Annotated in this window: 46 protein-coding genes, 1 tRNA gene and 1 pseudogene (2 of these 48 running past the window's edge); 22 read left to right on the forward strand and 26 right to left on the reverse strand. The window is 72.0% G+C overall.

The genetic code is table 11. The features are described from left to right. Positions 1-1,899, reverse strand: partial view of a dynamin family protein gene (locus IF04_RS0102000; protein WP_051830576.1) — the 5' portion only. It extends 45 nt beyond the left edge of the window; only the first 1,899 of its 1,944 coding nucleotides appear in the window; its start codon is at positions 1,897-1,899; the stop codon falls past the left edge of the window. Between the two features lie 311 nt (positions 1,900-2,210). Between IF04_RS0102000 and IF04_RS0102005 the strand changes: the two genes are divergently transcribed. The 5 genes from IF04_RS0102005 to IF04_RS0102025 all read left to right on the forward strand — a co-directional run bounded on the left by IF04_RS0102005 (position 2,211) and on the right by IF04_RS0102025 (position 6,066). Next, a tRNA-Arg gene (locus IF04_RS0102005) sits at positions 2,211-2,283 on the forward strand. Positions 2,284-2,424: 141 nt separating this feature from the next. After that, complete coding sequence (locus IF04_RS0102010; protein ID WP_030249844.1) at positions 2,425-3,138, forward strand: hypothetical protein; 714 nt, start codon at positions 2,425-2,427, stop codon at positions 3,136-3,138. 33 nt (positions 3,139-3,171) lie between these two features. Then, positions 3,172-3,666, forward strand: coding sequence for a DUF3592 domain-containing protein (locus tag IF04_RS0102015; protein WP_157847591.1), 495 nt, complete (start codon positions 3,172-3,174; stop codon positions 3,664-3,666). A gap of 351 nt (positions 3,667-4,017) precedes the next feature. Further along, a complete protein-coding gene (locus IF04_RS0102020; RefSeq protein WP_030249849.1) occupies positions 4,018-5,079 on the forward strand; it encodes a glucose 1-dehydrogenase in 1,062 nt (353 codons plus the stop codon). Between the two features lie 54 nt (positions 5,080-5,133). Further along, positions 5,134-6,066, forward strand: a complete 933-nt coding sequence (locus IF04_RS0102025; RefSeq protein WP_211259755.1) for a ribonuclease BN — start codon at positions 5,134-5,136, stop codon at positions 6,064-6,066. Positions 6,067-6,136: 70 nt separating this feature from the next. Here the strand turns inward: IF04_RS0102025 and IF04_RS0102030 are convergent, their stop codons facing one another. Then, complete coding sequence (locus tag IF04_RS0102030) at positions 6,137-6,652, reverse strand: hypothetical protein (protein WP_030249855.1); 516 nt, start codon at positions 6,650-6,652, stop codon at positions 6,137-6,139. A 176-nt stretch (positions 6,653-6,828) separates the two neighbouring features. Continuing rightward, entirely contained in the window at positions 6,829-7,875 is a 1,047-nt protein-coding gene (locus tag IF04_RS0102035) for a LacI family DNA-binding transcriptional regulator (RefSeq protein ID WP_342668103.1), read from the reverse strand. 246 nt (positions 7,876-8,121) lie between these two features. Here IF04_RS0102035 and IF04_RS0102040 point away from each other — a divergent pair, with 246 nt between their 5' ends. From IF04_RS0102040 to IF04_RS0102065, 6 genes are all read left to right on the forward strand, one after another. Beyond that, entirely contained in the window at positions 8,122-9,450 is a 1,329-nt protein-coding gene (locus IF04_RS0102040) for an extracellular solute-binding protein (RefSeq protein ID WP_157847592.1), read from the forward strand. Next, complete coding sequence (locus IF04_RS0102045; protein WP_078599715.1) at positions 9,447-10,430, forward strand: carbohydrate ABC transporter permease; 984 nt, start codon at positions 9,447-9,449, stop codon at positions 10,428-10,430. The genes IF04_RS0102040 and IF04_RS0102045 overlap by 4 nt, the downstream gene beginning before the upstream one ends. Beyond that, complete coding sequence (locus tag IF04_RS0102050) at positions 10,427-11,275, forward strand: carbohydrate ABC transporter permease (RefSeq protein ID WP_030249865.1); 849 nt, start codon at positions 10,427-10,429, stop codon at positions 11,273-11,275. The genes IF04_RS0102045 and IF04_RS0102050 overlap by 4 nt, the downstream gene beginning before the upstream one ends. Then, entirely contained in the window at positions 11,272-13,005 is a 1,734-nt protein-coding gene (locus tag IF04_RS0102055) for a glycoside hydrolase family 13 protein (protein ID WP_078599717.1), read from the forward strand. The genes IF04_RS0102050 and IF04_RS0102055 overlap by 4 nt, the downstream gene beginning before the upstream one ends. Positions 13,006-13,316: 311 nt before the next feature. Beyond that, positions 13,317-14,222 carry an SAM-dependent methyltransferase gene (locus IF04_RS0102060; protein WP_030249871.1) on the forward strand — a complete coding sequence of 302 codons (906 nt, stop codon included), beginning with the start codon at positions 13,317-13,319 and terminating at the stop codon, positions 14,220-14,222. 1 nt (position 14,223) lies between these two features. After that, complete coding sequence (locus tag IF04_RS0102065) at positions 14,224-15,342, forward strand: terpene synthase family protein (RefSeq protein ID WP_051830580.1); 1,119 nt, start codon at positions 14,224-14,226, stop codon at positions 15,340-15,342. Positions 15,343-15,487: 145 nt separating this feature from the next. Here IF04_RS0102065 and IF04_RS0102070 read toward each other — a convergent pair whose 3' ends face one another. The 11 genes from IF04_RS0102070 to IF04_RS40080 all read right to left on the reverse strand — a co-directional run bounded on the left by IF04_RS0102070 (position 15,488) and on the right by IF04_RS40080 (position 29,209). Continuing rightward, positions 15,488-16,894, reverse strand: coding sequence for a cytochrome P450 (locus IF04_RS0102070; protein ID WP_030249877.1), 1,407 nt, complete (start codon positions 16,892-16,894; stop codon positions 15,488-15,490). Then, positions 16,891-17,571, reverse strand: coding sequence for a GTP-binding protein (locus IF04_RS0102075; protein WP_245654241.1), 681 nt, complete (start codon positions 17,569-17,571; stop codon positions 16,891-16,893). The genes IF04_RS0102070 and IF04_RS0102075 overlap by 4 nt, the downstream gene beginning before the upstream one ends. Then, entirely contained in the window at positions 17,552-17,914 is a 363-nt protein-coding gene (locus IF04_RS0102080; RefSeq protein ID WP_030249882.1) for a DUF742 domain-containing protein, read from the reverse strand. The genes IF04_RS0102075 and IF04_RS0102080 overlap by 20 nt, the downstream gene beginning before the upstream one ends. Further along, entirely contained in the window at positions 17,911-18,318 is a 408-nt protein-coding gene (locus IF04_RS0102085) for a roadblock/LC7 domain-containing protein (RefSeq protein WP_030249885.1), read from the reverse strand. The genes IF04_RS0102080 and IF04_RS0102085 overlap by 4 nt, the downstream gene beginning before the upstream one ends. Further along, the gene (locus tag IF04_RS0102090) at positions 18,315-19,871 is read right to left on the reverse strand and encodes a sensor histidine kinase (RefSeq protein WP_030249888.1); all 1,557 of its coding nucleotides are present in this window, start codon (positions 19,869-19,871) and stop codon (positions 18,315-18,317) included. Before IF04_RS0102090 ends, IF04_RS0102085 begins: the two co-directional genes overlap by 4 nt. Before the next feature lie 312 nt (positions 19,872-20,183). After that, positions 20,184-21,302: a rod shape-determining protein gene (gene mreB / locus IF04_RS0102095; protein WP_030249890.1), complete on the reverse strand. Its 1,119-nt coding sequence runs from the start codon at positions 21,300-21,302 to the stop codon at positions 20,184-20,186. Between the two features lie 177 nt (positions 21,303-21,479). Then, positions 21,480-23,549: an FUSC family protein gene (locus tag IF04_RS0102100; protein ID WP_030249893.1), complete on the reverse strand. Its 2,070-nt coding sequence runs from the start codon at positions 23,547-23,549 to the stop codon at positions 21,480-21,482. A gap of 109 nt (positions 23,550-23,658) precedes the next feature. After that, the gene (locus IF04_RS0102105) at positions 23,659-24,132 is read right to left on the reverse strand and encodes a hypothetical protein (RefSeq protein WP_030249896.1); all 474 of its coding nucleotides are present in this window, start codon (positions 24,130-24,132) and stop codon (positions 23,659-23,661) included. 156 nt (positions 24,133-24,288) lie between these two features. After that, positions 24,289-25,152, reverse strand: a complete 864-nt coding sequence (locus tag IF04_RS0102110) for an ABC transporter permease (protein WP_030249898.1) — start codon at positions 25,150-25,152, stop codon at positions 24,289-24,291. Next, positions 25,149-27,854: a CocE/NonD family hydrolase gene (locus IF04_RS0102115; protein ID WP_030249900.1), complete on the reverse strand. Its 2,706-nt coding sequence runs from the start codon at positions 27,852-27,854 to the stop codon at positions 25,149-25,151. Before IF04_RS0102115 ends, IF04_RS0102110 begins: the two co-directional genes overlap by 4 nt. A gap of 59 nt (positions 27,855-27,913) precedes the next feature. After that, positions 27,914-29,209 (reverse strand): DUF2076 domain-containing protein, encoded by a 1,296-nt coding sequence (locus tag IF04_RS40080; protein ID WP_030249903.1) that lies wholly within the window; start codon positions 29,207-29,209, stop codon positions 27,914-27,916. 166 nt (positions 29,210-29,375) lie between these two features. Between IF04_RS40080 and IF04_RS0102125 the strand changes: the two genes are divergently transcribed. Continuing rightward, complete coding sequence (locus tag IF04_RS0102125) at positions 29,376-30,608, forward strand: styrene monooxygenase/indole monooxygenase family protein (protein WP_030249906.1); 1,233 nt, start codon at positions 29,376-29,378, stop codon at positions 30,606-30,608. Between the two features lie 85 nt (positions 30,609-30,693). Here the strand turns inward: IF04_RS0102125 and IF04_RS0102130 are convergent, their stop codons facing one another. The 5 genes from IF04_RS0102130 to iolC all read right to left on the reverse strand — a co-directional run bounded on the left by IF04_RS0102130 (position 30,694) and on the right by iolC (position 37,082). Next, positions 30,694-32,187 carry a CoA-acylating methylmalonate-semialdehyde dehydrogenase gene (locus IF04_RS0102130; RefSeq protein WP_030249909.1) on the reverse strand — a complete coding sequence of 498 codons (1,494 nt, stop codon included), beginning with the start codon at positions 32,185-32,187 and terminating at the stop codon, positions 30,694-30,696. A gap of 38 nt (positions 32,188-32,225) precedes the next feature. After that, complete coding sequence (iolD, locus tag IF04_RS0102135; protein WP_030249916.1) at positions 32,226-34,145, reverse strand: 3D-(3,5/4)-trihydroxycyclohexane-1,2-dione acylhydrolase (decyclizing); 1,920 nt, start codon at positions 34,143-34,145, stop codon at positions 32,226-32,228. Beyond that, positions 34,142-35,065 (reverse strand): 5-deoxy-glucuronate isomerase, encoded by a 924-nt coding sequence (gene iolB, locus IF04_RS0102140; protein ID WP_030249919.1) that lies wholly within the window; start codon positions 35,063-35,065, stop codon positions 34,142-34,144. Before iolB ends, iolD begins: the two co-directional genes overlap by 4 nt. 67 nt (positions 35,066-35,132) lie before the next feature. Continuing rightward, positions 35,133-36,014: a Cgl0159 family (beta/alpha)8-fold protein gene (locus IF04_RS0102145; RefSeq protein ID WP_030249925.1), complete on the reverse strand. Its 882-nt coding sequence runs from the start codon at positions 36,012-36,014 to the stop codon at positions 35,133-35,135. Positions 36,015-36,074: 60 nt separating this feature from the next. Further along, positions 36,075-37,082, reverse strand: coding sequence for a 5-dehydro-2-deoxygluconokinase (gene iolC, locus IF04_RS0102150; RefSeq protein WP_030249927.1), 1,008 nt, complete (start codon positions 37,080-37,082; stop codon positions 36,075-36,077). A 276-nt stretch (positions 37,083-37,358) separates the two neighbouring features. Here iolC and IF04_RS0102155 point away from each other — a divergent pair, with 276 nt between their 5' ends. The 5 genes from IF04_RS0102155 (at position 37,359) to IF04_RS0102175 (ending at position 42,171) form a co-directional block, all read left to right on the forward strand. Beyond that, entirely contained in the window at positions 37,359-38,279 is a 921-nt protein-coding gene (locus IF04_RS0102155) for a sugar phosphate isomerase/epimerase family protein (protein ID WP_030249928.1), read from the forward strand. A 37-nt stretch (positions 38,280-38,316) separates the two neighbouring features. Next, on the forward strand, positions 38,317-39,336 hold the full coding sequence (locus IF04_RS0102160; RefSeq protein ID WP_030249933.1) for a Gfo/Idh/MocA family protein: 1,020 nt from the start codon (positions 38,317-38,319) through the stop codon (positions 39,334-39,336). Positions 39,337-39,385: 49 nt separating this feature from the next. Continuing rightward, positions 39,386-40,246, forward strand: coding sequence for a sugar phosphate isomerase/epimerase family protein (locus tag IF04_RS0102165; protein WP_030249935.1), 861 nt, complete (start codon positions 39,386-39,388; stop codon positions 40,244-40,246). Positions 40,247-40,250: 4 nt separating this feature from the next. Continuing rightward, entirely contained in the window at positions 40,251-41,675 is a 1,425-nt protein-coding gene (locus IF04_RS0102170; protein WP_030249938.1) for a sugar porter family MFS transporter, read from the forward strand. A 289-nt stretch (positions 41,676-41,964) separates the two neighbouring features. Continuing rightward, complete coding sequence (locus IF04_RS0102175; RefSeq protein ID WP_030249939.1) at positions 41,965-42,171, forward strand: helix-turn-helix transcriptional regulator; 207 nt, start codon at positions 41,965-41,967, stop codon at positions 42,169-42,171. Between the two features lie 70 nt (positions 42,172-42,241). On the opposite strand, the gene IF04_RS0102180 is transcribed toward IF04_RS0102175, so the two are convergent. Next, entirely contained in the window at positions 42,242-43,312 is a 1,071-nt protein-coding gene (locus IF04_RS0102180; RefSeq protein ID WP_030249942.1) for a LacI family DNA-binding transcriptional regulator, read from the reverse strand. A gap of 150 nt (positions 43,313-43,462) precedes the next feature. Here IF04_RS0102180 and IF04_RS0102185 point away from each other — a divergent pair, with 150 nt between their 5' ends. Both IF04_RS0102185 and IF04_RS0102190 read left to right on the forward strand, forming a co-directional pair. Further along, positions 43,463-44,464 (forward strand): Gfo/Idh/MocA family protein, encoded by a 1,002-nt coding sequence (locus tag IF04_RS0102185; protein WP_030249945.1) that lies wholly within the window; start codon positions 43,463-43,465, stop codon positions 44,462-44,464. 14 nt (positions 44,465-44,478) lie between these two features. After that, positions 44,479-45,297, forward strand: a complete 819-nt coding sequence (locus IF04_RS0102190; RefSeq protein ID WP_051830644.1) for a sulfite exporter TauE/SafE family protein — start codon at positions 44,479-44,481, stop codon at positions 45,295-45,297. A 135-nt stretch (positions 45,298-45,432) separates the two neighbouring features. Here IF04_RS0102190 and IF04_RS37050 read toward each other — a convergent pair. Then, positions 45,433-45,852 (reverse strand): annotated as a pseudogene (locus tag IF04_RS37050) (DedA family protein); the annotation flags it as partial. Positions 45,853-46,044: 192 nt separating this feature from the next. Here IF04_RS37050 and IF04_RS0102195 point away from each other — a divergent pair. Together IF04_RS0102195 and IF04_RS0102200 are read left to right on the forward strand one after the other, a co-directional pair. Beyond that, a complete protein-coding gene (locus IF04_RS0102195) occupies positions 46,045-46,278 on the forward strand; it encodes a heavy-metal-associated domain-containing protein (protein ID WP_030249952.1) in 234 nt (77 codons plus the stop codon). Positions 46,279-46,283: 5 nt separating this feature from the next. After that, positions 46,284-48,560 carry a heavy metal translocating P-type ATPase gene (locus IF04_RS0102200; protein ID WP_030249957.1) on the forward strand — a complete coding sequence of 759 codons (2,277 nt, stop codon included), beginning with the start codon at positions 46,284-46,286 and terminating at the stop codon, positions 48,558-48,560. A gap of 628 nt (positions 48,561-49,188) precedes the next feature. Here the strand turns inward: IF04_RS0102200 and IF04_RS0102205 are convergent. The 5 genes from IF04_RS0102205 to IF04_RS0102225 all read right to left on the reverse strand — a co-directional run bounded on the left by IF04_RS0102205 (position 49,189) and on the right by IF04_RS0102225 (position 56,398). Then, on the reverse strand, positions 49,189-50,478 hold the full coding sequence (locus IF04_RS0102205; RefSeq protein WP_030249960.1) for a citrate synthase: 1,290 nt from the start codon (positions 50,476-50,478) through the stop codon (positions 49,189-49,191). A gap of 176 nt (positions 50,479-50,654) precedes the next feature. Further along, positions 50,655-52,898: an SF1B family DNA helicase RecD2 gene (gene recD2 / locus IF04_RS0102210; RefSeq protein WP_051830646.1), complete on the reverse strand. Its 2,244-nt coding sequence runs from the start codon at positions 52,896-52,898 to the stop codon at positions 50,655-50,657. Between the two features lie 349 nt (positions 52,899-53,247). Continuing rightward, the gene (locus tag IF04_RS0102215) at positions 53,248-54,105 is read right to left on the reverse strand and encodes a sugar phosphate isomerase/epimerase family protein (RefSeq protein WP_030249966.1); all 858 of its coding nucleotides are present in this window, start codon (positions 54,103-54,105) and stop codon (positions 53,248-53,250) included. Further along, entirely contained in the window at positions 54,102-55,205 is a 1,104-nt protein-coding gene (locus IF04_RS0102220) for a dihydrodipicolinate synthase family protein (protein WP_245654242.1), read from the reverse strand. The genes IF04_RS0102215 and IF04_RS0102220 overlap by 4 nt, the downstream gene beginning before the upstream one ends. A 41-nt stretch (positions 55,206-55,246) precedes the next feature. Then, positions 55,247-56,398, reverse strand: coding sequence for a Gfo/Idh/MocA family protein (locus tag IF04_RS0102225; RefSeq protein WP_030249970.1), 1,152 nt, complete (start codon positions 56,396-56,398; stop codon positions 55,247-55,249). A gap of 233 nt (positions 56,399-56,631) precedes the next feature. Here IF04_RS0102225 and IF04_RS0102230 point away from each other — a divergent pair, with 233 nt between their 5' ends. Next, positions 56,632-57,531, forward strand: partial view of a LacI family DNA-binding transcriptional regulator gene (locus IF04_RS0102230; RefSeq protein WP_030249973.1) — the 5' portion only. 219 nt of this gene lie beyond the right edge of the window; only the first 900 of its 1,119 coding nucleotides appear in the window; its start codon is at positions 56,632-56,634; its stop codon lies off the right edge, out of view.

The raw sequence follows: 57,531 nt of genomic DNA on the forward strand, positions 1-57,531 counted from the left end.
CGGTACCGGCTCCCTGCGCAGCGCCGACAGGGCGGCGATCAGCCCCGCCTGCTGCTCTGGGGGCACGGTCAGCTCGTCCAGTGGGGCGAGCCTGCGTTCCCGCTCGCCCGCCAGCGCCCGGTCCAGGTACGTGTCCAGCAGCGCGCCGCCCCGGTCGCGCAGCCGCAGCGCTCCGTGCGCGCCGAGCAGCTCGGCGAGGTTCTCGCCCGCCGTACGGGCCCGGCGGCCGCCCAGCAACATGGTGGCGAGCAGCGCCGCCGCTTCCTCCGGTACGGCGGCCCCTGCCCGTTCCGGCCCGCGTGCTTCCCCCGGTACGCCGCGCACGTCGCGCGTCAGTGCCCGTACGCCGCCGAACACGCCGCGTACGTCCCCGGACGCCTCCCGCGTCGCCCGCACCTCGCGTACCTCGTCCTCCGCGAGCTCCTCCAGGCAGCGCCGCCAGCGCCGCACAAGAATGCCGAGCCGTCCGGCGGCGGTACCGGCCTCTCCATGTCCGGCGTTTCCGGCCTCCCCATACGCAGCGCTTACGGCCGCCCCGGGGGCAGCGATACCGGCCTCCCGGGAGGCAGCGGTACCTGTACCTGTACCTGTACCGGCACTGGTACCGGCGTCCCCCAGTGGGCCGAGCCCTCCCGCCGCCGGCTCCCGCCGCCACGCCTCCGCAATCCGCTCGTCCGCCTCCTCCACCGCGCAGCACAAGAGGGAGGTGAGCCCGCGGGTGAGCGCGTCCAGCAGTTCGTCGGGGCGGCCCCCGAGTGCGTGGTCGCGCCAGTGGGCGCGCGCGTCCCCCGAGAGGACCTCGCCGGCGGCGACAGCGCTCCGTACCCGTACGGCCGCCTTCTCGTACGCGTCGTCGACCCGGTCGGCCAGCCGGACCGCGGCGGCGTGCTGGGCGGCGGACGCCCCGGCCAGCGCCGGCAGCCGGCTGCGCAACGAGGTGACCGCCCCGGCCACGGAACGGGCCACGGCCGCCTCCCGCGCCACGGGCTCCTCGGCGTGGCGCTCCAGCCAGGCGCGGAGCGCGGCTACCGCGGTGGCGGGCAGCAGGCCGCTGCCGCCACCCGCCGATTCCGGCAGCTCGGGGATGGTGAAGCGCGGCACGTCCCCGAGGCCGGCGCGGTTGAGCAGCGCCGCGTACCGGCCCGCGATGTCGGGCGCGATCTGGTGCGGCACCCGGTCGAGCACGGTGACGAGCGTGACGTCGTACTCCTTGGCGGTGCGCAGCAGGTGCCAGGGCACGGCGTCCGCGTACCGCGAGGCCGTCGTGACCAGCACCCACACGTCCGCCGCGCAGATCAGTTCCGCGGCGAGCTCCCGGTTGCGCGCCACGAGGGAGTCGATGTCCGGAGCGTCCAGGAGGGCGAGCCCCCTGGTGACGCCGCAGTCCGTCTCGATACGCAGCGGCGCCGGCCCGTCGCCCGCATCGCCACTGTCCCCTTCGTCCTCATAGAGCTCCGCCCCCTCTTCACTCTCACCCCCGTAGAGGGCGCTCCCATACGCCCCCGCGTGGCCTGTGCCGCTCCCCTGCTCGGGCATCCACACGCGCACGAGGTCGGGGAGAACGCGGGGCCCGGTGAACCAGTGCCGGTCGTCCGGATGGCACACCAGTACGGGCGTACGGGTCGTGGGCCGCAGCACGCCCGCCTCCGTCACATGCCGCCCCACCAGGGAATTGACCAGCGTGGACTTGCCGGCGCCGGTGGACCCGCCGACGACGGCGAGCAGCGGTGCCTGAGGAGCGCGCAAACGGGGCATCACATAGTCGTCGAGGTGAGCGAGCAACTCGGCGCGGTCGCGGCGGGCGCGCGCGACCCCTGGGAGCGGAAGCGGGAAGCGTGCGGCGGCGACGCGGTCACGCAGCACGGAGAGCGCGTCGATGATCCGGGGTCCTACGTCCAAGGTCGCCACATGTGAAGAATGCCCAATTTCGATGGCTTTTTGAAGCGTATAGCCCCATGTGCGCGCCGTACGAACCAGCACAAAATGGGATGTGTGGCGCGTGTGGCGCCCGCGACAGGAGGGGCTCAGGCATAACGAGTGCACAACACCCGTCCCACGAGGCGCCAAAACCGATGCAGAATTCGTACCTGCCTGCGATTATCGGGACCGCTTCACTGAACCTCCACAACGTGCCACGGAGGTGAAGCAACCGGGACGAGGCACGCGGCCCCCTATCCTGGTCCGCGGTCCGTGATCCACGCCCACACCCGGCCCCCGTAGCTCAGTGGATAGAGCAGGTGCCTTCTAAGCACTTGGCCGCAGGTTCGAGTCCTGCCGGGGGCGCTCATCGAGGCCCTCCCCACGGGAGGGTCTTTTTGCTGGTCAGCGTACCTACGACCACCCGCACGGAGGCGCTGGCCACTCCCTCGGTGATCGGTGGGCACCGACACAGATCGGTGGGCACGGACAGACACAGGAACGGACATGACGAACACCACCAACGGTCACCCCCCGGCGCCCGCCCGCACGTTCCCCTTCCGGAGTGCTCCCCTGCCGGCGTCACCCGGCGCACCGGACAGCTGGCCGGATCGTGCGTCCCGGCTGCGGGACCAGGCGGACGCCCTCGGTGCGTTGATCCGTGAGGATCTGTCGCGCGGCCGAGCGATCGTCTTCCTGCTGTGTGCGGGCCTGGTGACGCTCACCGTCGGCATGGTCCCCGCCATGGTGATCGATGCCGCCGGATCCGAGACGGGCGTCTCCACCGACGTCGCGGTGGAGACGGCGCTGGGTGTGGTGATGCTCGCCGTTCTCGCCGTACCCGCCCTCCTCGTTCTGCGTGCGCTGCGCAAGAGGTCCGTTCAACGCTTCGAGCTGCTGCGGCAATGGGCAGCCGTCGACCGCGGTCACGATGCGGAGTTCCCGCTGCGCTACGGCACGCAGGGGTACCCGCACGGCCGCTTCTTCTACGCGGCCCCCGTCCTGCTCGTGACCCTCATCCTCGCGGTGGCCCTCCTCGCCGACCTCTCGGACCCGACCGATCTTGTGCTGCTGCCGTGCCTGGTCGTCGCAGGACTCTTCGCCTGGGCCCCGGTCAAGAAGTACGCGGGGCGCTACAGCTGGTCCTCGCGGGAACGAGCCGTCCGGGCTCGGGCGGACAGGCGGGAGTTGGATCGCGCGCAGCGACGGGACTGCCCTTGATCAAGCTGGGTTCCGTACCCCGTACGCTCGTCCATGGGCTCGTGGCAGGAGGGGACCGCGGTGCCGGGCTTCTTGCTTCGCCACGTCACTCACAAGAAGACGCCGAAGCTGGCCGTCGGGGCGCTCGCCGTTGCCCTTCCTGCCGCGATCGTGCTGGCGATCATCACCCAATCGGCCGGTGACGAGCGGGGGCTGGAGAAGCGGGGCCGGTGGGCCGAGGCCGTCGTGGTCGAGGTCGATGGCGGCAAGACCGACGAGTGCACACTCCGCACCCGCGACGGCCGGGAGATCTCCCCTCGGATGACGGACGGCTGCGACCCTGATTCGGTTGAGCCGGGCGACAAACTGCGCGTGCTGTACGACCCCGAGGGCGCAGCCGCTCCGTTGGAGGACGTGGACACGGAGGTGGACCTGGATGCCGGTGCGTACAGGGGGACAATCGGCGGCCTGGCAGCGCTGACCATCGTGGCGGGAACGTTGGGCTGCGTACGGGTGAGTCGGGGGGGGGGAGAACGCGTAGGACAGTGACAAGGTGACCGAAGGAAGAGATCGAAGGCCCTCCGCTCCGGGGGGCCTTTTTGTTGTTCCGGGGGTGGGCGGCGGCAGACGGGGGAGGTAGTGCGTCCGTGGGTGGGGTCCGGTGGGGGCAGCGGCGTGTGGGGGTGACGGTGGGGCCGGTGTGGGGGTGAATGGGGGGTCGGGCGGGTGCTTCGAGGGTCGGCGGGCTGGAGCGCGGGTCTGGAGCGGGGCGACGCGGGTACTCGCCGTGTCCCGCCGACGGTGGCGGGCCGGCCACCGGTCCGCCACCGGCCCAGCGGCCACCGACCGACCACCGGCTCTAGGCCCCGGCCGCCACCCACCGACGAAAGGCTTGTGAGTATGCGCGCGCTGACCATCCGGCCCTTGCAGCCCCGTTCGCTGGAAGTGCGGGAGGTGGCCGGGCCCGTCGTCGGGGACGGGGAGTTGCTGGTGGATGGGCTTGCCGTTGGGGTGTGCGGTACGGACAAGGAGATCGTGGCCGGGGAGTACGGGGCGGCGCCGCCAGGGAGGGAGCGGCTCGTGCTTGGGCATGAGTCGCTCGGGTGCGTGCGGGAGGCGCCGGCCGGGAGCGGGTTCCGCCGCGGTGACCTGGTCGTGGGCGTGGTCCGGCGGCCCGATCCGGAGCCGTGCGGGGCGTGTGCGCGGGGCGAGTTCGACATGTGCCGGAACGGCCGCTACACCGAGCGGGGCATCAAGGAGCGCGACGGCTACGCGAGCGAGGCGTGGACGGTGGAGCCCGAGTACGCGGTCCGGCTGGACGCCGGGCTGCGGCGGGTGGGGGTGCTCATGGAGCCCACCACCGTGGTGGCCAAGGCGTGGGAACAGGTGGAACGGGTCGGTGGCCGGGCCTGGTTCGATCCCCGGCGGGTGCTGGTGACCGGCGCGGGTCCGATCGGGCTGCTGGCCGCGCTCCTCGGCGTACAGCGGGGTCTCGACGTGCACGTACTGGACCGGGTCACCGACGGCCCGAAGCCCGGGCTGGTGCGCGATCTGGGCGCGACGTACCACGCGGAGGACATCGACCGGGTCACGGAGGCGCTCCGGCCGGATGTCGTCATCGAGGCGACCGGGGCCGGGCGGCTGGTCTTCGACGCGATGGCCGGGACGGCCGCGTACGGGATCGTCTGCCTGACCGGCGTCTCGCCGGCCGGGCGGCAGCTCACGATCGACGCGGGCACCGTCAACCGGGATCTGGTCCTGGAGAACGACGCGGTGGTGGGCTCGGTCAACGCGAATCTGCGGCACTACCGGCAGGCCGCGGAGGCGCTGGCCGCGGCCGACCCCGGCTGGCTGGAGCGCCTGATCACCCGGCGGGTGCCGCTCTCCCGCGCGCCGGAGGCGTTCACCGCGCGGGACGACGACATCAAAGTCATCATCACGATGGACGACCACGATGAATGAGTGATGAGTGGCGGATGAGTGGATGCGTGGGCGGATGAGTGGATCGAGGAGGGCATGACGTCGGTTCCTTCGCCCTCGGAGCGGGGCGACGCGCCCGGGCGGCGGCGTCGGCATCCGGTGCGCCGGCATTCCGTGCGCCGGCATCCGGTGCGCCGGCTGCGGAGTCGGCTGCGGGTGCGGCGGTTCCGGCAGCGCGGTGTCGAGCTGGAGCTGCTCCACCGTTCGATGGCGTTCGGGGCGCTCGGGCTGGTCACGCTCGTGCCGCTGCTGATCGTGGTGGCGGCGGCCTTCCCGGTCCAGCAGCGGGGCTTCGCCCTCTGGCTGGTCGACGGCATGGCGCTGTCGGGGCGTTCGGCGGACGCCGTGCAGAGCGTCTTCACCGCGCCGCGCCAGGCGGTCGCGACGACCGGTGTGTTCAGCCTCGTCGCGCTCGCCGTCTTCGGCCTGACCTTCGCCGGCAGCGTGCAGACCGGGTACGAGAAGACCTGGAGCCTGTCGGTCGGCCCGTGGCACCGGGCCTGGCGGCAGACCGTCTGGCTGGCCGTCCTGATGGCGTACCTCTACGCCGAGGTGCAGTCCCGGGGCACCGTGCCGGAACCGCTGCGGATCGGGCTGAACCTCGTGGCCGGCGTGCTCTTCTTCTGGTGGGGACAGCGGTTCCTGCTCGGCGAGCAGGTCGCGTGGCGGGCGCTGCTGCCGGGTGCCGTCGCGACCATAGCGGGCCTGGTCGGGCTGCGCGCCTTCTCGTACCTGGTGTTCGCGCCGCTCATCGTCACCAACGCGGTCAGTTACGGCGCCGTGGGCACCGTGCTGATAGTGGAGTGCTGGCTGGTCGGGGTCGGCTTCGTGGTCTTCGGCGGCGCGTTGCTGGGGAGGCACTTCCACGACCACCCGGAGCGCCATGTGATCCATTACGTCCACCACCGCGCGCCCCGGCGCACACGGGACGGGGACCCGCCCCCCGACGAGCCCCCGCACCTTCCGTGACCGCCTGCGCCCGCGGCCCGCGACGACCGTCGGCCGCCGGCCGTCAGACGCAGCGCCGCGCACCCGCGCGTCACTTCCCCGGCGCCGCCTTGATGTCCGTGATCTGGCGGGTCTCCAGGGAGCTGCGGACCGCCAGCCGGGACGTGCTCGGGTGGCTGCCCGAGTCCCAGGTGAGGGTGACGATCGTGTACGAGCTGCCGGTACCGGAACCGTCGTACTTGACCGACCACTTGGCGGGGACGTTCTGCGCGCGCAGGACGCCGTCCGCGTGGTTCTTCGCCTCCCAGTCGGCGAGGCGCTTGCGCAGGTCGCTGCGGAGGTAGTGGTTCCGCAGCTCGCGGGCGAGCCGGCCGTCCTCGTCGTAGACGGCGTCGATGTACGCCCCGTAGAAGTTCGCGACCCGGTCCACGGTCGATTCGGGGCTGCCGCCGCGTGCCGGCTGAACCTCCGTCTGCGCAGCCGGCCGGACGGGCGGCGGCGCGGTGGTGGCGCCGAACGCCGGGATGGCCGCGGAGGCGGTGAGGAGCGCGGCGACGGCCGTACCGATGACGGCGGTGCGGCGGCGCGCGGGACGGGTGCTTCGCATGGTGAGTCCTTCCCCCAGGATGAACGGTGGGCCCTGAGTCCGAGGGCCCACTGGATAGGACACTCATATGCCTGGGAAGGGTTGTATTCGACCCGGTGTGTCATCTCCGGTTCCCCGGGACGGCCTCTTCAGCGTGCTCGGTTCGGACGAGTTGGGGAACCAGGCCCGGAGACCGGTCACGCCTCCCCGGCGTCCGGCTCCTGGAACAGCGCAGGCCCCGTAGTCCCCCGCGGAATCAAACACGTCGGCAGCACGACATGCCGCGCCGGATCCGTGGCCGGATCGTCGATGAGGGTGTGGGCCAGGGTGCCCGCCGCGCGGCCGACGTCGACGGCCGGCTGCGCGATGGTCGTGAGGTCCAGCCACTCCGCGTGGTCGTGGTCGTCGAAGCCGAGGACGGAGATCCGGCCGGGCACGTCGATGCCGGAGGAGCGCAGCACCCACAGCACTTCCATGGCGATCTCGTCGGTCTCGGCGAAGACCGCGGTGGGCGGGTCGGCCAGGCAGAGCAGCCGCCCGACCGCCTCCGCGGTGTTGCGCCGGCCGCGCGAGGTGGCGACCACCAGCTCGTCGTCGTACGGGAGTTGTGCCTCGGCCAGCGCCTCGCGGTAGCCGAACAGGCGGGTGCGCGAGCTGCAGGTGAAGCCGGTGTCGGGGGACGCGCGGACGAAGGCGATCCGGCGGTGACCGAGGCCCCGCAGATAGCGGGTGCCGGCGCGGGCCGCGGCGACGTCCTCGACGTACACGCTCGCCCGGCCCGGCGCGTGCTGGCTGACGTACACCACCGGCACGCCCAGACCGTCCAGCCGGGCGAACTCCGCTTCCGTCAGGTCGAAGGAGACGACCAGGAGGGCGTCGGCGTTGCGGCGGGCCGGGAGCCGGTCGAAGAAGGCGGCGCGCTCGGCGAGGTCGGCGGCGCTGTAGACCATCAGGTCCAGGCCCGCGTCGCGCAGCACTTCACTGAGGCCGCGCAGCACCTGGCCGACGAACCACGAGCCGAGGGTGGGCGCGAGCACGGCGACCGTGCCCGTCTTGCCGGTGACCAGGCTGGACGCCTGGCGGGATATGACGAAGGACAGCTCGCGGGCGGCCGCCTCCACCCGTTCCCTGGCCTCGTCCGAAACCGTGGACAGCCCGCGCAGGGTCCGCGAGACCGTGGAGACCGAGACCCCCGCCCGTTCGGCCACGTCGGCCATGGTGGGGTGGCGCTGCGCTGGAGGCATGGTCCGGAACGTAGCACAGGTGTAGGGGACATGAACCCGGTCGATGACAGCGTTACCACCGGGAGATGTCCGGCAATTCGCGCCAACACCACCATTCGCCCCTGCACTTCGGGCGAGAGGTCCGCAGGAGAGCGGCCGTTTCGATGCTGCGCGGTCCATTGACAGCCTCTGGGCCCACTTCTAGCGTGCAAGCATTGTCAGGCAGCAGCGATCCCACCCCTCCATCAGGAGCGCATCGTCATGCCGTTGAGCCGCAGATCCCTCCTTCGCACCACCACCGGGGCCGCCGCCGCGCTGGCCGCCACGACCGGCTGCGGCCGGGCCGTCGCGCGCGGCCCCGATCTCTCCGGAGCCGCAGAGATACCCCGCGGCCCGGTCACCATCCGCTGGTGGGCCGGGCGGGTGGCGGCCCGCGACGGCAGCGACCTGAGGCCCGTGCTGGTCAGGGCATTCCGCCGGAAGTACCGCAACATCGCGGTGCAGTTGATCGCCGCGCCGCCGACCACGGACGTGGCCCGCGCGACCCTCACCACGCAGGTGACGAGCGGCAGCCCGTCCCCCGACGTCTACATGGGCGACATCGCCTGGCCCGCCCAGTTCGCGTACAACTCGCTGGCGCTGCCGCTCGATCCGCTGCTGCCGAAGGGGTACTGGCAGCGCTATCCCGAGGAGCTGGTGCGGGCGCTGACGTACCAGGGCTCGGTGTACGCCTTCCCGCTCTACCTGGACGAGGCGTTCCTCTACTACCGGAAGGACCTGCTGCACAAACACGGGCTGCGGCCGCCCGGTTCGTGGGAGGAGCTGGCGTCCAGTGCCGCGAAGATCCAGCGGGCGGGCGACGCCGACCTCGGGTTCGTCTGGCAGGGCACGGTGTACGAGGGGCTCACCGCGAACGTCGCGGAGCTGGTCGCCGACGCGGGCGGCAGCATCCTCTCCCCCGACGCGCGCACGGTCACCTTCGACAGCCCGGCGGGCGTCCGGGCCGTGTCCTACCTCCGGGAGCTGATCGCGCGCGGCGTCTCCCCGTCCTCGGTGACGACCTTCGTGGAGCAGGACAGCCTGGACGCCTTCACCAGCGGCCGGTCGGTGTTCCTGCGCAACTGGCTGTACGCCTGGGGCGTCGCCGACAACCCGGCGTCCTCGCAGGTGGCGGGCCGGATCGGAGTGATGCGGCGGCCCGGCTTCGAGGACGGCACGGGCGGCCGCAGCTGCCTGGGCGGCTGGTGCAACTACCTCAATCCGCACTCCCGGAACCTCGGCGCAGCGCTGGCGTTCGCCCGCTTCCTCGCCGAGGAGGAGGGGCAGTCGATCCTGGCCCGCGAGGCCGCCGTGCTGCCGCCGCTGCTGTCCCAGCTGCGCGGCAAGGCCGTGGCACGGTCGTCCAACCCGGCGTTCGCGCTGGCCCGTGAGGTGCGGCTGGTCGCCCGGCCGACCCGGACCCCGGAGTACCCGATGGTCAGCAAGGCAGTGTTCACCCGGGTCAACGAGGCGCTCAGCGGCGGCACGAGCGTGCCGCGCGCGCTGGCCCGGGCCCGCGGCGACCTGCGCGCGGCGCTCCGAGGGGAGGCGCTGTGACGGTATCCCCGACGCCTACGGCCGCCCGGCCCGCGCCGCGCCGCCCCGAGCCTGCCACCCGTAAGAACCGAAAGACCCGTCCCCCGGCCGGCATCGCGCGCCGCCGGGCCCGTACCGGCTGGCTCTACACCGCCCCCGCGCTCACCGTGATCGCGCTGGTGACGCTCTTCCCGGTGGTCTACTCCGTCATCCTCAGCTTCAGCGACGTGCGCTTCACCTTCGGCGGCGTCCGCGTCGAGGAGTGGACGCTCGGCAACTACACGACGATGCTGGCGAGCCCGGTGTGGCTGGAGGCGCTGGCCTTCACGGTCGGGTACACGCTGGTGACGGTGGCCGTGGAGATCGCGCTCGGCATCGCGGCCGCGGTGCTGCTGGACCGGCTGGAGGCCGGGCGGGGCTGGATCCTCGCGCTGCTGCTGATCCCCTGGTCGCTGATCACGGTGGTCTCGGCGCAGCTGTGGGACTTCCTCTACGACGCCACGTTCGGCGCGGTGACCTGGCTCTTCGGGCTGGTCCTGGACCAGCCGCCGGTGATCCTCGGCACGCCGGTACCCGCGATCACCGGCATGGCGGTCGCGGACATCTGGAAGACCACGCCGTTCGTCGCGGTGATCATCCTGGCGGGGCTGGTCCGCATCCCGAAGGAGCGGTACGAGGCGGCCGAGATGGACGGCGCCGGGGCCTGGGCCACGTTCTGGAACGTCGTCCTGCCCGCGCTGCGCCCCGTGGTGTCGGTGGCGGTCCTCTTCCGGGTGCTCCAGGCGTTCGGGATCTTCGACCTGCCGTTCGTACTGACGCAGGGCGGCCCCGGAACGGCCACCCAGTCGCTCGCCGTGCTCGGCTACAAGACGCTGTTCCAGAACCTCGACATCGGGATGGGCGCGGCGATCGCCACCAGTACGGGTGTGCTGGTCATCGCGGGCTGTCTGCTGTTCCTGCGGATGTTCCGCAGCCAGGTCGACGAAGGGGGCGCGGCATGAGGCGCGGCCGCCGGCGTACGGGAGTGCGCCGCTATGTGAACGTGGTGAACCTCGGCGCGCTGGTCCTGGTGGCGGTGACCGCGCTGCCGCTGCTGTGGATGGCGGTCACGTCCTTCAAGACGGCGCGGGAGAACGGCAGCCTGCCTCCGACGCCCGTACCGCTCCACCCCACCCTCGAGAACTACCGGCAGGCGCTGGGCTTCGCGGGCTTCGACCGCTATCTGCTCAACAGCGCGGTGGTGGCCGTCAGCGCCACCGCGATCGTCCTGGGGCTCGGGCTGTTCGCCGGGTACGCGCTGGCCCGCACGCCGATGCGTGGCCGCGGCCCCGTGATGACGGGCCTGCTGATGATCTCCGTCTTCCCGACGATCGCCGTGGTCACCCCGCTGTACCTGGTCGAACGCGAGCTGGGCCTGCTCAACAGCTACTGGGGCCTGATCATCCCGTACACCGCCTTCCACCTGCCGTTCGCGATCTGGATCCTGCGGAACTCGCTGCTGTCCATCCCGTACGAGCTGGAGGAGGCGGCGACGGTGGACGGCGCGGGGCCGACCCGGGCGCTGCTGTCGGTGATCCTGCCGCAGGCCCGGCCCGCGCTGTTCACCGCCGGGGTGTTCACCTTCACCGCGACCTGGACGGAGTTCCTGATGGCGCTCACGTTCAACAGCGAGGACGCCTACCGGACCGTGCCGGTGGGCATCGCACTCTTCAGCAGCCAGTACGAGATCCCGTACGGAACGATCTTCGCCGGGGCGATGGCGGCGACCGTGCCGATCGCCCTCCTCGTCCTGATCTTCCGGCGCGCCGTGCTCTCCGGCCTGACCGATGGCGCGGTCAAGGGATGACCGACTCACCTACTGATGTGTCCGATCCGCTTCCCGAAGGAGCATTCGTGACCGACCCCGCCTCCCCCGACCTGTCCTCGCAGGACCCCGACTGGTGGCGGCAGGCCGTCATCTACCAGGTCTATCCGCGCAGCTTCGCCGACAGCGACGGCGACGGCATCGGTGACCTGCCCGGCATCACGAGCCGGCTGACCCATCTGGCCTCGCTCGGCGTGGACGCGCTGTGGCTGAGCCCCTTCTACCCCTCGGAGCTGGCCGACGGCGGGTACGACGTGGCCGACTTCCGGGACGTCGACCCGCGGCTGGGCACGCTCGCCGACTTCGACGCGATGGTCACCGAGGCGCACCGGCTGGGCCTGAAGATCCTGGTGGACCTGGTGCCCAACCACACCTCCGACCAGCACGTCTGGTTCCAGGAGGCACTGGCGTCGCCGCCCGGCTCGGCGGCCCGCGCACGGTATGTCTTCCGCGACGGGCGCGGCGAGCACGGCGAGCTGCCGCCCTCGGACTGGGTCTCCCGGTTCGGCGGCAGCGCCTGGCGGCGGGTGCCGGACGGCCAGTGGTACCTCCATCTCTTCGCGCCCGAGCAGCCGGACCTGGACTGGAGCAACGAGGAGGTGCGCGAGGACTTCCGGCGCACGCTGCGCTTCTGGTCCGACCGCGGGGTGGACGGCTTCCGCATCGACGTGGCGCACGGGCTGGCCAAGGACCTCGCCGAGCCGCTGCGGGACATGGGCGAGAACCAGTTCAAGGGCGACCACGACCTGCTGCCGGACGGCACCCATCCGCACTGGGACCGGGACGAGGTGCACGAGATCTACCGGGACTGGCGCGTCATCATGGACTCCTACACGCCGCCGCGGATGGCGGTCGCCGAGGCATGGGTGAAGAACTCCCGGCGGGTGCTGTACACCCGGCCCGACGAGCTGGGGCAGGCGTTCAACTTCGAGTATCTGCAGGCCGAGTGGTCGGCCGCCGCGCTGCGCAAGGTGATCACCGAGTCGCTGGCCACCGCGGCCGCCGCGGGCGCCTCGGCGACCTGGGTGCTCTCCAACCACGACGTGATCCGGCACGCCTCCCGGCTCGCGCTGCCGCCGGGCACCGACACCGACGCCTGGCTGCTGTCCGGCGGCGCCCGGCCGGCCGAGGACCGGGCGCTGGGGCTGCGCCGGGCGCGCGCCGCGACGCTGCTGATGCTGGCGCTGCCCGGCTCCTCGTACCTCTACCAGGGCGAAGAGCTGGGCCTGCCGGAGGTGGCCGACCTACCGGCCGGGGCGCTGCAGGACCCGGTGTGGGAGCAGACGGGCCACACCCGCAAGGGGCGGGACGGCTGCCGGGTGCCGCTGCCGTGGACCCGGGAGGGCTCCTCGTACGGCTTCGGGCCCGGCGGTGCCTGGCTGCCGCAGCCTCCCTCCTTCGGGGAGCTGTCGGTCGCGGCGCAGCACGGCGAGAAGGACTCGACGCTGGAGCTGTACCGGTCGGCGCTGCGGCTCCGCCGCGAGCTGCAGGGCGACGAGTCGCTGGAGTGGCTCTCGGCTCCGGACGAGGCGACGGAGGACGGCGCCGCGGGGATCGTGCACTTCGCCCGGTCGACCGGCTGGCGCTGCCTGACGAACCTGTCGGGGCGGGCGGTGGCGCTGCCGTCCGGTGAACTACTTCTGGCCAGCAGTTCCTTGACGGACCGACAGCTTCCTCCCGATACCACAGTCTGGCTGCGCGACGGTAACTGACGGGGCGGCAGGTCGGCGGGCCGGGGCGGCCGGGAGGGCCTCCCCCGGCCCGTTTTCGTGCGCTTACCGGCAATTAGCCTGACGTAACGCTGCACGTCAATGCCCCTTTCGAGGGTTACCGTCCAGTGCGCGCGCCCCAGTTGAGGCGAGAATTCCGGTTCGTGTATGACGCTGGTCACGTGATGAGCATTTATGGGTTGTTCCTGATCAACTAGGGGCAGACCCTGACCGCACTCGCGTGCAGGTCCCCACACCCCCCTGGCCGGTTGCTGCATCTCGGCACCGGCCGGTTTCACAACCGGAGATGATTCATGGACAACGACCTCGTCGTCGAAGACGCCACGGCCATCGGCTTCGACGAGGCACAAGTTCCCCTGTATTACTCACGGAAGACCGCGGACATCCTGCATAAGTACGGCCCCGGGCCGCGCGTCCACTTCCACATGGGCATGTTCGAGGCTGACGCGACGCCGAACACCACCGTGTCCCAGCGGGTCATACGCCGCCGCATCCTGGAGTCCCAGGAGGCCGTCCTGAACCACGCGGCGAAGTCCTGGGGCGTGCCCGCCGCGCCGCCCCGCGACCTCCTCGACATCGGCTGCGGCGTCGGCGGCGGCTCGATCTACTGGGCGCAGGAGTACGGCGCCCACGTCAAAGGCCTGACCGTCACCGGCGAACACGTCCCCATCATGCGGGACTTCGTACGGCAGGCAGGCGTCCAGGACCGGGTCACCGCGGCGCTCGGCGACATCCACGACCTGCGCGAGCAGCGTGCCTACGACGCGGCCGTGGCCATCGAGTCCTCCGGGTACATGGACCGCGAGCGGCTGTTCTCCGTCGTGGCCAAGGCGCTGCGCCCGGGCGGCTGGTTCGGCATCCAGGAGCACTTCGTCTGCCGCCCGGAGTGGACCGAGTTCATCGACGGGTACTACAAGACCCGGCTGGGCACCCTCACCGAGTACATCAACGCGGCCCGCGCCGCCGGCTTCGAGCTGGAGCAGGACGAGGACATCACCGACCGCGTCGCGGAGTTCTGGGTGCAGTCCATGGCGTGGACCACCGCGGAGCTGGAGACCGCCGAGCGCACCGGCATCCCCTCCCCCATCCGCCGCGAGCGCCTGATGGAGTCCGAGCGCACGCACGGCAAGCTCTTCCGGATCTGGCGGGACCACGCCGTCGAGACCCGTCTGCTCCTCTTCCGTCTCGGAGATCGCTGACATGAGCACAACCAGCATCACGGCCGACCGCGGCCGTCCGTCGGCCATCGGCTGGCAGCTGCCGCCGTTCTACTGCCCCATCGAGCGCCGTACGGACCTGCACGCGCAGGCGGAGCTGCTGGAGAAGCAGGCCGTCGAGTGGATCGACGACTACGGCCTGTACCCCGACCCCACCGAGCGGGCGTGGGGACTGGCCACCCACAGCGCGGAGTTCACCAGCCGGATCATCCCGCGCGGCGCCGAGGACGCCATGCTGCTCTTCATCCAGTGGAACTACTGGGCGAACGCGGTGGACGACTGGCACGACGACGGCGACAACGCCACCGGTACCGCGAAGATCGCCGACCACAGTGCCCGGCTGATCCGCGCCCTGGAGTACCCCGGCTCCGCCATGCTCCCCTCCAACCCGCTCACCTGGGCCCTGGAGGACCTGGTCGCCCGGACCCGGACGCTGCTTGGCCCGTACCGGCTCAAGCGCTTCATGGACGGCACCCGCGACTGGCTCTTCGGAGCGGGCTGGCAGACCGCCAACGCCGAGCGTGGCATCATGCCCGCGCTGAACGACTTCGCGGCCATGACCGTCTCGACCAACGGGACGCGCTTCACGCTCGCCTGGTGCGACGCCGCCAACGGCATCGACGTACCGCCGGAGGTGCTGTACTCGGCGCCCGTGCAGGCTTTCACGGACGCGGCCGGGTTCGTCGTCAGCAGCGACAACGACCTCTTCTCGTACGCCAAGGAGGACCACCTCGACCAGCCGGAGCAGAACCTGGTCAACGTCATCGCGCACGAGAAGGGCATCACCCCGCTGGAGGCCGTGCCGTACGCGGTCGGCATCCGGGACCGGGTGATGACGCTGTTCCTGCGGCTGCGCGAGCAGTTGGCAAAGGACGCGGACCCGATGCTGGCGCGCTACCTCGAATCGCTCAGCGACTATGTGTCCGGCTGCATCATCTGGCAGAACAACGCGCCCCGCTACGCCAGCCCGCGCAACCGCAACCCGCTGCCCGTGCCCGGCGCCTCGTACCACGTCACCTACCGGGACACCCCCACTGACCCGGCCACGACGCCGCCCGCCATCCCGTCGATCACGTGGTGGTGGGACCAGCTGCGCGGCTGATCCCGCGCGCACGGCAAGTCTCCGGTGTACCTCGGCCGTACGCCGGGAGGACGAGCCATGAAACGGAAAGCGACGAGCCGGCCGTACGGGTGCTCCGTACGGCCGGCTCTCGTGCGCCGTGCCCCAGTAACCGGTCGGTGGCCGCTCAGTGGCCGCCGAACAGCCGGGCGAAGAAGCCGCGCTGCGGACGGTCACCGGCCGGTGCGGGGGCGGCCGACCGGGCGGGCGCGGCCGCGGCCGGCATCGGCTCCGAACGGCGCTGCGCCGGCAGCACCGTGCCCGCGCCGGACGCCTTGCCGCCGCCCGCCGGGCGCGGCGTGAAGGCCACCGGCAGCTCGACCAAGTGCCGGGACATCAGCGAGGAGACGTACCGCAGGTCCTCGGCCCCGACCGCGAGCCGGATGTCCGGCAGGCGGTTGAGCAGCGTGTCGATGCCGGTGTCGGCGATGGCGCGGCCGACGTCCTGGCCCGGGCACTCGTGCGGGCCGCCGCTGAACGCGAGGTGCGAGCGGTTGCCGTGCACGGGCGTGGTGAGGTCGGGCCGGATCTCGGGGTCGACGTTGCCGGCCGCGAGGCCCAGCAGGAGCAGGTCGCCCGACTTGATGTCGCGGCCGCCGAGCGTGGTGTCGCCGGTGGCCCAGCGGCCCAGGATCGTGGTGAGCGGCGGCTCGTCCCACAGCACCTGCTCCAACGCATCCGGCAGCGTCATATGGCCGCCCGAGAGGCTGGCGCGGAAGCGGCGGTCGGTGAGGACCATCTTCAGCGTGTTCGCGATCAGGTTCGAGGTGGTCTCGAACGCGGCGATCAGGACCAGCCGCAGGTGCTGGACGATCTCCTCGTCGGAGAGCTGCGAGCGGTGCTCGATCAGCCAGGTGGCGAGGTCGTGCCCGGACTGCGCGCGGCGCTTGGCCACCAGCTCCCGCAGCGCCGTCATGACGTACTCGTTGCTGGCCACCGCGGTCTCGGTGCCCTTGATCATGTCGCGGGCCGCGTCGACGAGCCGGGGCCCGTACGACTCGGGCATGCCCACCAGCTGCGTCATCACCAGCATCGGCAGATGCTCGGCGAACCGGGAGACCAGGTCGGCCTGGCCCGCGCCCGCGAACTCGTCGATGAGCTGGCCGGCGAAGCGGGTGACGTACCGGCGGATGCCGCGCCGGTCGAAGCGCGCCAGCGACTCGGTGACGGCGTTGCGCAGCCGCTCGTGGTCGGCGCCGTCGACGAAGTTGCACACCGGCTGCCAGGCGGTGACCGGGGTCAGCGGGTGGTCGGCCGGCACCTGTCCCGTACGCAGCGCGCTCCAGCGGCGGGAGTCCCGCGAGAAGCGGGAGGGCGTGCGGGCCACGTCCAGGTTCTCGCGGTGGCCGAGCACCAGCCACGCCGGCAGGTCGCCCTGGAGCAGTACCGGCGCGACCGTGCCGTGCTCGGCGCGCAGCTTCTCGTACAGGCCCGTCGGGTCGGCCTCGGCCTCGGGACCGTACAGCCGGCGCACGCCGTCGGGACCCAGGCCGTGCGCGGGGCACCCGGGCGGCGGAGTGGGGGGCGTGGTCACGATGCCTCCGAGGTGACGGCGAGGTGGTGCAGGTAGTGCATGAGCGTCATCAGGACATCCCGGCTGGACGTGCGCAGCCGGGCGTCGCAGTCCACGATCGGGACCTCCGGGGGGAGGTCGAGCGCTTCGCGGAGCTCCTCGACGTCGTGCTTGGGCGCCTCCGGGAAGGAGTTGATCGCGACGACGAAGGGCACGCCGCGCTCCTCCAGACGGCCGATGACGTCGAAGCTGACCTCCAGGCGGCGGGTGTCGACCAGGACGACCGCGCCCAGCGCGCCGTCGAACAGGCCGTTCCACAGGAACCAGAAGCGCTGCTGGCCGGGCGTGCCGAAGAGGTAGAGCACCAGCTCCTCGTTGAGGCTGATGCGCCCGAAGTCCATCGCGACGGTCGTGGAGGTCTTGCGCTCGATGCCCAGGGTGTCGTCGACGCCGACGCCGGCCTGGGTCATCGTCTCCTCGGTGGTCAGCGGGCGGATCTCGCTGACCGCGCCCACCAGGGTCGTCTTGCCGACCCCGAAGCCGCCCACGATCACCACCTTGACCGCGGCGGTGGCCGAGTCCGGCAGCGCGTCCTCGCTCCGCGGCCCGGCGACCGGTTCCGCGGCGAGCGCCTGCCCTGCCACGGGCTGCTCGGCGAGCGCCTGCCCGGCGGCCGGGTCAGAGCTGTTGAAGTCCATGGATCACCGCCTCGATAAGGGAACGGTCCGGAAGTTCTGCGGGCGGTACGGGCGCGCGCGCCACGACCCGCCCGTCGGCCAGCAGGTCACCCAGGAGCACGGTGACCACGCTGACCGGTAGCTTCAGGTAGGCGGAGAGCTCCGCCACCGACAGCGGGGAGTGGCACAGCCGCATGATCGCGGCGTGCTCGGGCTGGATGCCCGGTCGCGGGGCGGCCTTGGCCACGATCAGCGTGACCAGGTCGAGGGAGAAGGTCTGTGCGGCGGCGCCGGAGCGCCCGCCGGTGATCACGTAGAGCCGTTCGGGGCTCTCGTCCTCCCAATCCTGGCCCGCTCCGCTCACGCGGCCGATCCCTCGCCGCGCGGCGGGCTGCTGAGGTGCTCGCCGATCCGGGCCACCAGGTCGCGCATCTTCATTCCGATCAGTCCGGCGTCCACGCCCTCGTCGGCCAGCACCGCGAGGTAGGCGCCCGCACCGGCCGCCATCAAGTAGAAGAAGCCGCCGTCCAGTTCGATGACGACCATGCGCATCTTGCCGTCGCTGTGCGGGAATTCGGCGGACACCGCGCCGGCCAGGGACTGCAGCCCCGCGCAGGCGGCGGCCAGCCGGTCGGCGGTGTCGGTGTCCGTGCCGTACTGGGCCATCCGCAGGCCGTCCGAGGACAGCACGACGACGTTGCGGGTCTGCGGGACGCTCTCCGCCAGGTCCTTGAGCATCCAGTCCATGTTGGCCCGGTGCTGAATCATGGCAACTCACTCTTTTCCGACGACTCGTCACTCTTCGGCCCGGCGGCCCCGCCCGATTCTCCGGAGAGACCGCTCTGGAAGGCGGCCAGCCACATGCCGGGCTGCACCTCGGGGGCGGGCTCCGACGCGGAGGACCGGTGGTCTGCGGTGTCGGGGGCGGTGGGCGCCTGCGGCGCGGGCTGGGCCGGCGCGGTGGCGCGGGACTTGCGGCGCCGCTGGGGCAGCCCGTTCGCGGTCCGTCCGGTCACCACCGGCACGTCGTCCTGGGTGTCCTCGGGCCGGGGCAGCGCCGCGGGCGCCGAGGGCACGGGGCCGGTGGCCGGGCGCCGCGCCGCCGGGTGCTCGGTGCGCTCGCTCAGCGGCCCGGAGGAGGCGCCGATGCCGTGCGCCCGGCCGGTGGCGGGCGCGGTGGTGATCAGGTCCTGCGGCACGATGAGGACGGCGCGCACGCCGCCGTACGCCGAGGTGCGCAGCGACACCTGGAAGTTGTACGCCTGGGCCAGCCGGCCGACGACCGCGAGGCCGAGCCGCGGGGTCTCCCCCAGGTCGTTGACGTCGATGCCCTCCTGGGCCTGCTGGAGCATCCGCTCGGCCCGCTTGCGGGCCTCCTCGCTCATGCTGACGCCGCCGTCCTCGATCTCGACGGCGATGCCGGACTGCACCTCGACCGCGGTGAGGTGGACGCGGGTCTGCGGCGGGGAGTAGCGGGTGGCGTTGTCCAGCAGCTCGGCGAGCGCGTGGATGAGCGGTTCGACGGCCGTGCCGACGACCGCGACCTCCGAGACGGAGTGCAGCTCGACGCGCTGGTAGTCGATGATCCGGGACATCGCGCCGCGCAGCACGCTGAACAGCGGGACGGCGCGGCTCCACTGGCGGCCGGGGCGGGCGCCGCCCAGTACGGCGATGGAGTCGGCGAGGCGGCCGATCAGCGCGGTGCCGTGGTCCAGCCGGAGCAGGTCGCCGAAGACCTCGTGGTTCTGGCCGTGCCGGTCCTCCATGCCGCGCAGTTCCTGCGCCTGCTGGTGGACGATGGCCTGGACGCGGCGGGCGATGTTCACGAACGCGCGCTGGGCGGACTCGCGCAGGTCCTCCTCGGCGACGACCGCGTCCAGGACGGAGCGCAGCACCGCCTCGTGGGCCGCGGCGAATTCGGGGGTCAGACCGGACTCGCGGGCCTCCTGGGCCAGCCGTTCCGTCATCGAGGCGAGCACGTCCTCGGGGAACTCGTCCTGACCGAGCCGGGTGACGACCTCGGGCAGCAGCCCTTCGGCGAGCCGTACGGTCGCGGCCTCTTGGCGGGCCAGCACCGCGGCCTGCGCGTCGGAGCTGCGGCGCAGCGCCGTCAGCGCCCGGCCGCGGCGGGCGACCTCGGCGGAGAGCAGCGCCACTGCGACGGTGGCGACGCCGCCCGTCCACAGGACCGGCGTCAGCGCGGCGGAGGGGACCAGGACGGCGGCGACGACCGCGGCGATCACGGTGAGTGCCGCCGGCAGTATCCACCCGAGCGCCGAAGCGGGTCGCAGCCCTCCGGGCGACGATCCTTCTCGAACCATCAGCACCCTCAACCAATCGAAAGATACGGGGAAGTCCACGGGCGCAGCGGTGAGGGCAGCGTCAACACACAAGTCACCATGAGTAACTGCCAATACGCTGAGCCGCCTTCAGCATAACCGGACTTGATCACTCCTTGACGCCGGGTCATGTCCCCGCAGGTGAAGGGCTGTAGACCCGCTGAACGGACACCACCGTCCGCCTGGCGCACACCTCACAGGGGCCGCGATGTCACCCTCCGGACGGTGACGAAAACGCCAGCACGCCGTGCGGGCAAGGGAGTTGACCGCACGGCACACTCAGCGGGCGTCAGCTCACAGGCGTACGGTCCGCCGCGGCCGTGTTTTGGCGTCCGCCAGCAGACCGTGCAGGGCGGCGAACTCCTCCACGCACTTGCCGGTGCCCGCCACGACGCAGTGCAACGGGTCGTCGGCGACCACGACGGGCACGCCGGTCTCCTCGCTCAGCAGCCGGTCCAGGCCGCGCAGCAGCGCCCCGCCGCCGGTGAGCGCGATGCCGTGCTCGATGACGTCGCCGGAGAGCTCGGGCGGGCACGCGTCCAGGGTGCGCCGGACGGCCTGGACGATCGCGTCGACGGGCTCGGCGAGCGCCTGCCGGATCTCCTCGGCGGTGATCTCCTGGGACCGCGGCAGGCCGTTGACCTGGTCGCGGCCGCGGACGGTGCAGGCGTCACGGCGTACGGGCACGGCGCGCTCCACCGTCTCGTCCGCGTCGTCGGCGGGCGGCTCCGGTACGCCGGCCTCCTCGGGCGTCCACAGCGCCGAGCCGATCGCGATCTTGAGGTCCTCGGCGGTGCGCTCCCCGATGGCCAGCGCGTGCTTCTTCTTCACGTACGCGGTGATCGCCGCGTCCATCGCGTCGCCCGCGACCCGTACGGACTGGGCGGTGACGAGGCCGCCCATCGAGACCACCGCGACCTCGGTCGTGCCGCCGCCGATGTCCACCACCATGCAGCCCACCGGCTCGGCGACCGGCAGCCCGGCCCCGATCGCGGCCGCCATCGGCTCCTCGATGAGCTGCACCTCGCGGGCGCCCGCGCGCTTGGCGGAGTCGATGACCGCGCGCCGCTCGACGCCGGTGATGCCCGACGGCACGCAGATCACCACCCGCGGCCGGGAGAACCGGCGGCCCGGCAGCGCCTTCTTCATCAGCCCCCGCAGCATCCGCTCGGCGGCGTCGAAGTCGGCGATCACGCCTTCCTGGAGCGGCCGCATCGCGGTGATGCCGGACGGGGTGCGGCCAATGGTGCGCTTGGCCTCCGTGCCGACCGCGACGACGTCGCCCGCCGCGCTCACGGCGACCACGGACGGCTCGTTGAGCACCACGCCCTTGCCGCGGGCGTAGACCAGGGTGTTGGCCGTCCCGAGGTCGATGCCTATGTCGTACGTACCGCCGGAGGAAGTGCTGGCCATGAGGAGTTCGCTCGCTCGCTTTCGGCTCGGACTGCGGACACGCCCGCGGCGCGGCGCACGGAACCCCCCGACATCGCGCCCCAGACGGCAGCAATGACGTCAATAACGGGCAATTACCTACTCTACCGGCGTCGCACAATTGCACGCCGTCCGGCCCGGTTCCGGGCGGACGGGCACTCAGTGACCGGTCCGGTTCAGCGCCTGTGCGAGGTCGTCCAGCGCGTCCACCAGCAGGCCCGCCGCGCGCAGCGCCACGCCCTGCCCTTCCGTCTCCGCGTCCCAGACGGCCAGCCACCTGTGCGGCCCGGACCAGTCCAGGTCACCGCCCTCCCTGATGGCCCGGGCCGCGCGCGCCACCGCGGGCCCGAGCTCGGCGGCGAACGCGTCGGCGCCCGGCGACGGTTCCGCGTCCGGGCCCGGCAGATGAGCCTCCATCAGCATCGCGGCCCGGCCCATGGCATTGAGGGCCGTCTCCGCCGCCTGCGTGGCGCCCTGCGACAGCCCGCGGTGCCGCACCGGCTCCTGCCCGGCGCGCTCCCCGCTCTTCACCCATGCGACGCGCGCCGCCCGCAGATTGAGCAGCGCCTCGCGGACCCGGCGCGGCCGGCGCTCGGCGGGCCGGGCGTAGATCTCCAGGACGGCGACGGCGTACCGGCCGCCCGCCTCCAGCCACTCCGCCAGCCGCTCGCGCAGCCGGGACGTCTCCCAGGCCGGGAAGAGCGCGTACGAGAGCGTCGCCAGCAGCCCGCCGAGCAGGGTGAGGACCACCCGCTCCTGCACGGTCTGCTCCCAGCCGGCGCCCGCGATGCCGAGCAGGAAGACGACGTACGCGGCGACGCACGCCGAGGTGACCGCGACGCCGGTGCGCAGCAGCAGGTACATCAGGAACGCGCACACGATGGCCAGTCCCGCGTCGACGTACCGCCCCGGCTGGAACAGGGCGATCACCCCGCCGCCGACCGCGACGCCGAAGAGGGTGCCGATGAAGCGGGCGATGCCGCGCTGGTACGTCTGCGCGAAGTCGGGCCGCATGATCATCACGGAGGCGAGCGGCGCCCAGTAACCGTGCCCGAAGGGCAGCGCGGTGCCGATGAGGTAGCCGGCCGCGGCCACCGCGGCGACCCGCAGCGCGTGCCGCAGGACGAACGAGGACCAGCGCAGCTCCCGGCGGACGGCCCGCAGCACGACCGGGACCTGGCGGTGGACGGCGGGGCGCAGCAGGTGCGGCCGGTCGCCGTCGGAGACCGGGCCGGTGGGCTCGACCGGCTCCTCGGCGGCCTCCACGGCGTCGGCCAGCAGGCTCAGCAGCCGGGCCGCCGAGCGGCGCGCCGGGCCGGTCAGCATGTCGCCGGACTCCGGTACCTCCAGGGCGTCCAGGGCGTCGGCGGGCAGCCGGACCGGCCGGGCGTGGCGGATGGCGGCGGCCACCGCGTCCAGCACGGTCGCGGCGGCGCCGAGCAGTTCGCGGGCGCGGTCCCGCTCGGGGCCCTCCAGCGGGGCGCCGACGACGGGGTCGGCGAGCGAGGCCAGCGCTGGGCGCACCTGTTCGGCGAGGGTGCGGGGGCCGTGCAGCTGGGCGGGGCGCCGCCGGGCCTGACGCGGCGTCACCCGGGAGGCGAGCCGGGCGTCCATCAGGGGCTGCGGGTCGAAGGGCGCCACCGGATCGTGCCGCAGCCGGCGCGCGTAGTCGGCCTCGGCGGCGAGCGCGTCGGCCAGCGCGTCCCGCTGCCGCCCCCAGCGGCGGATGGGGAAGAGCAGGATGAGCGCGGCCTGTACGCAGCCGCCGGCCGCGATCAGCGCGGCGTGCTCCAGCGCGCCCAGTACGGAGGTCGGCAGGGTGACGGTCACCAGCATCACCGCGACCGTCTGCGTGCCGATCAGCCCGGAGACCGGCCCGACGGCCCAGCACAGCCCCGCGAGCAGGGTCCAGGCAGCGAGCAGCAGCACGAACAGCACGGTGTGGGCCGCGGCCAGATAGCCGAGGAAGGTGGAGACCGACAGGCCGCCCGCGACGGCCAGCGCCAGCAGCGGGCGCGGCCGCCAGCTGCGCTGGAAGGTGGCGATGGCGGCGGAGAAGGCACCGAAGGCGGCGGAGACCGCGAGCACCGGGGAGCCCAGCCACAGGCAGCCCCCGACGACGATGGCGACGCCCACGGCGCCGCGGACCGCGATGAGCGGCGTCAGCTTGGCCCGTTCGACGCTCAGCCCGGAGCGGGCGGTCTGCTTCAGCGCGCTCGTCCAGGTCATAACGAGAGAATACGTGCCGAATACGAGGAAAACGGTCGGCCGGCCAGGCGCGGCACCTCCGTACCGGCCGACCCTCGGACGGCGGCCGGTACGGAGGAAGGGGCGGCCGTCAGCGGCCCGGGCTGCAGTCGATCTGGATGAGCTTGATCGGCTTGCTCGCGTCCAGGCCGACGTACGCGGTGAAGTGCTGGTCCGGGCCGCGGTTCCACTTGGTGGTCACCGTCGCCCAGCCCACGCCCGCGGACTGCGCGGTGGTCACCTTTCCGATGGCGATGTCGCGCGGCTTGTTCTGCGCGCAGAGCAGGACGTCGTACTTCTTGTTCTTCTCGGCGCGCTTCTTCAGCTCGTCGCCGACCATGTTGTCCCGCTCCCACTGGCGGGGTCCGTGGTTGCCGTAGAACCCCTGCAGGAAGTGGTGGACCTGCTCGGCGTTGTAACGGGCCGGGGCCTTCTCCTCGGAGGCCGAGATGGCGGCGGTCACGGCGGGCGCGGCGGGCGCGGACGCCGCGAGGGCCAGGCCGCCACCGAGCAGGGCGGCACAGAGAGCGGAGACGGTGACAGCTCGCGAAGCCTTACGGATCATCGAATGTCCTCTTCTTCCGGAATTCATCCGCATTATGCGGACCTCACCCGAGCAGACACGCCGCAGCGCGTCAGGGTTGCACGACCCGCGGCGCAAGCACCCACCCGGCCCAACCGGGCGCCCGCACAGGAGCAGAAGAGGAAGCCCCTGTCCCCCTTACGACACCACGTCCTTCGTCCGGAAGCCGCGGAAGGCCAGGGCGAAGAGGATCAGTGCGTAGGAGACGGAGACCGCGGCGCCCTGGGCCATGGCGGTCCAGTCCAGCTTCGGCTGCAGCGCGTCCACCCAGGCGAACTGCCAGTGGGCCGGCAGCGCGTCGCGCCAGTTGCCGAGGGCTGTGACCTGGTCCAGGACGTTGCCGACGATGGTCAGGCCGACCGCGCCGCCGACCGCGCCCAGCGGCGCGTCCGTCACCGTCGACAGCCAGAACGCCAGCGCGGCGGTCACCAGCTGCGAGACGAAGAGGTACGCGACGACCAGCGCCAGCCGCGGCACCGCGTCCCCGGCCGGCAGCACCCCGCCGCCCGGCAGCCGCAGCGCGTCCCAGCCGTACGCGTACGTGCCCACGGCCAGCGCGACCAGCGGCAGCAGCACCATCGCCGCCGCGCTGAACACCAGCGCCACGGTCAGCTTGCTCAGCAGCAGCCGGGTCCGCGGCACGGGCGCGGCCAGCAGGTACCGCAGCGAGGACCAGCTCGCCTCCGAGGCGACCGTGTCGCCGCAGAACAGCGCGACCGGCACCACCAGCAGGAAGCCCGCCGAGACGAACAGCGCGGTGGCCGCGAAGTTCGCACCGGAGGCGGTCGCGGTGTCCATCAGGGTGATCCGGTTGTTGCGCCCGGCCGGGTCGCCGCCGAGCGCGAAGGCCGCGACCAGCACGAACGGCAGCGCGGCCAGCACCACGCCGACCACCAGCGTGCGGCGCCGCTTCAGCTGCCGCAGCGCTTCGACGCGCAGCGGCAGGGTGTGCCCCGCGCGGTAGCCGGCCGCGGGCCCGGCCGGGTGTGCTGCGGTACTCATCGGTCCCCTCCGATCAGGGTGAGGAAGGCGTCCTCCAGGCGGCGGTGCGGCCCGACGCGGTCCACCGGTACTTCGAGGCGGAGGAGTTCGGCGAGCAGTCTGTGCGTGCCGGCCGTGCCGTCGAGGCGGACGAGCAGCCCGTCGTCGGCGCGGACGGCGGAGGTGACGAACGGCAGTGCTGCCACCTTCTCCACCACCCCGTCCGGCACCGGCGCAGACGTGCCGACCAGCAGCGTGTCGCCGGTCCCGACGATCTCGGCGACCGGCCCGGCCTGCACCAGCCGGCCGCGGTCCATGACGACCAGATGCGTACAGGTCTGCTCGACCTCCGCCAGCAGATGGCTGGAGACGATCACGGTCCGCCCCTCGGCCGCGTAACGGGTCATCACATCCCGCATCTCGCGGATCTGCGGCGGGTCCAGGCCGTTGGTCGGCTCGTCCAGGATGAGCAGGTCGGGCAGGCCGAGCATGGCCTGCGCGATGGCGAGGCGCTGCCGCATGCCCTGGGAGTACGTACGGACGGCGCGCTGCAGCGCCTCCCCCAGGCCCGCGATCTCCAGCGCCTCGTCGATGTGCGCGTCCTCGGCCGGACGGCCGGTGGCCCGCCAGTACAGATCCAGGTTCTCCCGGCCCGTCAGATGCGGCAGAAAGCCCGCGCCCTCGACGAACGCGCCGACCCGCGAGAGCACCGGGGCACCCGGCCGCACCGCGTGCCCGAAGACCCGGATCTCGCCCTCGTCCGGCGTGATCAGGCCCATCAGCATCCGCAGCGTGGTGGTCTTGCCCGCGCCGTTGGGCCCGAGCAGCCCGAGCACCTGTCCGCGGTCGACGCCGAAGGTCAGCTCCTGGACGGCGTACCGGTCGACGGCACCGTGGTACTTCTTCGTCAGGCCGGTGATCCGCAGCGGCACGTCGGCCAGGTCCGGGTCGGGCGCGGGCGGCGTGGTGCGGCGGCGCCCGGTGAGCAGCAGCGCGGCGGCGATCAGTACGGCCGCGAGCGGCAGGCCCCAGACCCACCAGGGCAGCGGGGTGGCGGCAGTGTGCACGCCGGGCGCGGTCGGCACGCTGAGGGCGTTCTTACCGGCGAGCGCGACCTTGTACACGGCGGGCTCCGCGGGCGAGGCGTACGCCATGTCGGTGGCGGCCACCACCAGCCGCATCCGGTGCCCGGCGGCGAACTCGTGGTCGATGGCCGGGAGCCGGACGGAGACCGTGCGGCCGTCCTTCGCGTCCGTCACCCGCAGCGGCGTCACGAGCTGATGCGGCAGCAACTGGCTGCGCCCGTCCGGCCCGACGTCGTAGACCTTGGCGAACAGCACGGCCTCGCCGCTGTCGCTCGTCACCCGCAGCTTCGCCGTCGGCGAGCCGGTGACCTGCACGGGGCTCTTCAGCGCGCGGGACTCGAAGCGGGCGTACTGGCCGGGGAAGTCCAGCGACGGGCCGTTGCCCAGCGCGCTCAGGCCGCCGAGCGCGGCACCGATGCCGGGGACGGAGGAGATCGCGGGCGGGTCGCCGCCCGCGGGGTTGGCGAGCGTCTGCTCGCGGCCGGCGAGCGGCACGGACCGCGGGTCGCCGCGCAGGCCCGGGTAGCTGTCCCCGCTCGCGCCGCGCAGCCGCGAGGCGCCGTCGCGGGCGTCCAGGCCCCCGGACCGGCTGATCCGGAACGCCGGTCCGGTGTCGGTGCCGCGCTCGCCCTTCAGATAGCGGGCGAACCACGCTTCCGTACGGGCCAGGACGCGGGCTTCCTCACGGGCGCCGCCGTCGTGGCCGCCCTCGATCCAGTCCACCGCGACCGGCGCGCCGTTCTTCTTCAGCGCCTTCGCGATCGCGTCGGCCTGGCCGAGCGGGAAGAGCGAGTCGGACTGGCCCTGGGTGATCAGGGTGGGGACCTTGATGCGGTCGGCGACGGCCTGCGGGCTGCGCCGCTCCAGCATCTTCCGGGCCTCGTCGTCCGGGCGGCCGGAGACCGCCACCCGCTCGTACATCCGGCAGAGCTGCGCCTCGAAGCGGTGACAGGCCACGCCGCGGGCGGGGTTGGGCACGGAGGTGGTGACGGGGGCCGAGCCGGTGGTGAAGAAGTAACCGGCCCACAGTTTCTTGAACACCCCGTCGGGGAACAGCGCGTCGGCGAGGTTCCAGTACGTGATCTGCGGCGCGATGGCGTCCACGCGGCGGTCGTGGCCCGCCGTGAGCAGCGCGATGGCGCCGCCGTACGAGGCGCCCGTCATGCCGACGCGCGGGTCGCCGGGCTTGTCCAGCTGCACGTCGGGACGTTTCGCCAGCCAGTCGATGAGCCCACTGACGTCGGCGACCTCGCCCTCCGGGTCGTTCAGCCCGATCTTGCCGGTGGAGCGGCCGAACCCGCGTGCCGACCAGGTCAGTACGGCGTATCCGGCCCGCGCCAGCTGCTGGGCCTGGTCCTTGGCCGCCGCCTTGCTGGCGCCGAAGCCGTGGCCGAGCAGCACGGCGGGACGGCGGCCGTCCACCGCCGTGCTCGTGAAGTAGGAGGTGTCGATCCGGACGGTGGCCTTGCTGCCGGGCTTCTCGGGCAGCGCCAGGACCTGGTCCTGGCGCTGCACGGAGCCGGCCGAGCCGTCGGAAGCGGCCACCGCCGCCCACGAGCCGCCGCCGAGCAGCACGGCCAGCACGGCCACGAGCGCGACCAGTCGCCGGCCACGCGGCCGGGAAACCTTTACAGCCATGCGGTCACCCTACGGGGGCGGCCTGTCAGCTCCCGGTCAGGTCCGGGGTGACCGTCCGGTCAGCCCTGCGGCGGGGGCCCGAAGCCGCCGGCGGGCGGGGAGGGCGGTACAGGCGGCGCGCCGTACGGGGCCTGCGGCGGTACCGGCGGGGCCTGCGGAGTCTGCGGCGCCTGCGGGGGCATGGCGGGCGGGCCGTAGCCGGGTGCCGGGGCGGTGGGCTGGCCGTAGCCGGGCTGGGGCTGTGCGTATCCGGGCTGGGGCTGCGGCGCGTAGCCGGGCTGGGGCTGGCCGGGCTGCGCGTAGCCCGGCTGCGGCTGCGGCTGGCCGGGCGCTCCGTACGCCGGCATGCCCGGTGTTCCGTACGGCGCCGCGCCGGGCATTCCCGGCATTCCCGGCTGCGCGGGCGGGGTCCATTCCTCGGCTACGGGCGTGCCCGGACGGCCCATCAGGGCCAGGACGGCGATCGAGCCGAGGAGTTCGACGACCACCTGCACACGGGACAGGATGGTCTGGAACGCGGGAGCCTGCCCCAGCTCGAAGAAGTGACCCCCGGCGAGCAGGCCGATCAGGCCGATGAGCGAGATCGGCAGCAGGACCAGCGCGAGCCCGGTGGTGAAGCCGCGCGCCGACACCCCGCGCGTGGCGCAGAGCAGCCCGGCGACCGCGGACATCAGCAGGAACGTGATCGAGTACCAGCCGGGGCCGAGGCTCGTCAGCGCGGAGAGGATGCCGTGGCCCAGGTAGATCACGTCGAGCGAGCCGAGACCGTCCTGCAGCAGTACGGAAACGTTCCACACCGCGGCGCACAGCGCGATCAGCCCGAACACCACCGCGCCTGCCACCGCGGCAGCGGGCAGCGGCCGCATCGGCGGGTCACTGGGGCGCCGCGTCGGCCAGACCCGCAGCCCGGCCAGCACCACGATGCAGGAGACGAGGCCCAGCAGCACCAGCAGGCCGCTGGTGATGAAGACACTCAGGAACGTGTCCGTGTCCGTGCTCACCTCGCCGATGAACCAGCGGTTGTCGCTCGTGTGCTGGCCCGTGCTGACGAACACCTGGATCGCGGCGGTGAACGTCAGTGTCGTCGCCACGGCCAGCAGACCGCCGGCCGCCCGCGCCCCGGTGAACGCCGTCCACACCGCGCCCAGTTGCACGGCCAGGAGTCCCACGGCGTACGGATCGGTGATCGCGCCGTCGGCGTGCGGCCCGAGCCCCGTCCAGGACTCCCACAGCGCCCCGAACCCGAACTCCGCCATGTCCATCGCCAGCCATGTGGCGCTGTTCAGCAGGAAGAGCGTGCAGAACACCCCCGCGGTGATCCGCGCCCCCTTGCTGAGGACCGTAACGTGCGGCATCTTGCCCCCGTCTTTCTTCTGTTTCCTGTTGTGTACTGCCGTGTGTCACGGCCTCGTGCGCGCGGACAGCGCCCGCACCGTAACGGATCTGTACACCGCGCGCGCCCCGCAAGTACAACTGAGGGACGGGCCCGGCGCCGCACCCGGGCCGCAGGGGGGAGGCGGCATGCGCGCCATCGCGATCGTCGGGGCAGGGCAGGCCGGACTGCAGCTGGCCCACGGGCTGCTCGCCGAGGGGTACGACGTCACCGTGGTTTCGGACCGCACGCCGGAGCAGATCCGCGCCGGGCGGGTGATGTCCACTCAGATCATGTTCGGCCCGGCGCTAGGCCTCGAACGTGCGGCGGGCCTGAACGCCTGGGACGGCAAGGCCCCCGGCATCACCGCGCTGCAGGCCACGGTCTGGGACCCGCCGGGCAGGCCCGCGCTGCGCTTCACCGGCCGCTTCGACGAGGAGGCCCAATCCGTCGACCAGCGGGTGAAGATGGCCGACTGGCTCGACCTGTACGAAGCGCGGGGCGGCCGGGTGGAGTACGGCGCCGCCGACGGCAGACGGCTGGCCGCGCTGGCCGCCTCGCACGATCTGACCCTGGTGGCCGCGGGCCGCGGCGACCTCGCCCGGCTCTTCCCCCGGGACCGCGCGCGCTCCCCGTACGACCGGCCGCAGCGCTCTCTGGGCTGCATCTACCTGCACGGCGTCGGGCACCGCCCGGAGTACCCGGCGCCGCACGCCCGCTCCAACCTCTCGCCCGAGGCCGGGGAGATGTTCGTGATCCCCGCGCTCACCACGGGCGGCCTGTGCGACATCGTGTTCTTCGAAGGGGTGCCGGGCGGCCCGTACGACTGCTGGCAGGACCGGCCGGGACCCGCCGCCTGTCTCGCCCGCACGCTGGAGCTGCTGCGGCAGTACGCGCCGGCCGAGTACGAGCTGTGCCGGAACGCGGAGCCGACCGACGCGCGCTGCACGCTCTACGGCGCGGTCACGCCGACGGTGCGGCGGCCCGTCGCCAAGGTGGCCACGGGCCGCTATGTCCTGGGCATGGCGGACACCGTCGTCGTCAACGACCCGGTCACCGGCCAGGGTTCGAACAACGCGGCCCGCTGCGCGGCGCGCTACCTCCGCGCCATCAAGGAGCGCGGCACGGCCCCCTTCGACCGGGCCTGGATGGAGCGCACCTTCGACACGTTCTGGGACCACGCGCAGTACGCCACGGAGTTCACCAACACCATGCTCCAGCCGCCCCCGGAGCACGTACAACGCCTGCTGGCAGCCGCCGCCCGCTGCCCGGCCATCGCCCACCGCTTCGTCAACGGCTACGCCGACCCGGCCGACTTCCGCCACTGGCTGACGGACCCGGAGGCAGCGGCGGCGTACTTGGCGGAGATCCGGGAGCCGTGAGCGCCGGCGCCCGGCCGGGCGGGCCGGGCGGCGCTGACGGCCCCGCCGGTCCGCACCGGCGGGGGCCGTCAGTTCCCGACAGCCGTCAGCTGTTGCTCGGGAAGCCCAGGTTGATGCCGCCGTCGGAGGGGTCCGGCCAGCGGGTGGTGACGACCTTGCCGCGGGTGTAGAAGTGCACGCCGTCGTTGCCGTAGATGTGGTGGTCGCCGAAGAGCGAGTCCTTCCAGCCGCCGAAGGAGTGGTAGCCCACCGGCACCGGGATCGGCACGTTGACGCCAACCATGCCGGCCTCGACCTCCAGCTGGAAGCGGCGGGCCGCGCCGCCGTCCCGGGTGAAGATGGCCGTGCCGTTGCCCCAGGGGGAGTTGTTCATCAGGGCGATGGCCTCGTCGTACGTCTCGACACGCACGACCGACAGCACCGGGCCGAAGATCTCGTCGCGGTAGCAGTCCATCTCGGGCGTGACGTTGTCCAGCAGCGAGACGCCGATCCAGTGGCCGTCCTCGTGGCCCTCGACCGTGAAGCCGGTGCCGTCGAGCGCGACGGTCGCGCCCTGGGCGGCCGCGCCGGTCACGTACGAGGCGACCTTGTCGCGGTGCACCTTGGTGATCAGCGGGCCCATCTCGGAGGCCGGGTCGTCGCCGGGGCCGATGGTCAGCGCGGCGGCCCGCTCCTTGATCTTCTCGATCAGCGGGTCGGCGGTGTCACCGACCGCGACGACCACGGAGATCGCCATGCAGCGCTCGCCGGCCGAGCCGTACGCGGCGTTGATCGCGGAGTCCGCGGCCAGCTCCAGGTCGGCGTCCGGCAGCACCAGCATGTGGTTCTTCGCGCCGCCGAGCGCCTGCACGCGCTTGCCGTTGGCGGTGCCGGTGGTGTGGATGTACTTGGCGATCGGGGTGGAGCCGACGAAGGAGACCGCGGCGATGTCGGGGTGCGCGAGGATGCGGTCCACGGCGGTCTTGTCACCGTTGACGATGTTCAGCACGCCGTCCGGCAGGCCCGCCTCGGCCGCCAGCTCGGCCAGCTTGAAGGCCGCCGAGGGCACCTTCTCGCTGGGCTTGAGCACGAAGGTGTTGCCGCAGGCGATGGCGATGGGGAACATCCACATCGGCACCATGGCCGGGAAGTTGAACGGCGTGATGCCCGCGACGACGCCGAGCGACTGACGGATCGAGGAGACGTCCACGCGGGTGGAGACCTGGGTGGACAGCTCACCCTTGAGCTTCTCGGAGATGCCGCAGGCCAGCTCGACGATCTCCAGGCCGCGGGCCACCTCGCCGAGCGCGTCGGAGTGCACCTTGCCGTGCTCGGCGGTGATCAGCCGCGCGATCTCCTCGCGGTGCGCGTCGACCAGCTCGCGGTACTTGAAGAGGACCGCCGTGCGCTTGGCGAGCGAGCTGGTGCCCCAGGTGCGGAAGGCCTCCTTGGCGGTGGCTACCGCGGTGTCGACCTCGTCGACCGAGGCGAAGGGGACCTGCTTCTCCTGGGCGCCGGTGGCGGGGTTGTAGACCGGACCGAAGTTGCCGGAGGTGCCCTCGACGGGCTTGCCGCCGATCCAGTGGCTGAGGGTCTTCATGTGCGGGGCCTTTCTGGGGACGAAAGCTTCAGCGGAGGTCAGAGGTGGCGGCGGCGTCCGGCCGCCTGGCGGTCGTACTCCTCGCGGGCGAGCAGCGCCGCCTCGCGCGTCGCGGTCTCGGCAACGGGAACATCCCACCAGGCCTGGGCCGCGGGCGCGCCCGGCACAGTGTCAGCCGTTTCGGTCTCGACATAGACACATGTGGGGCGGTCCGAGGCACGCGCCGCGGCGAGCGCGGACCGCAGCTCGGCGACGGTCGCGGCGCGGATCACGTCCATGCCCAGCGAGGCCGCGTTCGCGGCGAGGTCCACCGGGAGCGGCTCGCCGGTGTACGTGCCGTCCTTGGCGCGGAAGCGGTAGGCCGTGCCGAAGCGCTCGGCGCCGGTCTCCTCGGAGAGGCCGCCGATGGAGGCGTAGCCGTGGTTCTGGATGAGGACCACGTTGATGTTGATGCCTTCCTGGACCGCCGTGACGATCTCGGTGGGCATCATCAGATACGTGCCGTCGCCGACCAGCGACCACACCGGGCGGTCCGGGGCGGCCATCCGGACGCCGATCGCGGCCGGGATCTCGTACCCCATGCAGGAGTAGCCGTACTCCAGGTGGTACTGGCGGCGGGACTGGGCGCGCCACAGTTTGTGCAGGTCACCGGGGAGCGAGCCGGCCGCGTTGATGATCACGTCGTCGTCGCCGACGGTCGCGTCCAGCAGTCCGAGCAGCTGCGTCTGGCTGGGCCGCGCGTCCTCCGCACCGGTTCGGTACGCGCCGTCGACCAGGATTTCCCACTCGGCCTTGGCCGCGCCGTACGCCTCCTCGTACGCCTTCTCCACGCGGTGCCCGTCGAGCTCGCGGGTCAGCGCCTCCAGACCCGCGCGGGCGTCGGCGATCAGGGAGAGCGCGCCGAGCTTGTGGGAGTCGAACGAGGCGATGTTGAGGTTGACGAAGCGCACGCTGGGCCGGGCGAAGAGCGTCGCGGAGGCGGTGGTGAAGTCGGTGTAGCGGGTGCCGACGCCGATGATCAGGTCCGCCTCGCGGGCCAGCGCGTCCGCGGTCGCGGTGCCGGTGTGCCCGATGCCGCCCACGTCCGCGGGGTGGTCGTACCGCAGCGAGCCCTTGCCGGCCTGGGTCGAGGCGACGGGGATGCCGGTGGCCTCGGCGAAGGCGCGCAGCGCCTCCTCGGCCTCGGCGTGGTGGACGCCGCCGCCCGCGATCAGCAGCGGGCACTCGGCGGAGCGGATGGCGTGCACGGCCTCGGCGAGCGCGCCGGCGTCCGGCTGCGGCCGGGTGACGTGCCAGACCCGGTCGGCGAAGAACTCCTCGGGCCAGTCGAACGCCTCGGCCTGCACGTCCTGCGGCAGCGCCAGGGTGACCGCACCGGTCTCGACCGGGTCGGCCAGCACCCGCATGGCCTGCAGCGCTGCCGGGATCAGTGCCTCGGGGCGGGTGACCCGGTCGAAGTAGCGGGAGACCGGGCGCAACGCGTCGTTGACCGAGATGTCGCCCGCGTACGGGACTTCGAGCTGCTGGAGCACGGGCTCGGCCGGGCGGGTGGCGAAGGTGTCGCCGGGCAGCAGCAGCACCGGGAGGCGGTTCACCGTGGCCAGCGCTGCACCGGTGACGAGGTTGGTGGCGCCGGGGCCGATGGAGGTCGTGACGGCCTGCGCGGAGAGCCGGTCGGACTGGCGGGCGTACCCCACGGCGGCGTGCACCATGGCCTGCTCGTTGCGCCCCTGGAGGTAGGGCATTCCCGGCGCCTCGGGGGCGGCTCCCCGCTCGTATCCCGCGGGCTGCGACTCCAGCAGTGCCTGGCCGAGTCCGGCGACGTTGCCGTGGCCGAAGATGCCCCAGGTCGCGGCGATGAGACGGTGCCGTACGCCGTCCCGCTCGGTGTACTGGTGCGCGAGGAATTCGACCAGGGCCTGCGCGACCGTGAGGCGGCGCGTCGTCGGGGCGGTCATCGGGCTTCTCCTGCGGGTGCGCTGTAGAGGGGGAGGCGGGGGTCGACGGGCTGCTCGGGCCACGTACCGCGGATCCAGCCGTGGTCCGGGTGGTCGCAGATCAGCCACTCGCGGGCCTCGCCGGGGCCCGCCATGACGTTGAGGTAGTACATGTCGTGGCCGGGCGCGGCGATGGACGGGCCGTGCCAGCCGTCGGGGATGAGGACGACGTCGCCGCTGCGGACCTCGGCGAGCACGTCGGTGTTCTGTCCGTGACCGGAGGGGCTCACGCGCTGGTACCCGAGGCCGGGCCTGCCGTGCGCCTCGGCGATCTCGAAGTAGTAGATCTCCTCCAACTCGGACTCCTCGCCCGGCCGGCACTCGTCGTGCTTGTGCGGCGGATACGAGGACCAGTTGCCGCCCGGCGTGAGCACCTCGACGGCGATGAGCTTGTCGCATTCGAAACCGTAGTCATCATCGCCTCCGGCGGGGGCTGCCGCGGCGAAGTTGTTGACCTGGCGCGAGCAGTTGCCCGTACCCCGCAGCTCGACGGGGACGGACGAGGCCGGGCCGTACCGCGCGGGAAGGCGCTTCGAACAGCGGGCGCCGGTGAGCGCGAAGCGGCCGCCGGACTCGCTGGCGATGCCCACATGCGCGTCGCGCGGGACGTACGCGAAGTCCGTGACGCCGCTGAACACGCTGTCCCGGCCGGTCAGCGCGAACTCCTCGCCGGAGTCGACCGCCACCGTGCAGCCGCCGGAGAGCGGCAGCACGATCCACTCGCTCTCGCCGGTGGCGAAGGAGTGGTGACCGCCGGGCGGGAGCTCGAGCACGCGGAGGGAGGAGTATCCCCAGCCGGCGTTCTTGGGATGGATGTCGAGGGCGTACGGGCCGTCGGCGGCGGTGCCCGCCGGGCGGTGGAAGGTGGATTCGGCGTTCATGACGTCAAGTCTCCTACTGAACACTGACGGTGACAGGACCTGTGGACAACTTCCGCGCCAACCGCGGCTACAGAAGGCTGACGGCGGTATCCACAGCCCCCGCCACATCCCCGTCCACGGGGTAGAGCAGCGAGCGTCCGGCGACCAGTCCCTGCACGGTCGGCAGGTGCAGGGCCTTGCGCCACTTCTCGTACGTCGCGTCCTGGTCGGTTGCCGAGATGTCGCCGCCGAGCAGCACCGTCGGCAGCGTGGAGGTCTCGCAGACCTGCGCCATGTCGTCGGGGTCCTCGGTGACCGGCAGCTTGAGCCAGGTGTACGCGGAGGTGCCGCCGAGTCCGGAGGCGATGGCGACGGACTTGGTCACGGCCTCGGCGCTCAGGTCGTTCTTCACCTTGCCGTCGATCCGGCGGGAGATGAACGGCTCGACGAAGAGCGGCAGTTCCCGCTCGGCCATGGCGTCGATGGCGCGCGCCGTGGACTCCATGGTGTCCAGCGACCCGGCGTCGTCGTAGTCGATGCGCAGCAGCAGCTTGCCGCAGTCGAAGCGGAGCCGTGCGATGTCCTGCGGGCGGTGGCCGGTGAAGCGGTCGTCCATCTCGAAGGACGCGCCGGCGATGCCACCGCGGTTCATCGAGCCCATCACGACCTTGTTCTCCAGCGCCCCCATGAGGAGCAGGTCCTCCAGGATGTCGGCGGTGCCGAGCACGCCGTCCACGCCGGGCCGGGACAGCGCGAGCGAGAGCCGTTCCAGCAGGTCGAAACGGTCCGCCATGGCCAGCTTGTGGTCGCCGACGGCCAGCGCGCCGCGCGCGGGGTGGTCGGCGGCGACGATCATCAGCCGGCCACTGTCGCCGATGAGGGGGCGGCGGGTGCGGCGGGCCGCGGCTTCCGCGACGGCTTCGGGGTGCCGGGCCCGCAGCCGCACGAGGTCGGAGAGCGGTGTGGTCAAGGCGTAACTCACCTTCTTGAGCGCCCGCGATGTCCACGCGGGCGGTGTGCGGCGGTGGTCTCAGCGCTCCGCGAGGAACGCTTCGACCTCGGTGGCGGTCGGCATGGCGGAGGAGCAGGCCAGGCGGGCGGCGACGATGGCGCCGGCGGCGTTGGCGTACCGCATCATCGGTTCCAGCTCCCAGCCGGAGAGCAGGCCGTGCACGAGGGCGCCGCCGAAGGAGTCGCCCGCGCCGAGGCCGTTGACGACCTCGACCGGGGTGGGCGGAACCTCGGCGGTGCGGCCGTCGCGGTGCACGGCGAGCACGCCCTTGGGGCCCTGCTTGATGACGGCCAGCTCGACGCCCATGTCCAGCAGCGCCTGGGCGCACGCCTTCGGGTCGCGCAGGCCGGTGGCAACCTCCGCCTCGTCGACGTTGCCGACCGCGACGGTGGCGTGCGCCAGCGCCGCTTCGTAGTACGGACGGGCGTTGGCCATCGCCTGCGGGCCGGTCTCGCCGCCGTCCCCGGAGGCGCCGCCCTGGCCGCCCCAGAACATCGGCCGCCAGTCCAGGTCGAAGACGGTGATGCCGGACTTGCCGCGCGCCTCCAGGGCGGCGAGCGTCGCGGAGCGGCTGGGCTCCTCGCACAGGCCGGTACCGGTGATCCAGAAGACCTTGGCGGCCCGGATCGCGTCCTGGTCCAGCTCCTCGGGACGGATGACCAGGTCAGGGGCCTTGGGGCGGCGATAGAAGTACAGCGGGAAGTCGTCCGGCGGGAAGATCTCGCAGAAGGTGACCGGGGTCGGGTACTGCGCGACGGGGGTCACCCAGCGGTCGTCCACGCCGAAGTCGCGCAGGGCGTTGTGGATGTACGTGCCGAAGGGGTCGGCACCGGTACGGCTGATCACGGCGGTGCGGCGGCCCTGCCGGGCGGCGGCGACCGCGACGTTGGTGGCCGAGCCGCCCAGGAACTTCCCGAACGTCTCCACCTCGGCCAGCGAGACGCCGGTCTGCAGCGGATAGATGTCCACCCCGATGCGGCCCATGGTGATCAGGTCAAAGCGGCCGGTGTCGATCGGCTCGGTCATGTGCGCCCCTTCGCTACGGCCGGTCTTGGAAAGCTCCGGCCAGGTCGGCTCCGACCACAGGTCTAACGGGGCGACTCACACCCTGTCAACAGTTTGTCCTTACATTCTGACGTCGACGATGCGATGATGGCCGAGTCACCACGCGTTACAAAGTCCTTAAGTCCTTATGTCAGGACGAAGTCTTGACAGGCTCGGCAGGCCGATGAAGGCTGTGCCACCACAACCCCACCCCGTCCCTTCCCGGTCACCGCCGACCGGTGAGAGGAGAGCCGCACCATGCCCGTACCCAGCGCAGATGTGCCCCGTCTGGACCGGCTCCGCGTCGGATCGGCACCCGATTCCTGGGGCGTCTGGTTCCCCGAGGACGACCAGCAGGTCCCTTGGGAACGCTTCCTGGACGAGGTCAGCGAGGCCGGTTACGAATGGATCGAACTGGGGCCTTACGGATACCTCCCCACCGACCCTGCCGTACTCCACGGCGAGATCGCCAAGCGTGACCTGAAAGTGTCGGCCGGCACGATCTTCACCTCGATGCACCGCGGCCCCGACAACTGGGACGCGACCTGGCAGCACGTCAGCGAGGTCGCCACGCTGACCAAGGCGATGGACGCGGGGCACCTCGTCGTGATCCCGTCCTTCTGGCGCGACGACAAGACCGCCGAGCTCATCGAGCCGAGCGAGCTGACCACCGAGCAGTGGAAGCACCTCACCGGCGGCATGGAGCGGCTGGCGAAGCAGGTACGCGACGAGTTCGGCCTGGACATCGTGGTGCACCCGCACGCCGACACCCACATCGACACCGAGGAGCACGTCGAGCGCTTCCTTGACGGCACGGACTCCTCGCTGGTCAACCTCTGTCTGGACACCGGCCACTACGCCTACTGCGGCGGCGACAGCGTCAAGCTGATCAAGACCTACGGCGAGCGGATCGGCTACCTCCACCTCAAGCAGGTCGACCCCGACATCCTGGCCGACGTACAGGCCAACGGCACCCCCTTCGGGCCCGCCGTCAAGCAGGGCGTGATGTGCGAGCCGCCGCTCGGCGTGCCCGCCCTGCCGCCCGTCCTGGAGGCCGCGCAGGCCCTGGACGTGGACCTCTTCGCCATCGTCGAGCAGGACATGTACCCCTGCCCGCCCACCCAGCCGTACCCGATCGCCGAGCGCACCCGCCGCTTCCTGCGCTCCTGCGGCGCGTAACTCCCCCACTCCGCAATGAAGACGAGGAGCACGAACCATGACGCAGCACGGAACGCTCGGGGTCGCGGTCATCGGCACCGGCCGGATGGGCTCGGACCACGTACGCCGCATCAATGACGTCATCAGTGGCGCGCGGGTCGCCGCCGTGGTGGACATCGACGCCGCCCGGGTGAAGGCCATCGCCGACGGCATCGAGGGGTGTACGCCCTACACCGACCCGGTCGCCGCGATGGACGATCCGGCGGTCGGCGCGGTACTGATCGCCTCCCCCGGCCCGGCCCACGAGGCCACGCTGCTCGCCGCGTTCGAGCGGGACCTGCCGGTGCTGTGCGAGAAGCCGCTCACCCCGGATGCCGAGTCCGCGCTCCGTGTCCTGAAGGCCGAGGAGAAGCTGGGCCACCGCCGCGTACAGGTCGGCTTCATGCGCCGCTACGACGCCGACTACATGAAGCTCAAGGCCCAGCTGGACCAGGGCGCCTACGGGCGGCCGCTGATGCTGCACAACAAGCACCGCAACCCCAACTGCCCGCCCGGCTTCACCAACGCGATGATGATCAACGACTCGGCCGTGCACGAGATCGACGTCACCCGCTGGCTGCTGGACGAGGAGATCACTGCCGTCCGCGTGCTCTTCCCTAAGCCCACCGACAAGGCCCCCGAGGGCCTGAGCGACCCGCAGCTCATCCTGTTCGAGACCGCTTCCGGCCAGATCGTCGACACCGAGCTGTTCGTCAACTGCGGCTTCGGCTACCAGGTGATGTGCGAGGCGGTCTGCACCGACGGCACCGCCCGCATCGGCGACAACCACGGCGTCTTCGCCAACACCGCCACCGGCTGGGGCGGCGCCATCGACCCCGGCTTCGAGGACCGCTTCGCCGACGCCTACGACCACCAGGTGCAGCGCTGGGTGGACGCCACCCGCCGCGGCGAGGTCGAGGGCCCGAGCGTCTGGGACGGCTACGCCGCTGCGGCCGTCTGCGAGGCCGGCGTGCGCGCCCAGGAGACCGGCGAGCGCGTCACCGTGGAACTGGCCGAGCGCCCGGCCCTGTACCGCTAGCGCTCCGGGCCCCGGACTCCTCCCTGTACTTCGAAAGGCTGCCCCTCCCGTGAAGATCGCCCTTGACCCGTACATGTTCCGGAACGTCCCGCTGCTCGAACTCCCCGGCCTCGTCGCCGAACTGGGCTTCGAGTGGATCGAGCTGTCGCCGCGCGAGGACTTCACCCCCTTCTTCCTGCATCCGCGCGTGGACGACGGCACCGTGCAGAAGTTCCGCAAGGAGCTGACCGCGGCGGGCGTCGGCATCTCCTCCGTCCTCCCGCTGTACAAGTGGTCCTCGCCGGACGAGGACGAGCGCCAGGCCGCCGTCCGGTACTGGAAGCGGGCCATCCAGATCACCGCCGACCTCGGCGTCTCCGCGATGAACTCGGAGTTCAACGGCCGCCCCGAGAAGGCCGACCGCAGCGAGGGACAGTTCTGGCGCTCCCTGGAGGAGCTGCTGCCGGTCTTCGAACGGGAGAGCATCACGCTCGCCCTGGAGCCGCACCCGGACGACTTCATCGAGGACGGCCACGCCGCCGTCGACATGATCCGCGGCATCAACAGCCCGCTGGTGTCCTTCTTGTACTGCGCGCCGCACACCTTCCATCAGGGCAACGACGCGCCGGGCATCCTGAAGCACGCGGGCGACCTGACCACCGCCGTCCACCTGGCCGACTCCTTCGACCACACCGGCTCCTCCGGGCTGCGCTACATCGTCAACCCGCCGGGCTCGACCGTACGGATCCACCAGCACCTGGACATCGGCCAGGGCGAGGTCGACTTCGACGAGCTCTTCCGGGAGCTGGCCGCCAACGGCTTCGACGGCACGCTGGTCTCCTCGGTCTTCGCCTGGGAGGAACGGGCGAAGGACTCCTCCCGCTTCATGCGGGAGACGATCGGCGAGTACGTCACCCGGTACTGGGGCTGACCTGATGGCCGCCCCGACCGGACCGGGCACCGCCGTGCGCGAGGAGACCCCCGAGGACCCCCGCACGGCCGGCAAGAAGGCCCAGCGCTTCATCGTCGGCATCGCTGCCATAGCCGCCATCGGCGGCGCCCTGTTCGGCTACGACACCGGAGTCGTCTCCGGCGCCCTCCCCTTCATGGAGGAGCACTTCGGCCTCACCTCCCTCGGGGAAGGCGTCATCACCAGCGCCCTGCTGATCGGCGCGGCCTTCGGCTCGCTGGCCGGCGGCCGCATGTCGGACCGGCTCGGCCGCCGCAACTCCCTGCTGTGGGCGGGCGCGGTGTTCATCGGGGGTGCGATAGCCGTCGCGCTCGCGCCCTCGGTCGCCTTCATGGTGGTGGCGCGCTTCGTCCTCGGGCTCGCCGTGGGCAGCGCGTCCGTCATCACCCCGCTGTACCTGTCGGAGATCGCCCCGCCGCACATACGGGGGCGGCTGGTCTCCTTCAATTCCCTGATGATCGTCAGCGGCCAGCTGCTGGCGTACCTGATCAACGCGGTGCTCGCGCACTGGGAGGCGTGGCGCTGGATGCTCGGCCTCGCCGCGCTGCCCGCCGTCGCCCTCTTCATCGGCCTGTTCTTCCTGCCGGACACTCCGCGCTGGTACATCAGCAAGGGGCGCACGGACGAAGCGGGTGCCGTCCTGCGGCGTACCCTGCCGGCCGCTGAAGTGGACGACGAGCTGGCCCGCATCGAGCAGGCCCGTGCCCTGGAGGAGAACGCCCAGCGCGGCGCCTGGCAGGAACTGCGCACCCCCTGGGTGCGCCGCATCCTCCTGGTCGGCATCGGCCTCGCGATCGTCCAGCAGATCACCGGCGTCAACGCGGTCATCTACTTCGCCCCGAAGATCCTGCTGACCACCGGGCTGGGCACGAACGCCGCGATCACCGCGACCATCGCGGTCGGCGCGATCTCCGTGCTCGCCACCGGGGTCGGCATGTCACTGATCGACAAGGTCGGCCGCCGCCCGATGTTGATCTGGGGTCTGACGGGGATGACCGTCTCCCTGGCCCTGCTCGGCGCGTCCTTCCACCTCCCGCAGTCCACCGGGGTCAGCTACCTCGTACTCGGCCTGATGGTGCTCTACATGGCCTTCATGCAGGCCACGCTGAACACCGGGGTGTGGCTGCTGCTCGCCGAGATGTTCCCCCTGAAGGTGCGGGGACTGGCCATGGGCGCGGCGGTGTTCGTGATGTGGCTCGTCAACTTCGGGGTGGCGCTGCTCTTCCCGGTGCTGCTGGACGCGGCCGGCGCCGCCCTCACGTTCTGGCTCTTCGGCGTCATGTGCGTGCTGTCGCTGGTCTTCTGCAAGCGGTACGCGCCGGAGACCAAGGGCATGGCCCTGGAGGATCTGGAACACGAGCTGCGCAAGGCCGCGGCCACAGGGGCGTGACTAGGGGGACCACGGGGTGAGCGGGGCCGGGCGAGGCGATCGCCCGGCCCTGCTCCGTACGAGTTCTCTGTACGAGGGCGCCCTTCTCCGTACGGAAACGGCCGTCCGGGCCGCGTCACCGTCGTCACCGTTACGCGGGTCTTCGGTAACAGGCCCTCAACAGCCTGACCCCGCTGCTCAAGGGCGTCGTTGCACCGGGCACAGGGTGAGTGATCGCCACGCCGTACGCAGTTCCCCCGCGGGCTCTCTTGGAGCCGCCCTGCGTGCGGCCGAGGGAGGTGCGCAGAACATGACCGACCGGAGGCTCTGGTCGTACAAGGAGATCGCCGCACACATCCGGGTCCAGCCGGACACCGTGCGCTCCTACCGCAAGCACGGCCTGCTGCCACCACCCGACCTCGTGGAGGGCGGCAAGCCGTACTGGTTCGCCGACACCGTGCGGGAATGGGTGACCCGCCGCCCCGGCCACCGGGGCCGGCGCGACCGCGAGGACTGAGCCCCAGCCGCCGTCCGCCGACCGTTGTCCCTCGTCCGTTCAAGGCCCCGTACCGCCCCGGTGCGGGGCCTCAGTACGGGGCCGCTGCCGTCCCCCGGACCTCCAAGGTCGGCTCCACGAGCTGCCGTTCGGCGGGGCGGTCCGGGCGGTCCATCCGGTCCAGCAGGCACCGCGCGGCCCGCCGCCCCACCTCGTGACTGGCGTTGTTCACGGTGGTCAGCCACAGGTGCCGGATCCGCGCGAGATACGTGTTGTCGCAGCCGATGAGGGAGAGGTCGCGGGGCACGTCGAGGCCCAGCTCCTGCGCCGCCGAGAGCGCGCCGACGGCCGTGATGTCGTTGAACGCGAAGACGGCGGTGGGGCGTTCGACCCCGCTCGTGCGGCGGCCCGTACTGCCGAGCAGCCGCACCGCCGCCCGGTAACCGCCCTCCTCGGTCGCGTCGCTGGGCGCCATCAGCACCCTGTCGTCCAGCCCGTGTGCGCGCATCGCCGCTTCGTAGCCGCGCCGGCGCAGCTGCCCGACGCTGCCCTGGCCCATGATGTGCGCGATCCGGCGGTGGCCGAGGCCGATGAGGTGCTCGGTCGCGAGCCGGGCGCCGCGCTCGTCGTCGTTGGCGACGGTGTCCACCCGGGGCAGCTTCGGGTCGTGGGTGCCGGCGACGACGGTCGGCAGCCGCCCGGCGGCCTCCGCGAGCGCACCGGTGTCCGGCAGCGTGCCCACCGCGACCAGGCCGTCCACCCGCAGCTCGGCGAACGTACGGGTGAAGTCCTCGCCCGTGTGCCGGTTGAGCCGGCCGTCGGCCATCAGCATCCGCAGGCCGTGCGCGTGCAGTACGGAGTTCAGGCCGTCCAGCAACTCGACGAACCAGGGGTTGCGCATGTCGTTGAGGAGCACGCCGACGGTGTGCGTACGCCGCGCCACGAGGCTGCGCGCCGCGGCGTTGGGCCGGTAGTCCAGCTCCCGTACCGCTTCCAGCACGGCGGCCCGCTTGGCGTCGCTGACCTGCGGCGATCCCTGCAGCACGAGGGAGACCAGCGACTTGGAGACGCCCGCGCGCTCGGCGACGCTGCGGATCGTCGGGGGCCTGGCGGCCGCCCCCTGCGCCATCGCCCGCCCCGCAGACTCCTTGGACCGTTCCATGGCGCGAAATCCTTCCATTCACCGCACGAACCCGTCAACGCACGACCACACTCCCCCTTCCCCAAGGGTTGACACCCCTATGTAAGGACATGCAGGGTTCCTGGACAGCGATTGGACCGTTCCAAGGTGATGGACAAGGGAGTGGCAGCAATGAAGCTCGGCCTCATCGGCACCGGCCGCATCGGCGCGTTCCACGCCGAGACGCTGAAGAGCGTCCCCGGCGTGCACGAGATCGTCGTCGCGGACGCGGACGCCGCCCGCGCCCACGAGCTGGGTGACAAGCTCGGCCTCCAGGCCGCCGACACCCTCAAGGACATGTACGCGGGCGGTCTGGACGGCGTGGTGATCGCCGCCGCCACCAGCGCCCACGCCTCTCTCATCCACCAGGCCCTGGACCACGAGGTCCCGGTCTTCTGCGAGAAGCCGGTGGCGCTCGACGTCCCCGGCACCCTCGCCGTCGTCGAGCGCGCCGCGCACAGCCCCGTCCCCGTACAGATCGGCTTCCAGCGCCGCTTCGACGCGGGCTACAACGCCACCCGCGACGCGCTCCGCTCCGGCGAGCTGGGCTGGCTGCACACCCTCCGCGCCTGTACGTCGGACCAGACGCCGCCCCCCGCCGCGTACATCCCCACCTCCGGTGGCCTCTTCCGCGACTGCTCCATCCACGACTTCGACATCCTGCGCTGGCTGACCGGCCGCGAGGTCGTCTCCGTCTACGCCCAGGGCGCCAACAAGGGCGAGTCCTTCTTCACCGACGGCGACGACGTGGACACCTGCGCGGCGCTGCTCCGCTTCGACGACGACACCCTCGCGACCGTCACCGCCACCCGGTACAACGGCGCGGGCCACGACGTCCGACTGGAGGTGTGCGGCTCCGAGGGCGCCCGCTTCGTCGGCCTGGACGACCGCGCCCCGATGCCCACCGCCGAGGCCCGGCTCTCCTGGCAGCAGGCCACCCCGTACGCGACGTTCATGGAGCGCTTCCACGACGCGTACGTCACCGAGCTGACTGCCTTCACCGAGGTCGCGGCGGGTCGCGCGGAGAACCCCTGCCCGGCCGCCGACGCCCTCGAAGCGCTCTACATCGCGGAGGCGTGCGACCGCTCGCGCCGCACCGGCGAGCCGGTCGCGATCGCCGACGTACGCGCCTGAGCCGCGTCACCACCGTGCTCGGCCTGGAACTGCTCCCCCTGCTCACCCTGGTGGTGGCCGCGCTGCTGGCGGGCTTCTCCAAGACCGCCCTCAGCGGCGTGGCCGCCGTCAGCGTGGCCCTGTTCGCCGCCGTACTCCCCGCCAAGGAGTCCACCGGCGTCCTGCTGCCCCTCCTCCTCGTCGGCGACGTCATCGCCGTACGGACCTACCGCCGCCACGCCGACCTCCCGACCCTGCGCCGCCTCTTCCCGTCGGTCGCCGCGGGCGTCCTCGTGGGCGTCGCGTTCACCGCCGTCGCCGACGACACCCTCATACGCCGCACCATCGGCGCCCTCCTCCTGACCATCACGGCCCACCACCTGTGGCAACGCCGCCCCCGAAAGTCCCCGCCCGGCACTCCCCCCTCGGGCACGGAGGCGGCGGCCACCACCTCACCCTGCCCCGGCACGACCACCGACACAGCAGCCCGCCCCCGTACTTCCCGCTCCCTCCGCACCCCCCTCTACGGCCTCATGGCCGGCTTCGCCACCATGGTCGCCAACGCGGGCGGCCCGGCGATGTCCCTCTACCTGCTCGCCTCAAGGCTCGGCATGCTCGGCTTCCTCGGCACGGCGGCCTGGTTCTTCTTCCTGGTGAACGCCTTCAAGCTGCCCTTCAGCGCCGGCCTCGGCCTGCTCACCCCGCACACCCTCCTGCTCGACGCGGCCCTCCTCCCCGCCCTCCTCCTCGGCGCCCACCTCGGCCGCCGCTGCATCCCCCACCTCAACCAACCCCTCTTCACCCGCCTCACCCTCCTCCTGACCACGGCGGCAGCCATCAACCTGCTCCGTTGAGCGAGCGGCCAGCCGCCGCACCACCACGTGCTGGACCAGGGCCGTCGCACCGCAGACCGCCGTGGAGAGCCCGAGGCTCAGGGCGAGGGCCGGGACGAGGGAGCTGGTGGCCGTGACACCGAGGTAGCCGAGGCCGACCGAGTACGAGGCCCAGAGCGTCTCGGCGATCACGCAGCCGAGGAGGTAACGCCGCACGGGGTACCGGACCACGCCGGTGGCGAGCGCCCCGGCGACCCGCCCCGCCGGGAGGAAGCGGACGCCCGCCACGAAGGGCACGCCGTACCGTTCGATCAGCAGGCTCGTGCGTTCCAGGAACACCCGGCGCCGCGCGCTGTGGCCCATCCACCGCCGCACCGGCCCCCCGAACCTCCGTGCCACCAAATGCAGCACCAGGTCCCCCACCACCGCGCTCCCTGCCACGACCAGGAGGACGAGGGGGAGGTGGAGGGTGCCGTGGGCGGCGAGGACGCCGGACCAGGCGAGCAGGGCGGCGTTGGGCAGGAGTGGTGGCGCGGTGGTCAGTGCCAGCAGCCCGTAGATGGCGAGCGCGTTCACGGCGGCCCCGATCCCTCGGCCCGGCGTTCCTCGTGCCCTTCCAGGCTGACCCCATCACGGCGGCATGGCCAATTCCGTAGGGTTCGGGTGGGTTTTTCGGCGGCGGCGCGGGATACCCGTGCATTCATACCCCCTAGGGGTATACAGTGGAACACAGGACACCAACCGTCACCCCGGCACTAGGAGAATCCCATGTCCGCACCGGCCGACCAGACCGTCACCACCACCTACAAGGTCACCGGCATGACCTGCGGTCACTGTGAGGGCGCCGTGAAGCAGGAGATCTCGGAGATCGCCGGTGTCAGCTCGGTCGAGGCCGTCGCCGCGACCGGACTCGTCACCGTCGTCTCGCAGGCCCCGCTCGACGAGGAGGCCGTGCGCGCCGCCGTCGACGAGGCCGGCTACGAGCTCGTGGGCCAGGCCTGACCCCCATGCCGGACACAGCCGTGCAGGCGCAGGTCGAGCTGGCCATCGGCGGCATGACCTGCGCCTCGTGCGCCGCGCGCGTGGAGAAGAAGCTCAACCGCATGGAGGGCGTCACCGCCACCGTCAACTACGCGACGGAGAAGGCGAGGGTCGCCTATGAGCCGGGCGTCGAGATCGCCGATCTGATCGCCACGGTGGAGCGGACCGGGTATACGGCGCGCGAGCCGGAGCCCGAGCCGGAGCCGGCCGCCCCCGCGCCGGGCGCACACGAGGAGAAGGAAGCCGGAGCCCAGGAGGGGCCCGACGGCGCCCTGGCGGCGCTGCGCCAGCGGCTGATCATCTCGGCCGTGCTCGCCGCGCCCGTGATCGCACTGTCGATGATTCCCGTACTGCAGTTCGACAACTGGCAGTGGCTGTGCCTGACGCTGGCCGCGCCGGTCGTCGTCTGGGGCGCGTACCCCTTCCACCGCGCGGCCTGGACGAACCTGCGGCACGGCGCCGCCACCATGGACACGCTGGTCTCCCTCGGGACGCTGGCCGCGTTCGGCTGGTCGCTGTGGGCGCTGTTCTTCGGGCACGCCGGGATGCCGGGGATGCGGCACGGCTTCGATCTGACGGCCCGGCACGGGGACGGCTCGTCCGCGATCTACCTGGAGGCGGCGGCCGGCGTCACCGCGTTCCTGCTGCTCGGGCGCTATCTGGAGGCCCGGTCCAAGCGGAAGGCGGGCGCCGCGCTGCGCGCGCTGATGGACCTGGGCGCCAAGGACGTGACCGTCCTGCGCAACGGCCGGGAGGTACGGGAGCCGGTGGACCGGCTGACCGTCGGCGACCGGTTCGTCGTGCGGCCCGGGGAGAAGATCGCGACGGACGGGACGGTCGTCGAGGGCACCTCGGCCGTGGACGCCTCGATGCTCACCGGCGAGTCGGTACCGGTCGACGTGGCGCCGGGCGACTCCGTGACCGGCGCGACCGTGAACACCTCGGGGCGGCTCGTCGTCGAGGCCACCCGCATCGGCGCGGACACCCGGCTCGCGCGGATGGCGCAGCTCGTGGAGGACGCGCAGAGCGGCAAGGCCGAAGCGCAGCGGCTCGCGGACCGGATCTCGGCCGTCTTCGTGCCGGTGGTACTGGTGATCGCCCTCGCCACGCTCGTCGTCCGGCTGCTGGTCACGGGCGACGCCACCGCCGCGTTCACCGCCGCGGTCGCCGTATTGATCATCGCCTGCCCGTGTGCGCTGGGGCTGGCCACGCCGACCGCGCTGATGGTCGGTACGGGCCGGGGCGCCCAGCTCGGCATCCTGATCAAGGGCCCGGAGGTACTGGAGTCCACGCGCCGGGTCGACACGGTCGTCCTGGACAAGACCGGCACGGTCACCACCGGGCGGATGAGCCTGTACGAGGCGGTCCCGGCGGCGGACACGGACGAGAAGACCCTGCTGCGGCTCGCCGGCGCCCTGGAGCACGCCTCGGAGCACCCGGTGGCCCGGGCGATCGCGGAGGGCGCACAGGAGCGCGTGGGGGAGCTTCCGGCGGTCGAGCGCTTCGAGAACGTGGCGGGCCTGGGCGTACGCGGCACGGTGGACGGCCACGAGGTCGTCGTGGGCCGCGAGCGCCTGCTGGCCGGCACAGAGGATTCCGCGCTCCCCGCCGAGCTCGCCGACGCCCGGGACCGGGCCGAGGCCGCGGGCCGTACGGCCGTCCTGGTCGCCTGGGACGGGCGGGTGCGCGGCGTGCTGTCCGTCGCCGACACCGTGAAGGACGGCAGTACGGAGGCGGTCGCGCGACTGCGGTCGCTCGGGCTGACCCCGGTACTGCTCACCGGCGACAACAAGGCCGTCGCGGCGAGCGTCGCCCGAGAGGTCGGCATCGATCCCGACCAGGTGTTCGCCGAGGTCATGCCGGAGGACAAGGTCGCGGTGGTACAGCGGCTGCAGGAGCGGGGCCGGTCGGTCGCGATGGTCGGGGACGGCGTGAACGATGCCGCCGCGCTCGCCCGGGCCGACCTGGGCCTGGCCATCGGTACCGGTACCGACGCGGCCATCGAGGCCGCCGACCTCACCCTCGTCCGCGGGGATCTCCGGGTCGCGGCCGACGCCATCCGGCTCGCCCGGCGCACCCTGGGAACGATCAAGGGCAATCTGTTCTGGGCGTTCGGTTACAACGTCGCGGCGATCCCGCTCGCGGTGGCCGGGCTGCTCGATCCGATGATCGCGGGCGCGGCGATGGCGTTCTCGTCGGTCTTCGTGGTGACGAACAGCCTGCGGCTGCGGTCCTTCACATAGGAGACTCTGCGGGGCGGACAGCCCCTGCATGGAACTGCATGGAACGGAGCTCCCGGGATACACGCAGGGCCCGGGAAGTTCCCGTTCTTCGCCGGTAACTGGGTGGGGTTCTTCACCTGATTGGGGACCTTCACACAGTTCTCACAACCCGCACCGTACCCATACACTGGGGCCCCGATCTCCTGACAGGGACCCTTGACCGTATTCGCCCGATATGGCAAGAGACCCAGATCACAGAGGTTCGGACGTAACCATTCGAGGGGGTCGTGAGTCTAACCGTGCAGTACAAGCACCCCGGCGGGGCTTGTACTAGGCAACCGGACCGGTCTTGGGGGACTTCGTCCGGTACGCGTGGCCGGGGCGACGTGCCCGGGGAGCTTTGAGCGGCCCTCCCGTACGTGCGCGTCCCGGCAGCTCGCGCAATGCAGTAGAGCAGGGTGCCCTCAATGGACGCCCGGACGGATCCCGTGGGGGGAATCCGACCCGGGAAAGGGAAGCGCCCCCCGCTCCGGACCCGTGGGGGGATCTGGAGCGAGGGGCGCTTTTCGCCTTTTTGCAGCCGCTTTCGCGGCGCGCGGCGGGCCCTGGCCGGCCCGCACTGCGGGCCGGCGGACGACAAAGCCTGGGGTCAGCGCTGCTCGACCGGCACGAAGTCGCGCTCGACCACGCCGGTGTAGATCTGGCGCGGACGGCCGATGCGGGAGCCGGGCTCCTTGATCATCTCGTGCCACTGGGCGATCCAGCCGGGGAGCCGGCCGAGCGCGAAGAGCACGGTGAACATCTCGGTCGGGAAGCCCATGGCCCGGTAGATCAGGCCGGTGTAGAAGTCCACGTTCGGGTAGAGCTTGCGCTCGACGAAGTAGTCGTCGGCCAGCGCGTGCTCCTCCAACTTCAGGGCGATGTCCAGCAGCTGGTCGGACTTGCCCAGCGCGGAGAGGACGTCGTGCGCCGCCGCCTTGATGATCTTCGCCCGGGGGTCGAAGTTCTTGTAGACGCGGTGCCCGAAGCCCATGAGCTTCACGCCGTCTTCCTTGTTCTTCACCTTGCGGATGAAGGTGTCGACGTCGCCGCCGTCGCGCTGGATGCCTTCCAGCATCTCCAGCACGGACTGGTTCGCACCGCCGTGCAGGGGGCCCCACAGCGCGTTGATGCCGGCCGAGATCGAGGCGAAGAGGTTCGCCTGCGAGGAGCCGACCAGACGCACGGTCGAGGTCGAGCAGTTCTGCTCGTGGTCGGCGTGCAGGATCAGCAGCTTGTCGAGGGCGCTGGTGACGACCGGGTCCAGGTCGTACTCGGCGGCGGGCACCGAGAAGGTCATGCGCAGGAAGTTCTCGACGTAACCGAGGTCGTTGCGCGGGTAGACGACCGGGTGGCCGACGGACTTCTTGTACGCGTACGCCGCGATCGTCGGCAGCTTGGCCAGCAGCCGGATGCTGGAGAGGTAGCGCTGCTGCTCGTCGAACGGGTTGTGGCTGTCCTGGTAGAAGGTGGACAGCGCGCTGACGACCGAGGACAGCATCGCCATCGGGTGGGCGTCCCGCGGGAAGCCGTCGTAGAAGCGCTTGACGTCCTCGTGGAGCAGCGTGTGGTAGGTGATGTCCTCCTTGAAGGAGGACAGCTCGTCGACGGTCGGCAGCTCGCCGTTGATGAGCAGGTACGCGGTCTCGATGAACGTGCTGCGCTCTGCGAGCTGCTCGATCGGGTAGCCGCGGTACCGGAGAATGCCCGCCTCACCGTCGAGATAGGTGACCGCGGATTTATACGCAGCGGTGTTGCCGTAACCGGAATCCAGGGTCACCAGACCGGTCTGTGCGCGCAGCTTCGAGATGTCGAAGCCCTTGTCGCCGACGCTGCTGTCGACGACCGGGTAGGTGTATTCGCCGTCCCCGTAACGCAGTACTACAGAGTTGTCGCTCACGTCATCCCTCACCGACGTTGTGCCTCTTCTTCGAGGTGCCCTGACTGCCTATACCTTCCCCCATTTGGACCTTGGATGTGCACTCGGGGTCGGCCATAGGGCCCTAAGGCGGCACTCAGTGCCGCCCAGCTGCCCATCTTGCGCCCCTTCGCCCCAATGGGGAAAGGGGTGACACCTCACATCGTGCCGCCAAGCCGGTGATCCAGCGCGGTATGCCTGCGACCCGCCGATATCGTCCGCACCGCCTGGCCCAGAGCCTTGCGCGACCCCACCAGCACCACCAATCGCTTTGCCCGGGTAACCGCCGTATAGAGCAGATTGCGCTGGAGCATCATCCACGCCCCCGTCGTGACGGGAATCACCACTGCCGGGTACTCACTTCCCTGCGAACGGTGGATCGTCACGGCGTACGCGTGCGCCAGCTCGTCCAGCTCGTCGAAGTCGTACGGCACCTCCTCGTCCTCGTCGGTCAGCACGGTCAGCCGCTGGTCCTCGACACTCAGGGCCGTGACGACCCCCACCGTGCCGTTGAAGACGCCGTTGCGGCCCTTCTCGTAGTTGTTCCGTATCTGGGTGACCTTGTCGCCCACGCGGAAAACCCGGCCGCCGAAGCGGCGCTCGGGGAGGTCGGGGCGGGCCGGGGTGACCGCCTGCTGCAGCAGGCCGTTCAGCGCCCCCGCGCCGGCCGGACCGCGGTGCATCGGGGCGAGCACCTGTACGTCCCTCCGGGGGTCGAGGCCGAACTTCGCCGGGATACGGCGGGCCGCCACATCGACCGTCAGCCGCCCGGCCTCCTCGGTGTCCTCCTGCGGGAAGAGGAAGAAGTCGGGCATCCCGGTCGTGATCGGCAGCGTCCCGGCGTTGATCCGGTGCGCGTTGGTCACCACACCCGAATGCTGCGCCTGCCGGAAGATCCTGGTCAGCCGTACGGCCGGCACCGGGCTGCCGTCCGCGAGCAGGTCGCGCAGCACCTCCCCGGCGCCCACGGACGGCAGCTGGTCCACATCGCCCACGAGGAGGAGGTGCGCGCCCGGCGGCACGGCCTTGATGAGCTTGTTGGCGAGCAGCAGGTCCAGCATCGACGCCTCGTCGACCACCACGAGGTCGGCGTCCAGCGGGCGGTCCTGGTCGTACGCGGCGTCCCCGCCGGGCTTCAGCTCCAGCAGCCGGTGCACCGTGGCGGCCTCCACGCCGGTCAGCTCGGCCAGCCGCTTGGCGGCCCGCCCGGTCGGCGCCGCGAGCAGCACCTGCGCCTTCTTGGCGCGCGCCAGCTCCACCACCGAGCGGACCGTGAAGGACTTGCCGCAGCCGGGACCGCCGGTGAGCACCGCGACCTTCTCGGTCAGCGCCAGCTTCACCGCCGCCTCCTGCTCGGGCGCCAGCTCCGCTCCCGTACGGTCGGCGAGCCACGCCAGCGCCTTGTCCCAGGGCACGTCGTGGAAGGCCGGCATCCGGTCCTCCGCGGCCCGCAGCAGCCGCCGCAGCCGCCCGGCCAGGGACAGCTCGGCGCGGTGGAAGGGGACGAGGTACACGGCTGTCACGGGCTCGCCGCCGTCCGGGGCGGGGACGGTCTCCCGTACGACGCCCTCCGGGTCCTCGGCCAGCTCCGCCAGGCAGTCGATGACCAGCCCCGTGTCCACCTGAAGCAGCTTCACGGAGTCGGCGATCAACTGCTCCTGGGGCAGGAAGCAGTGCCCCTGGTCGGTGGACTGGGACAGCGCGTACTGCAGGCCTGCCTTCACCCGGTCCGGGCTGTCGTGCGGGATGCCCACCGACTGGGCGATGCGGTCGGCGGTCAGGAAGCCGATGCCCCAGACGTCGGAGGCGAGGCGGTACGGCTGATTCCGTACGACGGAGATGGACGCGTCGCCGTACTTCTTGTAGATCCGCACCGCGATGGAGGTGGACACACCGACGCCCTGGAGGAAGACCATGACCTCTTTGATGGCCTTCTGTTCCTCCCAGGCCGCGCCGATCATCTTCGTCCGCTTCGGCCCGAGGCCGGGCACTTCGATGAGGCGCTTCGGCTCCTTCTCGATGACCTCGAGGGTGTCCGTGCCGAAGTGCTCGGTGATCCGGTCGGCGATCCGCGGGCCGATGCCCTTGATCAGGCCGGAGCCGAGATAGCGGCGGATGCCCTGCACGGTGGCGGGCAGGACCGTGCGGTAGTTCTCGACCGTGAACTGGCGGCCGTACTGGGGGTGGGAGCCCCAGCGGCCCTCCATGCGCAGCGACTCGCCCGGCTGGGCACCGAGCAGCGCCCCGACCACCGTGAGCAGGTCATTGCCGCCGCGGCCGGTGTCGACGCGCGCGACGGTGTAGCCGTTGTCCTCGTTGGCGTACGTGATCCGCTCCAGGACGCCTTCGACGACGGCCTGGCCGGGTGGGTTGTTCGGGCCTCCCCCGCGCGTTCGCTGCATGGAACCGAAGGTACCGCCGGGATCGGACATCGCCGGGGGCCTGTGGACAACCCGGCGGCCGGGCCTGTGGGTTGTCCACAGGCGGGACATCTCGACTGGACATTTCGAGGGGCCCGGCGTACTGCCGGGCCCCTCGGTCCCCCCTCGGGTCCCCCCTTCATCGGCGCCTGACCATCCCCCGGTCTCCCCCGCCACCAGGCGCCGATGTCCAGTACGACCTCCAAAAGGCCGGAACGGTTGCGTGGTTCCGCCCCTCTTTCGGCGCAGTTCGCATCGCGGCCCGCGCCCCTACGCACGGCGCACACGGCGCGTTCAGCGGGGCACCCGGGCTCTCTTGCGCGTGCCCGCCTCACTCTGGGCGCAGCACGTGCTCCCGGTAACGGGCGATCACCTCGGCCAGTACCTCGGCGCCGTCCCGCGCCCACAGGCCCGGGTTGAAGATCTCGACCTCGATGGGCCCGTCGTGCCCCGCCGCCTCGGTCCGTTCGCGGAACCACCGTAGGTCCACGGCCCCGTCCCCGAGCTGCCCGCGGCCGAGCAGTACCCCTTCGGGCAGCGGGGTCACCCAGTCGGCGAGCTGGAACGCCGCGAGCCGCCCGCCGCGCCCCACCCGTTCGATCCCCTCCCCGACCGTGTCGTCCCACCACAGGTGGTACGTGTCCACGACCACCCCCACCTGCTCAACGGGGAACCGCTCTGCAAGGTCCAGCGCCTGGGCGAGCGTGGAGACGACGCAGCGGTCCGACGCGTACATCGGGTGCAGCGGTTCGATCGCCAGCCGTACGCCCCGCTCTGCGGCGTACGGCCCCAGCTCGGCCAGCGCCTCGGCCACCCGCTCCCGCGCCCCGTGCAGGTCCCGGCTGCCGGGCGGCAGACCGCCGGACACCAGGACGAGCGTGTCCGTACCGAGGGTCGCGGCCTCGTCGATCGCCGCCCGGTTGTCGTCGAGCGCGGCGGCGCGCTCCTGGGGGGCGACCGCGGTGAAGAAGCCGCCGCGGCACAGGCTGGTGACGGTCAGCCCCGCCTCCCGCATGAGCTTGGCGGCCGCGTCCACGCCGTACTTCTGTACGGGCTCGCGCCACAGGCCCACGTGGCGCAGCCCGGCCGCCGCGCAGCCGTCCGCCAGCTCGGGCAGCGACCACTGCTTGACCGTCTCCTGGTTGAGACTGAGGCGCGCGAGGTCGTCCTTCGTGTTGCGGCCGGTCATGCGTCTCCTCCGAGTACGGCGGTCAGCTGCGCCATACGGTGCCGGGCCAGTTCGGGGTCCGGGAACAGGCCGAGTCCGCCCGCCAGTTCGTACGCCCGGCGCAGGTGCCGCAGGGAGCGGGCCGACTGCAGGCCGCCCGCCATCGTGAAGTGCGCCTGGTGGCCCGAGAGCCAGGCCAGGAAGACGACGCCGGTCTTGTAGTAGCGGGTCGGCGCTTCGAAGAGGTGCCGGGCCAGCTCCACAGTGGGGTCCAGGACCTTGTGGAACGCGGCGGTGTTCCCGGTGTCCAGCAGGCGCACGGCCTCGGCGGCCAGCGGCGCGAGCGGGTCGAAGACGCCCAGCAGCGCGTGGCTGAAGCCGCGCTGGTCGCCGGCGATCAGTTCGGGGTAGTGGAAGTCGTCGCCCGTGTAGCAGCGCACGCCGTTCGGCAGCCGGCGGCGCAGCGCCACCTCTCGGTCCGCGTCGAGCAGCGACACCTTCACGCCGTCGACCTTGTCCGGGTGCTCGGCGATGATCTGCAGGAACGTCTCGGTGGCCGCGTCGAGACCGTCGCTGCCCCAGTAGCCCTCCAGCGCCGGGTCGAACATCGGGCCGAGCCAGTGCAGGATGACCGGCTCGCTGCTCTGCCGGAGCAGGTGCCCGTACACCTCCGCGTACGCCTCGGGCCCGGCTGCGACCGCCGCCAGCTGCCGCGACGCCATCAGGATCGGCTGTCCGCCGGCCTCCTCCACGAGGGCGAGCTGCTCCTCGTAGGCGGCGCGCACGTCCGGCAGCCCCGCCTCCCCGGGCGGGAGCTGGTCGGTGCCCACGCCGCAGGCGATCCGGCCGCCCACCGCCCTGGCCTCGGCGGCCGACCGCCGGATCAGCTCCGCGGCGGTCGGCCAGTCCAGGCCCATGCCGCGCTGCGCGGTGTCCATGGCCTCGGCGACGCCCAGGCCGTGCGACCACAGGTGGCGCCGGAAGGCGAGGGTGGCGTCCCAGTCCAGCACGGCGGGGCCGTCGGGGGCGGTGTCGGCCTTCGGGTCGGCGACGACGTGCGCGGCGGCGAAGACGGTACGGGAGGTGAAGGGGACCGCCGCACCTACGGGTGCGGCGCTCACAGGCGTTCCTTCAGGCGCGGCGTCGGTTTCGGAAGAGGCGCTCACAGGCTCAGCTCCGGTACGTCCAGGCGGCGTCCTTCTTGCGCCGAGCGGATGCCCAGTTCGGCGAGGTGCACGCCGCGCGCGCCCGCCATGAGGTCCCACCGCCACGGCTCGTCGAGCACCACGTGGCGCAGGAAGAGTGCCCACTGCTCCTTGAAGCCGTTGTCGAACGTCTCGTTGTCGGGCACCTCCTGCCACTGCGCCCTGAAGTCCTCCGTGGCCGGCAGGTCCGGGTTCCAGACCGGCTTGGGAGTCGCGGAACGGTGCTGCACCCGGCAGCGGCGCAGGCCTGCGACCGCCGACCCCTCCGTGCCGTCCACCTGGAACTCCACCAGCTCGTCCCGGTTGACGCGCACCGCCCAGGAGGAGTTGATCTGCGCGACAGCGCCGCCCGCGAGCTCGAAGATCCCGTACGCGGCGTCGTCGGCGGTCGCCTCGTACGGCTTCCCGGCCTCGTCCCAGCGGCGCGGGATGTGGGTGGCCAGCTGGGCCTGGACGGTGCGTACCGGCCCGAACAGCTCGTGCAGTACGTACTCCCAGTGCGGGAACATGTCCGTCGCGATGCCGCCGCCGTCCTCGGCCCGGTAGTTCCACGACGGGCGCTGCGCCTCCTGCCAGTCGCCCTCGAAGACCCAGTAGCCGAACTCGCCCCGTATGGACAGGATGCGCCCGAAGAAGCCGCCCTCGATGAGCCGCTTCAGCTTCAGCAGGCCCGGCAGGAAGATCTTGTCCTGGACGACGCCGTGCTTGATGCCCGCAGCCTGGGCCAGCCGCGCCAGTTCGAGCGCACCGTCGAGCCCGGTGGCGGTGGGCTTCTCCACGTAGAGGTGCTTGCCCGCGGCGATCGCCTTCTTGACGGCCTCCTCGCGGGCGGCGGTGACCTGCGCGTCGAAGTAGATGTCGATGCTGTCGTCGGCCAGCACCGTGTCCAGATCGGTGGACCACTCCGTGAGGCCGTGCCGGTCGGCCATGGCCGCGAGCTTGTGCTCCGCGCGGCCGACCAGGACCGGTTCGGGCCAGATCACCGTGCCCCCGCCCACGTCCAGGCCGCCCTGCTCGCGCAGGGCGAGTATCGAGCGGAGCAGGTGCTGGCGGTAGCCCATGCGCCCGGTCACGCCGTTCATGGCGATCCGTACGGTCTTGCGTGTCACAACCCGACCCCTCACATCAACCGGTGGTACCGGTCGCGGCCCACGTGGTCCGCGAACGGACAAGCGCACGGAAAGCGCCGACGAAGGGCGCGCGGCCCCCAGCGCCCGGAGTTGCTCACCCGGTCACGCATAGAAAGCGCTTTCCATCGCGAGAGAAGCTAGCCTGCGACGCGAGGCGCCACAAGAGGGGCGACGCCGTACGGGGCGCCGCAGGAAGGGGGACGGGGAGCGATATGACCGTGACACTGGCGGACGTCGCCGCGCGGGCGGGAGTCTCGGCGGCGACCGTCTCACGCGTGCTGAACAGCAACTATCCGGTGGCCGAGGCCACCCGCGACCGGGTACTTCGGGCGGTCGCGGAACTGGAGTACGTCGCGAACGGACCGGCCAGTGCGCTCGCCGCGGCCACCTCCGACCTGGTCGGCATCCTCGTCAACGACGTCGCCGACCCGTTCTTCGGAATACTCGCGAGCGCGGTGCAGTCGGAGATGAGCGGCGACAGCACCTCCGGCGGCGAGAAGCTCGCCGTGGTCTGCAACACGGGCGGCTCCCCGGAGCGCGAGCTGACCTACCTCACGCTGCTGCACCGCCAGCGGGCCGGCGCCGTCGTACTGACCGGTGGCGCGACCGAGGACCCCGCTCATACGGCGGCGTTGGCGGCCCGCGTGGCGCGGCTGTCCGCGGCGGGGACCCAGGTAGTGCTGTGCGGGCGGCCGCCGCTGGCGGTGGGGGTGCCGACGGGCGACGGGGGTTCGGCGGAAGGTCCGGCGGGGGCTTCCTCGGCTTCCGGTGCTGATACGGGGCCTGCTCCGCTGACCGTTGCGTTCGACAACCGGGGCGGTGCGCGGTCGCTGACCGAGCACCTGGTCGCCCTCGGCCACCGCCGCATCGGATGCGTCGCGGGACCCGAGGGGCTCACCACCACCCGGCACCGGCTGGAGGGCCACCGTGCCGCCCTCGCGGCGCACGGCATCGAGGACGTACCCGGCCGCACGGTCCACGGCGCCTACGACCGGGCCTCCGGCTACGCGGCAGCCCACGAACTCCTCCGGCAGGACGAGGATCTGACCGCCGTCGTCGCGGCCAATGACACGGTCGCGCTCGGCGTCTGCGCCGCGCTGCGCGAGCACGGG

Source organism: Streptomyces violens, assembly GCF_000717745.1.
Taxonomy (GTDB): domain Bacteria; phylum Actinomycetota; class Actinomycetes; order Streptomycetales; family Streptomycetaceae; genus Streptomyces; species Streptomyces violens.

What these genes read in the sequence shown, in the direction of transcription:
- IF04_RS0102010 (WP_030249844.1), top strand. Translation starts at nt 2,425, where the DNA reads ATGACGAACACCACCAACGGTCACCCCCCGGCGCCCGCCCGCACGTTC.
- IF04_RS0102015 (WP_157847591.1), top strand. Translation starts at nt 3,172, where the DNA reads ATGGGCTCGTGGCAGGAGGGGACCGCGGTGCCGGGCTTCTTGCTTCGC.
- IF04_RS0102020 (WP_030249849.1), top strand. Translation starts at nt 4,018, where the DNA reads ATGCGCGCGCTGACCATCCGGCCCTTGCAGCCCCGTTCGCTGGAAGTG.
- IF04_RS0102025 (WP_211259755.1), top strand. Translation starts at nt 5,134, where the DNA reads ATGACGTCGGTTCCTTCGCCCTCGGAGCGGGGCGACGCGCCCGGGCGG.
- IF04_RS0102030 (WP_030249855.1), bottom strand. Translation starts at nt 6,652, where the DNA reads ATGCGAAGCACCCGTCCCGCGCGCCGCCGCACCGCCGTCATCGGTACG.
- IF04_RS0102035 (WP_342668103.1), bottom strand. Translation starts at nt 7,875, where the DNA reads ATGCCTCCAGCGCAGCGCCACCCCACCATGGCCGACGTGGCCGAACGG.
- IF04_RS0102050 (WP_030249865.1), top strand. Translation starts at nt 10,427, where the DNA reads ATGAGGCGCGGCCGCCGGCGTACGGGAGTGCGCCGCTATGTGAACGTG.
- IF04_RS0102055 (WP_078599717.1), top strand. Translation starts at nt 11,272, where the DNA reads ATGACCGACTCACCTACTGATGTGTCCGATCCGCTTCCCGAAGGAGCA.
- IF04_RS0102060 (WP_030249871.1), top strand. Translation starts at nt 13,317, where the DNA reads ATGGACAACGACCTCGTCGTCGAAGACGCCACGGCCATCGGCTTCGAC.
- IF04_RS0102065 (WP_051830580.1), top strand. Translation starts at nt 14,224, where the DNA reads ATGAGCACAACCAGCATCACGGCCGACCGCGGCCGTCCGTCGGCCATC.
- IF04_RS0102075 (WP_245654241.1), bottom strand. Translation starts at nt 17,571, where the DNA reads ATGGACTTCAACAGCTCTGACCCGGCCGCCGGGCAGGCGCTCGCCGAG.
- IF04_RS0102085 (WP_030249885.1), bottom strand. Translation starts at nt 18,318, where the DNA reads ATGATTCAGCACCGGGCCAACATGGACTGGATGCTCAAGGACCTGGCG.
- IF04_RS0102090 (WP_030249888.1), bottom strand. Translation starts at nt 19,871, where the DNA reads ATGGTTCGAGAAGGATCGTCGCCCGGAGGGCTGCGACCCGCTTCGGCG.
- mreB (WP_030249890.1), bottom strand. Translation starts at nt 21,302, where the DNA reads ATGGCCAGCACTTCCTCCGGCGGTACGTACGACATAGGCATCGACCTC.
- IF04_RS0102100 (WP_030249893.1), bottom strand. Translation starts at nt 23,549, where the DNA reads ATGACCTGGACGAGCGCGCTGAAGCAGACCGCCCGCTCCGGGCTGAGC.
- IF04_RS0102105 (WP_030249896.1), bottom strand. Translation starts at nt 24,132, where the DNA reads ATGATCCGTAAGGCTTCGCGAGCTGTCACCGTCTCCGCTCTCTGTGCC.
- IF04_RS0102110 (WP_030249898.1), bottom strand. Translation starts at nt 25,152, where the DNA reads ATGAGTACCGCAGCACACCCGGCCGGGCCCGCGGCCGGCTACCGCGCG.
- IF04_RS0102115 (WP_030249900.1), bottom strand. Translation starts at nt 27,854, where the DNA reads ATGGCTGTAAAGGTTTCCCGGCCGCGTGGCCGGCGACTGGTCGCGCTC.
- IF04_RS40080 (WP_030249903.1), bottom strand. Translation starts at nt 29,209, where the DNA reads ATGCCGCACGTTACGGTCCTCAGCAAGGGGGCGCGGATCACCGCGGGG.
- IF04_RS0102125 (WP_030249906.1), top strand. Translation starts at nt 29,376, where the DNA reads ATGCGCGCCATCGCGATCGTCGGGGCAGGGCAGGCCGGACTGCAGCTG.
- IF04_RS0102130 (WP_030249909.1), bottom strand. Translation starts at nt 32,187, where the DNA reads ATGAAGACCCTCAGCCACTGGATCGGCGGCAAGCCCGTCGAGGGCACC.
- iolD (WP_030249916.1), bottom strand. Translation starts at nt 34,145, where the DNA reads ATGACCGCCCCGACGACGCGCCGCCTCACGGTCGCGCAGGCCCTGGTC.
- iolB (WP_030249919.1), bottom strand. Translation starts at nt 35,065, where the DNA reads ATGAACGCCGAATCCACCTTCCACCGCCCGGCGGGCACCGCCGCCGAC.
- iolC (WP_030249927.1), bottom strand. Translation starts at nt 37,082, where the DNA reads ATGACCGAGCCGATCGACACCGGCCGCTTTGACCTGATCACCATGGGC.
- IF04_RS0102155 (WP_030249928.1), top strand. Translation starts at nt 37,359, where the DNA reads ATGCCCGTACCCAGCGCAGATGTGCCCCGTCTGGACCGGCTCCGCGTC.
- IF04_RS0102160 (WP_030249933.1), top strand. Translation starts at nt 38,317, where the DNA reads ATGACGCAGCACGGAACGCTCGGGGTCGCGGTCATCGGCACCGGCCGG.
- IF04_RS0102170 (WP_030249938.1), top strand. Translation starts at nt 40,251, where the DNA reads ATGGCCGCCCCGACCGGACCGGGCACCGCCGTGCGCGAGGAGACCCCC.
- IF04_RS0102175 (WP_030249939.1), top strand. Translation starts at nt 41,965, where the DNA reads ATGACCGACCGGAGGCTCTGGTCGTACAAGGAGATCGCCGCACACATC.
- IF04_RS0102180 (WP_030249942.1), bottom strand. Translation starts at nt 43,312, where the DNA reads ATGGAACGGTCCAAGGAGTCTGCGGGGCGGGCGATGGCGCAGGGGGCG.
- IF04_RS0102185 (WP_030249945.1), top strand. Translation starts at nt 43,463, where the DNA reads ATGAAGCTCGGCCTCATCGGCACCGGCCGCATCGGCGCGTTCCACGCC.
- IF04_RS0102195 (WP_030249952.1), top strand. Translation starts at nt 46,045, where the DNA reads ATGTCCGCACCGGCCGACCAGACCGTCACCACCACCTACAAGGTCACC.
- IF04_RS0102200 (WP_030249957.1), top strand. Translation starts at nt 46,284, where the DNA reads ATGCCGGACACAGCCGTGCAGGCGCAGGTCGAGCTGGCCATCGGCGGC.
- recD2 (WP_051830646.1), bottom strand. Translation starts at nt 52,898, where the DNA reads ATGCAGCGAACGCGCGGGGGAGGCCCGAACAACCCACCCGGCCAGGCC.
- IF04_RS0102215 (WP_030249966.1), bottom strand. Translation starts at nt 54,105, where the DNA reads ATGACCGGCCGCAACACGAAGGACGACCTCGCGCGCCTCAGTCTCAAC.